This is a genomic window from Amycolatopsis sp. NPDC005961, assembly GCF_040629235.1.
Lineage (GTDB): Bacteria > Actinomycetota > Actinomycetes > Mycobacteriales > Pseudonocardiaceae > Amycolatopsis > Amycolatopsis camponoti.
The window spans coordinates 56,177-100,403 of record NZ_JBEXVF010000032.1 but is presented as its reverse complement, the minus strand read 5'-3'; the positions used below and the strand labels follow the sequence as shown (position 1 = coordinate 100,403).

At 70.1% G+C, this 44,227-nt stretch carries 36 protein-coding genes and 1 tRNA gene (1 of these 37 only partly in view); 16 read left to right on the top strand and 21 right to left on the bottom strand.

What is annotated here, in order from left to right; translation table 11 throughout:
* Window positions 1-1,202: 1,202 nt before the first annotated feature.
* Both ABZ342_RS26765 and ABZ342_RS26760 read left to right on the top strand, forming a co-directional pair.
* A tRNA-Arg gene (locus tag ABZ342_RS26765) sits at window positions 1,203-1,279 on the top strand.
* A 341-nt stretch (window positions 1,280-1,620) separates the two neighbouring features.
* The gene (locus tag ABZ342_RS26760; protein WP_155545545.1) at window positions 1,621-1,821 is read left to right on the top strand and encodes a hypothetical protein; all 201 of its coding nucleotides are present in this window, start codon (window positions 1,621-1,623) and stop codon (window positions 1,819-1,821) included.
* 43 nt (window positions 1,822-1,864) lie between these two features.
* Here ABZ342_RS26760 and ABZ342_RS26755 read toward each other — a convergent pair whose 3' ends face one another.
* Window positions 1,865-2,266, bottom strand: coding sequence for an alpha/beta hydrolase (locus ABZ342_RS26755; protein WP_360478279.1), 402 nt, complete (start codon window positions 2,264-2,266; stop codon window positions 1,865-1,867).
* Between the two features lie 177 nt (window positions 2,267-2,443).
* On the opposite strand from ABZ342_RS26755, the gene ABZ342_RS26750 reads away from it, so the two are divergent.
* Genes ABZ342_RS26750 through ABZ342_RS26740 form a run of 3 tightly spaced genes read left to right on the top strand, consistent with a single transcriptional unit; the run spans window position 2,444 to window position 5,552 of the window.
* Window positions 2,444-3,817 carry a TrpB-like pyridoxal phosphate-dependent enzyme gene (locus tag ABZ342_RS26750; RefSeq protein ID WP_155545543.1) on the top strand — a complete coding sequence of 458 codons (1,374 nt, stop codon included), beginning with the start codon at window positions 2,444-2,446 and terminating at the stop codon, window positions 3,815-3,817.
* The gene (locus ABZ342_RS26745) at window positions 3,814-5,046 is read left to right on the top strand and encodes an ATP-grasp domain-containing protein (protein ID WP_360478276.1); all 1,233 of its coding nucleotides are present in this window, start codon (window positions 3,814-3,816) and stop codon (window positions 5,044-5,046) included. The genes ABZ342_RS26750 and ABZ342_RS26745 overlap by 4 nt, the downstream gene beginning before the upstream one ends.
* Window positions 5,043-5,552 (top strand): hypothetical protein, encoded by a 510-nt coding sequence (locus ABZ342_RS26740; RefSeq protein WP_155545542.1) that lies wholly within the window; start codon window positions 5,043-5,045, stop codon window positions 5,550-5,552. The genes ABZ342_RS26745 and ABZ342_RS26740 overlap by 4 nt, the downstream gene beginning before the upstream one ends.
* Before the next feature lie 477 nt (window positions 5,553-6,029).
* Here the strand turns inward: ABZ342_RS26740 and ABZ342_RS26735 are convergent, their stop codons facing one another.
* From ABZ342_RS26735 to ABZ342_RS26705, 7 genes are all read right to left on the bottom strand, one after another.
* A complete protein-coding gene (locus tag ABZ342_RS26735; RefSeq protein ID WP_360478273.1) occupies window positions 6,030-7,277 on the bottom strand; it encodes an ATP-grasp domain-containing protein in 1,248 nt (415 codons plus the stop codon).
* A gap of 22 nt (window positions 7,278-7,299) precedes the next feature.
* Entirely contained in the window at window positions 7,300-8,601 is a 1,302-nt protein-coding gene (locus ABZ342_RS26730) for an MFS transporter (protein ID WP_360478270.1), read from the bottom strand.
* 144 nt (window positions 8,602-8,745) lie between these two features.
* The gene (locus ABZ342_RS26725; RefSeq protein ID WP_360478267.1) at window positions 8,746-9,453 is read right to left on the bottom strand and encodes a transglutaminase-like domain-containing protein; all 708 of its coding nucleotides are present in this window, start codon (window positions 9,451-9,453) and stop codon (window positions 8,746-8,748) included.
* 28 nt (window positions 9,454-9,481) lie between these two features.
* The gene (locus ABZ342_RS26720) at window positions 9,482-10,624 is read right to left on the bottom strand and encodes an acyl-CoA dehydrogenase family protein (RefSeq protein WP_360478264.1); all 1,143 of its coding nucleotides are present in this window, start codon (window positions 10,622-10,624) and stop codon (window positions 9,482-9,484) included.
* A gap of 15 nt (window positions 10,625-10,639) precedes the next feature.
* A complete protein-coding gene (locus tag ABZ342_RS26715; protein WP_086671488.1) occupies window positions 10,640-11,011 on the bottom strand; it encodes an ectoine synthase in 372 nt (123 codons plus the stop codon).
* A 4-nt stretch (window positions 11,012-11,015) separates the two neighbouring features.
* Window positions 11,016-11,300 carry an acyl carrier protein gene (locus ABZ342_RS26710; protein WP_360478260.1) on the bottom strand — a complete coding sequence of 95 codons (285 nt, stop codon included), beginning with the start codon at window positions 11,298-11,300 and terminating at the stop codon, window positions 11,016-11,018.
* 1 nt (window position 11,301) lies between these two features.
* Entirely contained in the window at window positions 11,302-12,810 is a 1,509-nt protein-coding gene (locus tag ABZ342_RS26705; RefSeq protein WP_360478257.1) for an AMP-binding protein, read from the bottom strand.
* Between the two features lie 461 nt (window positions 12,811-13,271).
* Here ABZ342_RS26705 and ABZ342_RS26700 point away from each other — a divergent pair, with 461 nt between their 5' ends.
* Complete coding sequence (locus ABZ342_RS26700; protein WP_360478286.1) at window positions 13,272-14,240, top strand: DUF6596 domain-containing protein; 969 nt, start codon at window positions 13,272-13,274, stop codon at window positions 14,238-14,240.
* A gap of 144 nt (window positions 14,241-14,384) precedes the next feature.
* On the opposite strand, the gene ABZ342_RS26695 is transcribed toward ABZ342_RS26700, so the two are convergent.
* From ABZ342_RS26695 to ABZ342_RS26680, 4 genes are all read right to left on the bottom strand, one after another.
* On the bottom strand, window positions 14,385-14,819 hold the full coding sequence (locus ABZ342_RS26695) for an SgcJ/EcaC family oxidoreductase (RefSeq protein ID WP_360478254.1): 435 nt from the start codon (window positions 14,817-14,819) through the stop codon (window positions 14,385-14,387).
* A gap of 34 nt (window positions 14,820-14,853) precedes the next feature.
* Entirely contained in the window at window positions 14,854-16,032 is a 1,179-nt protein-coding gene (locus ABZ342_RS26690) for an acyl-CoA dehydrogenase family protein (protein ID WP_360478251.1), read from the bottom strand.
* Between the two features lie 151 nt (window positions 16,033-16,183).
* Window positions 16,184-17,359 carry an acyl-CoA dehydrogenase family protein gene (locus ABZ342_RS26685; protein WP_360478248.1) on the bottom strand — a complete coding sequence of 392 codons (1,176 nt, stop codon included), beginning with the start codon at window positions 17,357-17,359 and terminating at the stop codon, window positions 16,184-16,186.
* Between the two features lie 268 nt (window positions 17,360-17,627).
* Entirely contained in the window at window positions 17,628-18,827 is a 1,200-nt protein-coding gene (locus tag ABZ342_RS26680; protein WP_360478245.1) for an acyltransferase, read from the bottom strand.
* Between the two features lie 473 nt (window positions 18,828-19,300).
* On the opposite strand from ABZ342_RS26680, the gene ABZ342_RS26675 reads away from it, so the two are divergent.
* Window positions 19,301-20,323 carry an alcohol dehydrogenase catalytic domain-containing protein gene (locus ABZ342_RS26675; RefSeq protein ID WP_360478242.1) on the top strand — a complete coding sequence of 341 codons (1,023 nt, stop codon included), beginning with the start codon at window positions 19,301-19,303 and terminating at the stop codon, window positions 20,321-20,323.
* A 69-nt stretch (window positions 20,324-20,392) separates the two neighbouring features.
* Here the strand turns inward: ABZ342_RS26675 and ABZ342_RS26670 are convergent, their stop codons facing one another.
* From ABZ342_RS26670 to ABZ342_RS26640, 7 genes are all read right to left on the bottom strand, one after another.
* Window positions 20,393-21,790, bottom strand: a complete 1,398-nt coding sequence (locus tag ABZ342_RS26670; protein WP_360478239.1) for an FAD-binding monooxygenase — start codon at window positions 21,788-21,790, stop codon at window positions 20,393-20,395.
* A gap of 85 nt (window positions 21,791-21,875) precedes the next feature.
* Window positions 21,876-22,124, bottom strand: coding sequence for a phosphopantetheine-binding protein (locus tag ABZ342_RS26665; protein ID WP_360478237.1), 249 nt, complete (start codon window positions 22,122-22,124; stop codon window positions 21,876-21,878).
* Window positions 22,125-22,338: 214 nt separating this feature from the next.
* Window positions 22,339-23,886, bottom strand: coding sequence for an MFS transporter (locus tag ABZ342_RS26660; RefSeq protein WP_360478234.1), 1,548 nt, complete (start codon window positions 23,884-23,886; stop codon window positions 22,339-22,341).
* Window positions 23,887-24,118: 232 nt separating this feature from the next.
* Window positions 24,119-25,540 carry an extracellular solute-binding protein gene (locus tag ABZ342_RS26655; protein ID WP_360478231.1) on the bottom strand — a complete coding sequence of 474 codons (1,422 nt, stop codon included), beginning with the start codon at window positions 25,538-25,540 and terminating at the stop codon, window positions 24,119-24,121.
* Between the two features lie 37 nt (window positions 25,541-25,577).
* Complete coding sequence (locus ABZ342_RS26650) at window positions 25,578-26,303, bottom strand: DUF2306 domain-containing protein (protein ID WP_360478228.1); 726 nt, start codon at window positions 26,301-26,303, stop codon at window positions 25,578-25,580.
* 321 nt (window positions 26,304-26,624) lie between these two features.
* Window positions 26,625-28,094 carry a multicopper oxidase family protein gene (locus tag ABZ342_RS26645; RefSeq protein ID WP_360478225.1) on the bottom strand — a complete coding sequence of 490 codons (1,470 nt, stop codon included), beginning with the start codon at window positions 28,092-28,094 and terminating at the stop codon, window positions 26,625-26,627.
* A 93-nt stretch (window positions 28,095-28,187) separates the two neighbouring features.
* Window positions 28,188-29,765 (bottom strand): 4-hydroxyphenylacetate 3-hydroxylase N-terminal domain-containing protein, encoded by a 1,578-nt coding sequence (locus tag ABZ342_RS26640; RefSeq protein WP_360478222.1) that lies wholly within the window; start codon window positions 29,763-29,765, stop codon window positions 28,188-28,190.
* A gap of 222 nt (window positions 29,766-29,987) precedes the next feature.
* Here ABZ342_RS26640 and ABZ342_RS26635 point away from each other — a divergent pair, with 222 nt between their 5' ends.
* The 9 genes from ABZ342_RS26635 to cmdF all read left to right on the top strand — a co-directional run bounded on the left by ABZ342_RS26635 (window position 29,988) and on the right by cmdF (window position 43,454).
* A complete protein-coding gene (locus tag ABZ342_RS26635) occupies window positions 29,988-30,635 on the top strand; it encodes a dihydrofolate reductase family protein (protein WP_360478219.1) in 648 nt (215 codons plus the stop codon).
* Between the two features lie 54 nt (window positions 30,636-30,689).
* On the top strand, window positions 30,690-31,481 hold the full coding sequence (locus ABZ342_RS26630) for a glucose 1-dehydrogenase (RefSeq protein ID WP_360478216.1): 792 nt from the start codon (window positions 30,690-30,692) through the stop codon (window positions 31,479-31,481).
* A 59-nt stretch (window positions 31,482-31,540) separates the two neighbouring features.
* The gene (locus ABZ342_RS26625) at window positions 31,541-32,980 is read left to right on the top strand and encodes an FAD-binding monooxygenase (RefSeq protein WP_360478213.1); all 1,440 of its coding nucleotides are present in this window, start codon (window positions 31,541-31,543) and stop codon (window positions 32,978-32,980) included.
* Window positions 32,981-33,011: 31 nt separating this feature from the next.
* Window positions 33,012-33,851, top strand: coding sequence for a methyltransferase domain-containing protein (locus ABZ342_RS26620; protein WP_360478210.1), 840 nt, complete (start codon window positions 33,012-33,014; stop codon window positions 33,849-33,851).
* Between the two features lie 156 nt (window positions 33,852-34,007).
* Window positions 34,008-36,182 (top strand): molybdopterin-dependent oxidoreductase, encoded by a 2,175-nt coding sequence (locus ABZ342_RS26615; RefSeq protein WP_360478207.1) that lies wholly within the window; start codon window positions 34,008-34,010, stop codon window positions 36,180-36,182.
* A gap of 32 nt (window positions 36,183-36,214) precedes the next feature.
* Window positions 36,215-37,561 carry a condensation domain-containing protein gene (locus tag ABZ342_RS26610; protein WP_360478204.1) on the top strand — a complete coding sequence of 449 codons (1,347 nt, stop codon included), beginning with the start codon at window positions 36,215-36,217 and terminating at the stop codon, window positions 37,559-37,561.
* Between the two features lie 22 nt (window positions 37,562-37,583).
* Window positions 37,584-38,423, top strand: coding sequence for a methyltransferase domain-containing protein (locus ABZ342_RS26605; RefSeq protein ID WP_360478201.1), 840 nt, complete (start codon window positions 37,584-37,586; stop codon window positions 38,421-38,423).
* A 145-nt stretch (window positions 38,424-38,568) separates the two neighbouring features.
* A complete protein-coding gene (locus ABZ342_RS26600; RefSeq protein ID WP_360478198.1) occupies window positions 38,569-41,844 on the top strand; it encodes an AMP-binding protein in 3,276 nt (1,091 codons plus the stop codon).
* A gap of 5 nt (window positions 41,845-41,849) precedes the next feature.
* Entirely contained in the window at window positions 41,850-43,454 is a 1,605-nt protein-coding gene (cmdF, locus tag ABZ342_RS26595; RefSeq protein ID WP_360478195.1) for a tyrosine 2,3-aminomutase, read from the top strand.
* Here cmdF and ABZ342_RS26590 read toward each other — a convergent pair.
* Both ABZ342_RS26590 and ABZ342_RS26585 read right to left on the bottom strand, forming a co-directional pair.
* Complete coding sequence (locus tag ABZ342_RS26590) at window positions 43,361-44,032, bottom strand: cytochrome P450 (protein ID WP_360478283.1); 672 nt, start codon at window positions 44,030-44,032, stop codon at window positions 43,361-43,363. The genes cmdF and ABZ342_RS26590 overlap by 94 nt on opposite strands.
* Window positions 44,032-44,227: the 3' portion of a hypothetical protein gene (locus ABZ342_RS26585; RefSeq protein WP_360478192.1), read on the bottom strand. It continues 203 nt past the right edge of the window; only the last 196 of its 399 coding nucleotides appear in the window; the start codon falls outside the window, past its right edge; its stop codon occupies window positions 44,032-44,034. Before ABZ342_RS26585 ends, ABZ342_RS26590 begins: the two co-directional genes overlap by 1 nt.

The window sequence follows — 44,227 nt, the reverse complement described above, 5'->3', positions numbered from 1 at the left end:
CGGCGGCATGGTGGTCAGCATGGATCCGGCGCTCGGGGACCTTCCCCGTGGCGACCCCAGCGGCGGGGCGCGCCCACGGGCTTCCCACACCAGATCCGGCGGCGGCCGCCGGGCGGGCCGGGCCTCGTTGGCTTGGTCAGCCTTGGTTGGGTTGGCCCTGGTTGGCTCGGGTTGGCTTGGTTCGCCCTCGCGAGCCTCCGTGGGCCTTCGCGGGCCGTGGTTTGGCTTCGGCGGGCCCGGGTCCGCCTTGCCAGCCCTCGGTCGGCAACGGCGGGCCGGGATTGGCCCTCGGCGGGTCTGGGACGGCCTTCGCGGGCTTACGGGCCCGAGGTTGGCCATAGCGCGGGCCAGGGTCGGCCACAGCGGGCCTTGGTCAGCCTCTGCGGCCTTAACCAGCCTGCGGCCATGGATCGGTTTGGCGGGCCCGGCGAGCCCGGGTTGGTAGCCGACCTGGGTCGACCTTCGCGGGCCTGGCAGGCCTAGAGGGCCTGGGTTGGCCTTCGCGGGCCTGCCCCCGGGCCGGTTGGCCTTAGTCGGCCAGGAAGCCGCTCAGCTGGGCTTCTCGGCCTGCCTGGGCGGACCCCACACCGGCAACCGCCACATCAGCCGCGTCGGCAGCCGCGACCGCTTGCCGACCACCACCCACCCCCAGGCGAGCACCAACGCGCGACCGGCGTCACGACGCCAGCCACCACAACCCACCGCGGCGCCGCCAACGACGACAACCCATCCCCGACTGTTCGGACAAATCGACCAGAACGCCCACGAACCCGACCCAAGGTCGTCAACAACCGACCCAACCATCGACAGGGCGTCCCCAAGACCTCACCTCCGCAGGTGAGGCGACCACCGCGCCGCCCGCCGCGGCCGTCAGGCAGCGGCGTGCGGACGCTCGCGGCGCTGCCTGCCCGGCCGCGGGTTGGTGCGGGCGAGCGTGGTCTGGCTGGACACAGCAAGAGCCTTCTGATCGCCAGATTACAGGTTCGCAGCCCGCCGGGAAGCCCGTTCGGTCACCCTCAGCACCACACCCGACACAGAGGAGGTCTGCACCACTGTCGCCGTCCCGGTCACGACGGCGCTTCCACCGAACTTCCGAATTCCGTCGAACGAGACCTGAAACGATTCGCCGGTGTCGAACGATCGAGAGGATGGCGACGACTAAGCTGCCAGTGCCGGGTTACCGGCAGCAGCCGTCGGCGCGGGCCCTCGTAGCTCAGCTGGATAGAGCAAGAGCCTTCTAATCTCTAGGTCGCAGGTTCGAGTCCTGCCGGGGGCGCCACCAGGGAAGACGTCGTGCGCGGCATGCGCACGACGCACCCTGGCCACGTGCCCGGCCGCGCATCGGGGCACTGCCCCGGCACCGCCGACGTGCCCCCACTGTGGACGGTCGCGACCACGCTCCCCGCGCCGCACGAGTCCGTAAGTCGCACCGTGCGAGCGGCCAGGTGGCCCAACGGCACCGTCCGAGACAACCTTGTTACCTCGCGCGGCGAGGGCTCTGTTTGCGCTTGCCCGCAACCGAACCGTCACACCCAGCGATCACACCCTCGGTACGACGGCGATCGACACGCCTACCCGATCGAGCGAACCGGCACCGACAACGAAGGAGGCAACACCACCGTGCACACCGAAGAGCCCGGCGGCCGGCACCGGCGGCGGCGAGCCAACCGCGTCACGCGCACCGCCCTGGACGAAGCGCGGCGTGCGGGGCTCGTCCAGCGGCACCTGACCAAGCTGCGGTACCTGGCCGGGCGTGCGCCGGCACCGGAGGCGCGCGGGCCGGCCACGGAAGGGCCGCTCTCCACATCGGACGCCGCGTGACCCCGCAGGGACCCGCCGCCCCTCAGTCCAGGTAGAACGGCAGTCAGGGTGTCCGGCGCGACGGCTTGCTCCTGGTCGGGCAGCGTGCGGCGCCGCGCGTTGGGCAAGGCTTCGGCCTGGGCCGCGTGGCCGAACGACGCCGGGCTCGCGCCGCCGTCGAGGACCAGGACGCGCGAGCGGCGGCGTCCAAGGCGAGGACCGTGCCAGCCGACCTGCCCAACAGGTGGGCCTCGCCACCGGCGTCGGCGATCGGGGCGGCCAGGTCCTCAAGCTCGCGCCCCACCGCGTAGGGCCGGGTGTCGGTGCTGCCGCCGCGGCCGCGGCGGTCGTAGTGGTACGCCGTGAAGTCGTGGCCGGGCAGGTCGGTCACCAGTACCAGCGGTGGGCCGAAGCCGACCTTGTCGAACTCGATGACGGTGTCGTCGGCCGACGTTGCGTTTCCCACCGGAATTCCCCTCGCGATTTCTCGGCTATATCCCGAATTAGCGCGCCACTGGTGCGGGTGGCGCACAGCGCGCACTCCGGAAGATGTGCGCCGGCGGGCGGGAACGGCAGCATCGGGGCGTGCCGGCGGTGCCGGTGTGCGCCGGATCCGGTACCGCACAACACGAGAGGCTCCGCGATGGAGAGAACGAAGTTCCAGCTCGACGAGTCCCAGATTCCGAGCACCTGGTACAACATTGCCGCCGACCTGCCCGGCGCTCCGCTGGCGCCCGCGCTCAACCCGGCGACCGGGGCTCCGCTGACTCGCGACGAGATGGGCGCGACGATGCCGGAGCCCATCATCGACCAGGAGCTGAGCACCGAGCGGGACATCGAGATCCCCGAGCCGGTGCGTCAGCTCTACGGCCAGTGGCGGCCCAGCCCGCTCTACCGCGCGCGGCGGCTCGAGCAGGCCCTCGGCACCCCGGCCAAGATCTACTACAAGTACGAAGGCGTCGCGCCGTCCGGGAGCCACAAGCCGAACACCGGGATCCCGCAGGCGTACTACAACAAGCAGGCCGGCAAGACCGGGCTGATCACCGAGACCGGCGCCGGGCAGTGGGGCAGCGCGACGGCCCTGTCGGCCGCGCTCTTCGGGCTGACCGCCAAGGTGTTCATGGTCAAGGTCAGCTTCCAGCAGAAGCCGTACCGGCGGGCGCTGATGGAGTCCTACGGCGCGGAGTGCGTCCCCAGCCCGAGCCCGGAAACCGCGGTGGGCCGGGCGATCCTGGCCAAGCACCCCGACTCCCCCGGCAGCCTCGGCATCGCCACCTCGGAGGCGCTGGAGACGGCGGCCACCGACCCGTCGCTGGGCTACGTGCTCGGCAGCGCCGCGAACCACGTGCTGCTGCACCAGACCGTCATCGGGCAGGAAGCCCTGCTGCAGATGGAGCTGGCCGGGGACTACCCGGACATCATCGTCGGCTGCTCCGGCGGCGGCAGCAACCTCGCCGGGCTGACCTTCCCGTTCATCGGCGCGCAGCTGCGCGGCGGGCCCGCGGTGCGGGTGCTGGCCGTCGAGCCGGCCGCCTGCCCGACGCTCACCCGCGGGAGCATCGCCTACGATTACGCCGACACCGGCCGGCTCGGGCCGCTGTTCCGGATGCACACCCTCGGCCACGAGTTCATGCCGCCGCCCGTGCACGCCGGCGGTCTGCGCGCGCACGGCATCGGCCCGCTGGTCAGCCGCGCGGTCGAGGACAAGCTGATCGAGCCGATCGCCGTCGGGCAGACCGGGTGCTTCGAAGCAGGCGTGCAGTTCGCCCGCACCGAAGGGATCCTGCCGGCGCCGGAGTCGACCCACGCGATCCGCGGCGCGATCGACGAAGCCCTGAAGTGCAAGGCCGAAGGCGTCGGCAAGACCATCCTCTTCGGACTGTCCGGGCACGGGCACTTCGACCTCGTGGCCTACGACAAGTACTTCGCCGGCACGCTCGAGGACGACGTCGTCAACGAGGAGGCGCTCGACCTCGCGGCCGCGTCGATCCCGAGGCTGGACGGAGCCGGCGCGTGAGGGTGGCCGTCGTCGACGCGGACGGCATCGCGGCGCACCTGCCCGCGGCCCTGGCCGCGCACGGGCTGGAGACGGTGCGCGTCCGGTCGGAAGCGCCGGACGTGCACCTGCGCGGGTCCACCGAGGCCGACGTCCGGCACCAGGGCGACGTCGCCGCGACCGCGGATGCCTTGCGGCGCCTCGATGTCGGGTTCGTCGTGGCCGGGACCGAGTCCGGGGTGCTGCTCGCCGACGAGCTGTCGGCGGCGCTCGGCACCCCCGGCAACGGGATGGTCCGGCCGCGGGCGCGACGCGACAAGTTCGAGATGGTGACCGCGGTGCGCGAGGCCGGCCTGGCGACGGCCGCGTCGTTCTCGTCGCCGTCCGCGGACGAGGTCGTCGCCTGGTCGGAAGCGCTGGGCAGCTGGCCGGTCGTGCTGAAGCCGCTGGCCAGCGCCGGCACCGACAACGTCCGGATCTGCGGGTCGGCCGGCGAGGTGCGTGCCGGGCACGACGCGATCATGGCCGGCACCACCCGGTACGGCTCGCGCAACGAAACCGTGCTGGCGCAGGAATACCTGCACGGCGACGAGTACTTCGTCAACACGGTGAGCCGGGACGGGGTGCACCACGTCGTCGAGGTGTGGCGCTACCACAAGCGGGCCCTCGACGGCGGGCACTGGATGTACGACTACGAACAGCCGGTGCCGCTCTCGGAGCCGCGCGTGGCGGAACTGGCCGGCTACACGCTGGACGTCCTGGACGCGCTCGAGCTCCGCAACGGCGCCGGGCACACCGAAGTGATGCTCACCCCGGCCGGGCCGGTGCTGGTCGAGTCCGGGGCGCGGATGGGCGGGTCGCACCAGCCGGCGGTGATCTCGCGGTGCATCGGCACCAACCAGGTCGAATGCCTGGCGCTCGCGGTGGCGCGGCCCGAAGAGGTCACGCAACGGCGGCTGCCGACGTACCGGCCGCGGTCGTTCCTGCGCTACGTCACGCTGATCAGCCCGACCGACGGCGTGGTGCCGGACGAGGCCGGGTTCGCGGCGGTGCGCGCGCTGCCGTCGTTCGTCGACCTGGTGCTGACGACGCCGGCCGGCGGGCCGGTGCGGCGGACGGTCGACCTCGCCACGTCGGTGGGCTACGTATACCTCGAGGCGGACGACCCGGAGCAGGTCGAGTCGGACTACAAGCAGCTGCGCGAGTACGAACAGAACGGGCTCTACAAAGGTGAGGTGGTGACCAGGTGACCAAGGCGATCACGGAACTCAGCGAGCTGGCGGACATCCCGGCGGAATGGGTGCACGTCGACAAGCGCATTTACCCGGGCGAAGACCTCCGGCTGCCGGGCGCGTACCTGAAGTGGTACGACGTCCGCGAAGCCGGCGAGGACGCCGCGCCGGCGATCAGCGAGCAGGCGCGCCAGTACCTGCGCGACCAGGCGGAGTCGGGCGAGCTGCAGTTCGAGAACGAACTCGGCTACGCGCAGCTCCACCACGACGGCGGCTACTACCTGATCGTGGGTCTGTGGCGCAAGGACGAGCTGTGGACGGGGATCTTCTTCCTCGACGGCGACGAGTTCAAGCGCTACCCGGCCAAGCCGGGTGCGTTCCGGGCGACGCAGAACGTGGTCGAGCTGGACACGACCGCCCACGAGCGCCGCGCGTGGGCCCGGTTCCTGCGCACGGACCGCGGCGAAGCGGCCAAGCGGGCGTACATCGAGGACTACTGCACGGGCGTGGTCGGAGTCCCGTGACCCGGCGCGCGTGAGAACGGGCCCGTCCCAGCCAGGGGCGGGCCCGTTTCCGCGTGCACGCCCCGCGCGGCAACAGGTTCCGAACCCGGACGCAGCTGGCTCACCCGCAGAGCCGCGCAGCAACACGATCCGAATCCGGGCCCAGCTGACTCACCCGCACAGCCGCAGCGCCAGGATCCGAACCGGGCGCAGCCGTCTCAGCCACGCACCCGCGCGGCAAAGGGTTCCGAACCCGGCCGAAGCCGTCTCACCCCGCAGCCGCGCGACAACAGGGTCCCGAACCCGGGCACAGCCGTCTCACCCACGCAGCCGCGCGGCAACAGGATCCGAACCCAGCCGAAGCCGACTCGCCGCGAAAGACCGCGATGGCGAGTTCCGGGCCGGGCCAAACCAGACCAGCCGGCGGCGGCGGCGGGGCAGGCATGCGAAAGCCCCGGTGCGCCGACCGGCACCGGGGCTCTCACTCGCCACGAAACCCTAGGACTCCACCGGCTTCGTGCGGACCTTGATGTCCGCCACCTTCGCCTGGCTGAACTCGATCGCCGCCGTCGTGTCGGGGGCTCGGACCGCTACGTGGCCCAAGCCGTCCCATGACCCGTCCAGCGAACGGACCACGTCCCCCGGTGCCGCTCCGCCCAGGTCGATCGCCAATGTTGCCGGGTCTGCCGAAACCCCGTCCACACCGGCGATCTCCAGGATCTCGCCCGGCTCCGCCACCGCCAGCCAGCTTGCCGCCGCGCCCGACGCCGAGGGGGCGGCCACGATCGGGGACACCGAGCCGTGGGGCCACTTCATCGTCAGGTCGTGCATGTCGACCCCGTGGACCGCGAACACCATCTCGTTGATCAACGCTCCGCCGATGCGGTTCTGGGACTCGATCACCACCGGGCCGCGGGGGCTGAACTTGAACTCCGTGTGGCTCGGGCCGTCCGCATACCCCAGCGCGTCGAGGAACGCCGGGATCATCCGCTCCACCGATGCCACCGCGGCGGCGTCGAGGCGGGCCGGGACCGCGTGGCCCGCGTGCACGACCGTCCCCGGCAGCGTGACCGCTTCGGTGATCGCCAGCACCGTGTGCCTGCCCGCGAACGAGAACGCCTCCGCGCTGTACAGCGTCCCGTCGATGTACTCCTCCATCACGTACTCGTCGAGGTCGTACTGGCCGAGGAACGGGTGATCGCCCACGTCCCGCTCCCGCGAGATGGCCGAGAACACCGAGTCGGCCTCGTCCGGGCCGTCCACGCGGTGGACGCCGAAGCTCGCCGTGCCCGCTCCCGGCTTCACGATGAACGGGTACCCGTACCGGTCGCCGAACGCCGTCAGGCTCGCGCTGTCCGTCAGGACCTCCGCGCCGATCGCCGGGACGTCCGGGTGGGCCACCTCGGCCAGCCTGCGGCGCATCACGTACTTGTCGGTGAACCGGTGGCTCACCTCGTACGACGGCCCGCCGAGGCCGAGCAGGTCGCGGACGCGGCCGGCCGGGTCGAGGCCCGGCTCGGTCAGCGACACCACCGTCGTGAAGCCCCACGCGCGGTGCGCCGCCTCGACGAGCGGGCGGAACGTCTCCCAGTCCGTGTAGTCCACCAGGAGCGCGCCCACCACCAGCGGGCCGTACTCCGGCTTGAACTCGTCCGGGTTCTGGCAGTACACGACCTCCAGGCCGGCCGCCTTCGCCGCGTGGAAGTGCTTGGGGTTGCCGCCGATGAGCAGGATGCGTGGCGCCATTTCGCTGGTCACTCCTGGGGACTCAGACCGGTTCGGGTTCGGGCTCGACTTGCGACGACGGCACCGGCTCGGGCTCCACCGGCTTCTCCGCGCGGACCGACGGCAGGCACAGGCACAACGCGCCGCCGAGGACGCACGCGACGCCCGACAGCGCGACCACCTGGGACCCGCTGAAGTGCTCCAGCAGCAGGCCACCGAGCGCGGCGCCCGTCGGGGACGACGCGACGATCACCGAACGGCGGGCGCCGAACACCGCGCCGTGCTGCTCGGCCGTGACCGCGTTCTGGATGACGCTGATCTCGGTGGACGCGTACGGCGCCCAGACGAACCCGCCGACGAACATGATGACCAGGGCCAGCGGCAGCGCGTGCACGAAGACCAGCGGCAGGAGGATGAGCCCCCACACCGTCGCGCCGACCGCGTTGACCACCGCCGGGCGGAACCGGGCCAGCCGCGGCACCATCACCAGGCCGAGCAGCGCGCCGACGCCCATCGCCGACCACATCGCGCCGTAGCCCGCGCCGCCGGCGCCGAGGTTCTGCTCGGAGAACACCGGGATCGCGGTCAGCAGCGGGCCGTAGGACAGGAAGTAGATGACCGTCAGGATCATCATCGCGCGGACCACCGGCACGGTGATCAGCGGACCGAACCCGGCGACGAAGCTGTTCTTCTTCGGCGACGGCGACGGCGACGCCGGGGGAACCGCGACACCCGGGTTCACCCGCACACCGAGCACCAGCGCCGTCGCGACCAGGCACATGATCGCCGGGATGAACAGCGACCAGATCCCGATGAAGCCCGCCAGCGAGCCGCCGAGGACCGGGCCGACGAGGTAGGGGAACTGGTCGCCGATGGTCAGGACGCCGTTGGCCACCTGCAGCTCGCGGCGCGGGATGAGCAGCGGCGTGATGACGCGGGTGCCGACCTTGGCCAGCGGGTTCGTGACGCCCATGACCAGGCACAGCCCCAGCACCACCGGGATGCTGAACGTGCCGACGACCGACAGCAGCGCGATCCCGCCGATCGCGATCCCGCGCACGGCGAAGCCGATCGCGGTCAGCCGCACCGGGGACCAGCGGTCGAACCACGCGCCGAGCAGGGGCCCCGAGACGATCTCCGGGAAGCGGCGGAAGAGCACCGCGAGCCCGGCGAGCCCCGGGGAACCGGTCTCCACCAGCACGATCCAGATCAGGGCGACGGAGGCGAACTCGTCGGCGGTCTCCGAGAGCAGGCTGCTCACCGTGAGCTTGCCCAGGCCCGGGAACCGCCCCAGCACCGACCGCTGCCACCGGCTCCGGACGAAACCGGGCGCCAGATCCACCATCACTGCCCCTCTCCCGGTCACCGATCCGGCCGACGGCAGGCCACCGTGGCCATGAGGTGGCCCGACCGGTGACGAACCCCCCTCGCCGCGGTCCACCGTCCTCCCGCGCGACGGCGAACCGCATCTCCCGCTGTGCTCGACCGGTTACGCGGCCTTGAGCCCCGTCTCGCCGGTCTCGTCGGCCGCCTCGGCGACGAGCGAGCCGCCCGCCGTCTCGTAGCGGCTCGCGAACAGCGCCGGGTGCGCCGAGCGGATGCCCTCGACCACGAGCTCGTACGGGAAGTCGTCGAAGTCGCCGTAGTCGTGGAGGAACTCCATGTACCTGCGGCCCTTGCTGTCGTACGGGTGCGACATGCTGTCGGACGTGCCGTCGAACTCGAGCGGCGTGATGCCGTAGAGCCGGCACAGCAGCTTGGTGAACACCGGCGTCGCGCGGACCCACTTGCCGTCCAGGTACACGGAGTTCAGCGCGTGGAAGCGGAACACGTCGCCGCCGACGAGCTCGCGCAGCCGCGGCGACGCGAGGTGGTTGCGGACGTCGGTGAGCGCGATCCGGCTCGGCACGCCCGCCGCGCGGCACACCGCGGCGTACACAATGGACTTGTGCACGCAGAACCCGCGGCCGCGGCTGATGATCGAGCTGGCCTTGAGGCCGTCGCGGCTCAGCGCCGCGCCGTAGACCTCGTAGTGCAGCTTGTCGCGGACCGCGTAGTAGAGCGCGACCGCCTTGTCGGTGGGGGTCTGCTCGGAGCCGTCGAGCGCCTGCCCGACGAACTCCTGGACCACCGGGTGGTCGTAGTCGAGGAACGGGGTGACCCCGAGCAGGTCTTGCGGAGGCGTCTCGGCCGCCATTTCGTCCTTCTTCCGGTTCCGGCGCCTGTCAGCGCACTCCGAGCATTCTGGCGACCTTGTCCCGCTGGACCTCCGACGTGCCGGAGTAGATCGTGCCGCCGGTGGCGTCGCGCAGCTCCTTCTCGATCCCGAACTCGCTGAGGTAGCCCCGGCCGCCGAAGATCTGCACGGCGTTGGTCGCGGACCGGACGTTGGCCTCGCTCGCGAGGACCTTCGCCATGGCCACGTCGACCATCACGTCCTCGCCGGCTTCGAACCGCTTCGCGGTGTCGTAGAACCAGTTGCGGGTGGTCTCCAGGTCCATCTTCATCTGCACGATCTTTTCCGCGATCAGCTGGCAGGACGCGATCGGCGCCCCGAACTGCTTGCGGCTCTTCGCGTAGTCGATGCTCTGGCCCAGGCGGTACTCCATCGCGCCCAGGCTGATCGCGAAGGACAGGAGCACCTCCCACTTCATCACGTAGTCGAGCAGCAGGAAGCCCTTGCCCCGCCGGCCGACCATGTTCGCCGCGGGCACCACGCAGTCGGTGAACGTCAGGTTCCCCAGTGGCGACGTGCGCAGGCCCATCTTGTCGATCGGCGGCCCGGCCTCGAAGCCGGGCGTGCCCTTCTCGACGGCGAACACGCTGATGCCGAGCGGGCCGGTGCCGGGCGAGGTCCGGGCGTAGACCAGGACGACGTCGGCGGCCGGGCCGTTGGTGATGAAGAACTTCCGGCCGTTGATGACGTAGTCGTCGCCGCGCCGCTCCGCCGTGGTCTGCATGGCGGCCGCGTCGGACCCGCCGTGCGGCTCGGTGATCGCGTGGGCGCAGATCACCGAGCCGTCGACGACCCGCGGCAGGAACCGGTCCTTGACCTCCTGGCTCCCGAAGCGCTGGATCGGCACGCCGGTGCTGACCAGCTGCGTCGAGATCGAGAAGTTCAGCCCGCCGTCGCGGCAGTGGTAGCCGAGCCCTTCCAGCACGTGCATGGTGGTCGGCAGGTCGTGCCCACCGCCACCGTGCTCGGTGCCGAACGGCAGGCCGAACAGGCCCGTCGCACCGATCTCCGGCCACAGCTCGCCGGCGAACTCGGCTTCGCGGTCGCGCCGGAGGTGGTCGGCGCCCCAGGCCTGGAAGACCTCGGTGTAGCCGTCCCGCAGCTCCTGCTGCTTGTCGGTCCACTGCTGCATCGGGGGAGCTCCGGCTCAGTAGTTGGAAAACTCGTCGTCGAGGTTGTGCGACTCGTCGCCGATGAGGGCCGGCGTGAACATGCAGACCAGCACCATGTCCTCGTGCGGCGACGCGATCAGGTGGTGCGGGTCGTGCTTGTCGAGGGCGTAGATCGTGCCGACCTCGATGACGTGCTCGTCACCCGCGGAGTCGATGACCTTGCCGCTGCCGGCGATGCAGTAGCACGCTTCCAGGTGGTTCTTGTACTCCAGCGCGGAGTCGGTGCCGGCGCGGACGATCGTGTGGGTGACCGTGTAGCCCATGCCGTCCCGCAGCGTCAGGAACCGGTGGCTCAGGCCGTTGCCCCACTCGACGCCTTCGACTTCCGAAAGTTTGCGGATGATCACTTTGTCAGGCCGCCTTTCCCAGGTAGTCCGCACCGGACGAGCCCGACGCCGAGTGCAGCTCGGCGAACCGGGAGATCGAGGTGATGGAGGTGAAGTCCTGCTCGACGATCTCGACCTCCTCCATCGGGATCTCGAACGTGCTCTCCAGCCAGGTGACCACGCGCAGCAGTCCCAGGCTGTCGATCACGCCGTTGGCACGCAGGTCGTAGTCGTCCTCCAGCTCCTCCGGGCCGACGCCGGGGAGGAACTCGTCGAGGACGTACTGCTTGATCTGCTCGGCATAACTCATGTCAGCTCCCGTTCAACAGGTCTCGGATGACGGCTTTGCGGTCGGTCTTGCCCGTCGACGTCGTCGGCAGCGGGTCGTCGACCACGCGGATCGTGGTGGGCAGCGCGGCCCGCGCCAGCCGCTCGCGGCAGAACTGCCGCAGCGCGAGCACGCCCAGCGGCTCGGTCGTGTCGCGGCGGACGACCGCGTGGATGACCAGCCCCGCCACGTCGTCGGGCACCGCCACGACGGCCGCGCCGGCGATCCGCTCGTGGCCGAGCAGGACCTGCTCGATCTCCTCTAGGTTCACCCGCACCCCGCGGACCTTCACCTGGGAGTCGGTGCGCCCGACGAGGGTGAACACGCCGTCGGCGTCCCGCGCGACGAGGTCGCCGGAGCGGAAGTAGACGCGCCCGTTGTCCCGTTCGACGAACTTGTCCGCTCCGCCGCCGACCGCGTAGCCGGCGGTCTGGAACGGCGTCGACACGAGCAGCTCGCCGGTGGCCGGGCCGTCGACGACCTCGCCCGCGGCGTCCAGCACGAGCGCGTCGACGCCGGGCAGCGGGCGGCCGATCGGCAGCAGGCCCTCGCCCTCGAAGCCGGTGATCTCGTGGATGAAGCTGTCGTTGGTCTCGGTGGCACCGTAGATGTTGTGGAAGCGCGCGTTCGGGAACAGCCGCGGCAGCTCGGGCAGCAGCTTCGCCGGCATCTTGTCGCCGGTGACGATCACGTGCTTCACCGAGTCGAACGGCTGCCCGTCGTGGGCGTCGGCCAGCAGGCGGTAGAGCATCGGGACCGACTGCACGACCTCGACGGACTCCGTGCGGATGACCTCGGCGAGGTGCTTGCCGTTGGTCGCCTTCTCCGGGTCGACCAGGACCGTCGTGCCGCCGGCCTTGAAGGTGGCGCGGATGTCGAGCAGGCACAGGTCGAAGTTGAACGGCGCGTAGTTGAGCACCGCGGTGCCGGGCCGCAGCCGGAACTTCGTGACCGCCCACTCGGTGAAGCGCTCGACGGCCTGGAAGCTCAGCGGCACCACCTTGGGCAGGCCGGTGGACCCGGAGGTCGTGAAGATGAACGAGGTGGCGTCCGGGCTGACGTCGGGGCCCGTGATGCCGTCGAGGCCGGCCAGGTCGCCGTCCGGCGCGACCGCGGTGGTGTCGATCTTGTGGATCCGCCTGCCGCCGACGCCCGCGCCGGGTTCGGCGGTCAGGACATCGGTGCAGCCGGCCTTCTCCAGCAGCTCTTCCAGCGCTGTCGCGCCGAGTTCGACCGACGGCAGCATGAACGGGCGGCGTGCCAGCAGGCAGGCGACGATCAGCGCGACGGTGCGCGGTGTCTTCGCGGCGTGCAGCGCGACGCGGGCGCCGGGCGGCAGCTGCAGCGCCGCGAGCCCGTTGTAGGCCGACATCGTCATGGCGCACAGTTCGGCGTACGACACCCGGTCGCCGCCCATCACCAGCGCGGTCGACTCCGGCCGGTTGCGGGCGAAGTCGGCCAAACAGCCGAGCAGCGAACGCGAGTACGGCACAATGGTCTCCAACCCAGCCGGGCGCGCGGCGACCACTGTCGCGCGCCGGCCAGTAACCCCAGCTCCCCCACGGGGAGTCCACTTCGGACCCCGGCGGTGCCCGGCCCGGGCACCGCGTGCACACCACCGTAGCTTCGGGCCGGAGCGACTGGCTTCTTGCGCAGTGCGGCGCCGCCCGGCCCAGTGAAGTCCTGTGTGGACTGTCCGACCAGGACTCCCGCCTTCGCAGCGTGCCGGTTGCCCGGGAGACGCTGGGCCGTTTCGGACATTTCGAACGTCCCGAAGCCGGGCAGGTACAGCGCGTCGTCACCAGGGCCGAACCCGACGTCGATGGGCCGGCCGGGTCCGACGGCGTCTTCTCCCGGCGTGCGCGGTTTCCCGCTCCGGCGCCGGCAGCGCGCTAGCGTGAACAAACCCCGGCCTCGCCGAGGAGTGTGTGCGGGAGGAAGGACGTGACCGAGATGGACGACCTGGACGACCTCGCGGCGGGCGACCCGACCCCCGCCGACCGGCTACGGCTCATCTTCACCTGCTGCGACCCCGAACTACCGCGCGAGGAACAGATCGCGCTGACGCTGCGGCTGGTGTGCGGAGTCGGTACCGGCGACATCGCGCGCGCGTTCCTCGTGCCGGACGCGACGATGGCCGCCCGGATCGCGTCGGCGAAGAAGAAGATCTCCGCCGCGGGTGTTCCCCACCGGCTCCCGGCGGCGAGCGAGCTGCCGGACCGGCTGGACGCGGTGCTCACCGTCATCCACCTCCTGTTCACCACCGGGCACACCGCGCCGTCCGGGGACGCGCTGGTGCGCGACGACCTCGTCGACCGCGCGCTGGGCCTCGCCCGGCTCCTGCGCGACTTGATGCCGGACGAACGACAGGTCTGGGGACTGCTCGCGCTGCTGCTGGTCACCGACGCCCGGCGTGCCACCCGCACCGACGCCCGTGGCCGGATCCTGCTGCTGGACGAGCAGGACCGGTCGCGGTGGGACCGGGTCGCCATCACCGAGGGCCACCGGCTGGTCCTCGACGCGATGCGCGCGGGCCGGCCGGGGAAGTTCGTGCTGCAGGCGGCCATCGCGTCCTTGCACGCGCGGGCGCCGAGCTACGCCGAGACCGACTGGGCGCAGGTCGTGGTGCTCTACGACGAGCTGCTGAAGGTGTCGCCGTCTCCGGTAGTGGCCCTCAACCGCGCCATCGCGGTGTCCATGGTGGACGGTCCGGAGGCAGCGCTGCGCGAGGTGCGGGCCCTGGAGGATGACGGCAGGCTCGACGGCTACCACTACCTGGCCGCGGCGAAGGCCGACCTGCTGCGGCGGCTGGGTCGCCCCTCCGAAGCGGCAGCCGCGTACCGCACGGCTCTGGAACTGGCCGGCAACGATGCGGAACGCGCGTTCCTCGCCGGGCGGCTGGAAGAGGTGACCGCCGCCTGACCCGTCGGCTCCGGCGGCAGCGGAGCGATCGAAGATTGCGGCCAAGCCGGTCCGCGGCACCCCCGTCGAAGAGCACGGCCGGCACATGACGAACGGGGCCGCTGTCCGCTCAGGCGGACAACGGCCCCGTGCTCGCTTTCGGAGTCAGGCGGCGCGGTCGGCGGCGCCCCCGCGTGTCGCGCTCGCGTCGTGGCGCGGGCTGTTCTGGTACGCGGCGAGCCGCCACTCACCGTCGTGCCTGACGACCAGCCAGGACGCCCTGATCGCGCTGCTTTCCGAGACCTCGGTCTCGCCTGCCGCCAGCACACCGCCGTGGCTCAGCAGGATCGCGACGTCCGGCCCGAGCACCCGAATGCTGATCGGCTTGCCAACGACCTGGGTGCCCTTGTAGCGGCCCTCGAACGCGTCGGCGAAGTAGGAGCGGACCTCCTCCTTGCCGTTGCAGAACACGCCGGGCAGGATCAGGGTGCCGTCCTCGACGAACAGGCCGGCGATCGTGTCCGCCTCCCCGTAGGCCCACCCGGCCACCATGCGCTGGGTCAGCGCAGCGATCGCGGCTGCGTCCGAATCGGTGGTCATACTGGAATTCCTCTCTGGTGGTCGAAGAACCGGATCAGATGTAGAGGGTGTTGGGTTCGAGCCCGCACAGCACCCGGCCGTAGAGCTCGGCGTTGGTGTTCGGGTGCATGAGCGCGTGCTGGTTGACCGCCTGGATGTCCCGGTTGATCCGCTGGATCGGGATCCCGCTGTAGATGGAGGAACCGCCACTCGCCGTGGCGTAGATGTCGATCGCCTCCTTGGCCAGCCGGACGGTGGCGCCCACGTCGGCACGCGACCTGGCGCGCTCCTCGAGCTTCCACTCGGTGCCCTCTTCCGCCTTGGTGTCGACCAGCTTCGCGAGGCGCTGCGCGTGGAACTCCGCCTCGTCGGTCTTGTTCGCCGCCTCGGCCACCTGGAAGTGGGTGATCGGCGCGTCGCGCTGGCTCTCGTAGGCGGTGTAGGTGATCTTGCGCTCCACCATCCGGCTCATGAACGCGTGCTGGGCGCCCTTGGCCATGCCGACCAGCGTGCCGACCGACGCCGCGGAAGCCACCGGCAACAGCGGCGCGCGGTAGACCGGCGACGACGCGTTGCGCTTGGAGGCGATCTGGCCCTGCAGCACGGCCGGCAGCGGCAGGACGCGCTCGGCCGGGATGAACAGGTCCCGCGCCACTGTGCTGACACTGCCGGTGGCCCGCAGGCCCGACGTGTGCCAGTCGTCGATGACCAGCAGGTCCGACAGCGGCACGAGCGCCATCACCGGGTACGGCTCGCCGTCCGGCGGGACCAGGACGGCGATGATCTCCTGCCACTGGGCGTGGTGCGCGCCGCTGATGAAACCCCACTTGCCGTTCACGAGGATGCCGCCGTCGACCGGCTTGGCCATCGCCGACGGGCTGAGGGTGCCGCACACCCGCACGTCCGGCGTCGAGAACACCTCGTCCTGCACCTCGTCGGGGAACTGGCAGGCCATCCAGGTCGGGATCCAGTACACCGACGCCACCCACGAGGTGGAGCCGCACCCCTGGCCGAGCGCGGTGCCGACCTCGAACAACGTCTGGCTGTCCACTTCGTACCCGCCGTAGTGCTTGGGGCGACGGAACTTGAACACCCCGGCGTCGGCGAGCGCCTCGATGGACTCGTCGTGCAGCCTGCGGTTCTCCTCGGCCCAGGACGCGTGCTTACGCAGGAGCGGAATCAGATCCGACGCCTTGCGCACGAGTTCCTCGCGCGCGGGGATCGTGGTAGCCAAGTTATCCTCCAAGCAACGGAAGCGGACGAGAACGAACACCTGGTCGCGCGAGGCTCGGCCGGCATCCGTGGGTCTTCGGTTCGAGCGTCTCCCGAACGGGCCGGCGGTGCGTCTCCGGATTTGCGGTTTCCCGGCGCGATGGACCCGCGAGTCAGTGGTGATCTTCGATGCCGAACCGCGCCTTGGCGAGTTCACGGTTGGCCATCGTGTTCATCGCGACGGCGATGCCGGCGTGGCTTTGCAGCGTGGACAGGTCGCGCCACACCCGTTCGATGCGCTGCCCCTTGCTCACCGAGCTCGAACCGGCGGTCGGGAACACGTACTGCTCGACCGCGGCCCAGCTCAGGCGGATCACCTCGCGGCACATGGTGGCGATGCGCCAGTCCTGCTCGGCGGTGAACGCCTGCGGTCCCTCCGCGCACAGGTCCTGCCACCGGGCCACCGTCCCGGCGACGGCGGCCTCCGCGGTCGCCAGCTTGCCGGTGGCCTCTCCGTACCAGCGCTGGAAGTCCGGGTCCTCGGCACGGCTGACGATCGGCGGGAACATGGTGGTGCGGGTGCGCATCAGGTGCTCGTACTCGTCCAGCGCGCCCTTGGCGATGCCGACCGCGAGGCAGGCCGCCTCGAGGAAGGCGAAGCTGACCGGGCCGCCGCCGTACTGCGGGTTGATGTGCAGCCGCACGCCGGGCGTGTCCTGGGTGACCCGGTACTGGCTCTGGTGCGTCGGCAGCGTCTGGTCGTCGGGCACGTGCGCGTTGTCGATCACGAGGCTGTGCGACCCACTGCCCTTGAGGCCGAGCTGGCGGCCCCAGTCGTCGAGCCGGCGGAACTGGTCGCTCGACACGACGAACAGCAGCACCTCCGGCTCGTCGCCCTCCTCCGGCGTGACCAGCGTGTGGCCGATGAAGTGGGTGGCGTACGGCGCGCCGGAGCAGTAGCCCCACGTGCCGTTGACGATCCAGCCGCCGTCGGGGTGGCGCTCCGCGGTGCCGCACGGCAGCACCGTCGACGGCGCGATGAAATCTCCACCGGAAAAGATCGTTTCCTGCACCCGCTCCGGGAACACGGTCGCGGCGAACACCGCGTGCACCGCGCCGAGGCAGTACATCCACCCGGTCGACGGGCAGCCCCGCGCGAGCGTCCGCACGACCCGGAAGAACGTGTCGACGCCGAACTCGTAGCCGCCGTACCTGCGGGGCACCAGGATCCGGTAGAAGCCGGCCTTCGAGAAGGCCTCGTGGACGTCCTCCGCGTAGTAGGTCCGGTCCTCGACCTCGGCCTGCCGCGGGACCAGCGTCGGGGCGATCGCCTCTGCGCGCGCGATCACGTCCGCCGGTGTGAGATCGGGTTCCGGCGGCAGCGGATATCCGTTGGCAGGGTTAATCGCCGATACTGTCATCGCTGCGCGATCCTTTTCTCGAGGGGCAGTACAGTGCCGAATCCGTCCACGCGCGGGCGCATCAACTCCTGTCCGGGATCATCACATCCGCCCGGCACCGGCCGCATCTCCCCGGTTGCCGGTCGTCTCTTCCAGCGTGCGGCGTCGTGGCGAAGCCCCTGCCGGTCGGCCGGCAGGGGCTCCTCCTCCGGACGGGCTATGCGGCGGCCCGGTCGTCGTCCGAGGGCTTGATCGGGATGACGGTGGCCGCCAGCTCCTTCGCCTTCTTCTCCTTGTCGCGTTTGGACACCGAGAAGCGCCGCATGATCGGGTGCTCGATCAGCGAGTACTGCAGCCACGCGACGAACAGCGTGACCGCGAAGATCGCCGCCATCTCGGCGAGCGCGCCGCCGAGGGTCGTGGCCGGGCCGAACACCGTCATGTAGCCGTACCACAGCAGCAGGCTGTGCCACATGTAGAAGGCGAACGACACGTCGCCGAGCCAGACCATCGGCTTGCTGCCGAGCCAGCTCTTCCTGCCCTCCGCGTCCGCCTTGGCCGTCGCGGCGATGAGCAGTCCGAGCGGCACGACCATCAGCGCCACCAGCCCGAAGGTGTGCGGCACGAACTGCGACGCGACGTAGGCGATGACGACCAGCACGGCCGCGCCGGCCCGGCCGAGCGGAAGCCGTTGCCCGGTCAGCACGATGCGGGCCAGCAGGATGCCGACGGTGAAGTCCAGCATGCGCGGCAGCGGAGCCTGGTAGATGCTCCACATCTCCAGATCGGTCACGTCGGAGAAGGTCATCAGCGGCGCCGACGGGAACAGCATGGTCAGGAACGGGATCGTGAAGATGACCACCACCAGGCCGCCTACCCAGGTCCACAGCCGCGACGGCCGGATCTTGTTGATCCACCGCATCACGAGCGGGAAGGAGAGGTAGAACAGCAGCTCACAGGACAGCGACCACGCCACGCCGTTGTAGTTGCCCCGGATGTTCATGTCCGGCGCCCACGACTGGAGCAGGAAGATGTTGAGGACCGCGTCCCGTCCGTTGAGGACCATGCCGTCCACAAGCGCCAGCAGCAGGGCCGCGGCGATGAAGGTCGTCAGATGGTTCGGGAAGATCTTGAACGCCCGCCGGCGCCAGAAGGCGCGCGTCGTGTCGGACGGCCGGGAAGACCAGGCCAGCACGAAACCGCTCAACACGAAGAAGAAGCCCACGCCGAGGAAGCCCGCCTGCCACAGGACCTTGTTCATCGTCTCCTGCACACCGGGGTACATGCCGATGAACGCGGTGTGGAAGCCGAAGACCATGAACGCGGCGAAGAATCGCATGCCCGTCAGCGACCGCAGCTGCGCCGGCCGGGATTCGGGGTGTAACGGCCCCGCGTCACCCTTTGTCGTTCTGTCCATTTGGCGTGTCTCCATTTCTCGCTACCGGACGAACCGTCACACCCCCGACGTGTGCCCGACCGCCCGTTGTGGTTCGAGTCCGAAACGAACTGTCGGTCGCCGCATTGTCACGCGCTGCTGAACTGTGTTACGCTGGTGATCCGCCGGCACCCGGTTGGGTAATCACCCGCCCACGAATCCGGCGTTGTGTGAAATGCGCACACGACCGACAACATTCGGTGTCCTGTGCATTCTTCCTCGCGGCTTTGCCCGCCGACCTCTTCCAGCGTGCTACGTGGCCGACAGTTCCCCGCTCGCGCTGGAGCGCCCCTGGACCGTGCCCGAGTCCGCACGGGGGAAGACCCACCCGCGCACCCGGCGTGGTGATGATGGGTGCGTCGCCTGACGGGCTCGCGTGTCGAAAGACCCCCGCACCACCAGGCGGCCGGGACGCCGTGTCGGTCTGCTCCCGGATTCTCGGACTAGGAGGTCGGATGAAGGCAACGGTCATTCCGGAAGTGAACGCCGGGTGGGTGATCCAGGACGTGCCGACACCGACGCCGGGTCCCGGCGAGGTGCTGATCAGGGTGCGGGCGTCCGGGTTGTGCGGCAACGACATCGCCGCCTCCAAGGGGTACATCCCGTTCCCGGCCATCTCCCCCGCCATCCCCGGCCACGAACCGGTCGGCGAGGTCGTGGAGACCGGCGCGGGCGTCACGTCCCGCGCGGTCGGCGACCGCGTGGGCGTCACCTGGATCCGGGGCACCTGCGGACGGTGCGACTACTGCCGGCTCGGCCGGCCGGTGAGCGGCACGGCCGCGCTCCTGTGCGCCGCGCCCGTCTCGACCGGCTTCACCGTCCAGGGCGGCCAGGCCGAGTACATGGTCGTGGCCGCGGACCAGACCGTCCGCATCCCGGACGCCCTGAGCGACGTGCTGGCCGCGCCGGTGCTCTGTGCCGGCTACACCAGCTGGTCGGCCATCCGTGCGGCCGAGGTGAAGCCGCACGAGCGGATCGCCGTGGCCGGCATCGGCGCGCTCGGCCACCTCGCCGTGCAGTACGCGAAGGCGTGCGGCTTCGAGACCGTCGCGATCACGACGTCGCCGGACAAGCACGACCTCGCCCGCGAGCTCGGCGCGGACCTGGTCGTCGCCGACGGCCGGCAGCTGCGTGAGGCGGGCGGGGCCGACGTCATCATCGCCACGAACCCGTCCCACGTCGCCGCGGCCGAGTCGCTCGCCGGGCTCCGGGTCGGCGGCAGGCTCGTGCTCGCCGGCATCGACGGGCAGAACGCGTTCGGCATTCCCAGCGCGGCGGCTCATCCGTTCTTCGCGATGGACCAAAAGGTGCTCGGCGCGACGCACAACGGCCCCGAGTTCCTGCGGGAGGCGCTCGACATCGCCGCCGCCGGCAAGGTCACCCCGCTCGTGGAGACCTTCGCCAAGGAGGACATCGCCGAGGCCGTCGAGAAGGTCGGCAAGGGCGAAGTGCGCTTCCGCGCCGTCATCGAATACTGAGCCGGCTCCCCACCACACCCGAAGGCCGGGTCACCTCGATCGAGGTGACCCGGCCTTCGTGTGGTTGGTTCACGCGGCTTCCGGCAGATCCCTTGGCGGGGCGCCGGCCGGCGGCGCGGTGTCGAGCCAGGACGGGCCGGGCTCGGGAGTGCGGAACGCGTGGCGCAGCACCCGCCGGACGGTCCCCGGCTTGAACAACGCCTCCGGCGGGTCGATCAGGCCGGCCACCCGCATGAACGCCTCGGTCACCTTCGGGTCCTGGGTCGCCGCGTACTGCAGCCGTGCCATGTAGGCGTTGGCGACCTTCACCTTGACGGGCCGGGGTCCCTCGACGCCGGGGTAGGCCAGGTCGCCGCCGACGGAGATGTCCCACGGCGCGTTGATGACCTTCGAGATGGCGGCGAAGAACGGCAGCGGCGCGACGTCGCCGGCACGCAGCAGCTCCCGCAGCGCGAGCACCTCGAGCGCGGCGACCGTCATGCCCTGACCGTATACCGGGTTGAAGCTGCAGAACGCGTCGCCGAGGACCAGCAGGCCGTCCGGGAACCGCGTCAGCCGCTCGTAGCGGCGGCGCACGCTCGCCGGGAACCGGAAGCTCACCGGATCCTCCAGCGCGGGCGCGTCCCGCACCGCGTCGTACACGTCGGGCACCGGCAGCGTGCGCGCGAACTCCAGGAAGCCCTCCGGGTCGGTCGGCGGGTGGTCGCCGAGGATCCCGGTCAGCGACAGGACGCAGACACCACCGCCGAGCTGGCCGAAGAAAGCGCCGCGGGGATGTGCCGGCGAGGCCACCGGGACGATCGACTGCGCGCCGTCGAACGGCTCGGGACCGACGCGGTAGTGGCGCGTGGTGTAGGCGAGGCCGACCTTGACCCGCTCCTCCTCCGGGCGTTCGTAGCCGAGTTCATCGAGCCAGGCCGGGGTGCGCGAGCCGCGGCCGGTGGTGTCGACGACCACGTCCGCGTCGAGCACGACCTCGGCGTCGTCCGTCTGCCGGCGCACCACGACACCGGTGACCCGCCGGTGGTCGCCGGTGGTCACCAGCCGGAGGATGTCGTGCTCCTCGAGGTAGGTGACGTTCGGCAGCGCGGAGACCCGGTTCCGCACGTGGTTCTCGAGCACCGGCCGGGACGGGGCCACCGTCACGAGCCCGGTGTCGGTCGGTTGCAACCGCCTGCCGTTGAAGATCCACCTGATCCTGCCGAGGTCGGTGGTGAACGCGCCGGCCGCCACGATCTCGTCGGTGAGGCCGGGGAACAGGTCCTCGAGGATCAGGTGGCCCCTGGCGTGCAGACCGTGGGCGTGGTGGGCGTGCGGCGCCCCCTTGCGGGCCACCCGCACGTCGAGCACCTTGTCCCGGTCGACGACCACGACGTCCTGATAGGACTCGGCCAGAACGCGCGCCACGAGCGTGCCGGCGATGCTGCCACCGAGTACGACCGCGCGGACCCGAGCTTGCGAGTTCATCGTGTTTCCTTTCTGCGTCGCGATGCAGCCGGAGCTCACCGCGTTGGTCCGCACGCTCCGGCCGTCAGCTCGGGGCGAGTCGCGGTCAGGCCGCGGATGCGTCCTCGGCCTTGGCGGTCACGCTCCGGACGAGCGTCGCGAGGTTCGGGTCGTCCTCGAACAGGTCGCCGACGTCGATCCAGACGCCGAGCTCCTCCTCGATCCGGGAGACGATCCGGACCGCGGAGATGGACTCGCCGCCCAACTCGAAGAAGGTGGCGTCCTCCTGGCCGTTCGGCACGGTGAGCGCAGCCCGCCAGATCTCCTCGACCTTCCGCGCGATGTCGCTGCTCATGCACTTCCTCCAACTGTTCTGCCGATGGCGTCAACCGTCCTGATGAGACAGTGACTCGAGGAACGGAGCCGACGGACTCACCGCTACATCGTCACTCCAGCCCACTGCGGGCCGCGTCTCGCGCAGTGCGGAACCGCCGCGCCGCCATCGGCAACGCACGACAGCGGCGGCGGGCTGCCGCTGTGGCAACCCGCCGCCGCTGTTCGGAGAACGGTCAGGACTCGGCCGGGGCGGCCTCCGCCTGACCGAACGGAGGCACGTGCCGCATCCGGATACCGACGAAGGCCGCGGCCGCGACGAGCACGACGATGCCGATGGAGGCCACCGTGTTCAGCCCGCTCACGAACGCCTCCCTGGCCGGAGCCATCAGTGCGCCGGCCGCCTCCGGGGAGAGCCCGGCAGTCGACGCGGCCGCTCCGGAGATGCTGTCGCCGGCCTCGGCGGCCGTACCGGCCGGCAGGCCGGGGGGCAGCTCGACCACGGCCCGGTAGACCGCGGCGCCGATGGTGCCGTAGATGGCCAAGCCCAGCGTCGACCCGAACTCGTTGGCCATCTGGGCGAGGGAACCCGCCGACCCGGCCTGCTCCGGCGGCGCCGACCCGACGATCAGGTTGGCGCCGAGCCCCGGCATCGCCACACCGACCAGCGACGACGCCGCGAACGCGATGATCAGGGGCCAGTTCCCGGAATCGGCATCGATCTGGGTCATGGTGACGAACGCCATGGCCGCGGCGATCATGCCGCCCGCCATCACGTAGGAGGGCCGGAAACGCGCGGCCAGCTTGGGCATCACCTGGAAGCCGATCGCACCGGTGACCATGCCGGGCACCAGCGCCGCGCCGGCCTGGACCGACGAAAGGCCACCGACCAGCTGGAAGTACAGCAGCATCAGCATCAGCAGGCCGCCACCGAAGCTGGTGTAGCAGAGCATGCCCACGATGCTGCCGCCGATGGTGCGGTTGCGGAGCAGGCTCATGTCCAGCAGCGGGCTCTCGATGCGGTTCTGCCTGCGGACGAACGCGACGCCGAACCCGATGCCGATCACCAGCGACGCGGCGGGGACCAGCTCGATGCCTTCCTTGGCCAGCTCCTTGATGCCGTAAATCGTCGGCAGCAACGCGAGCAGGGAGAGCACCACACTGGTCGGATCGATCTTGCCGGCCGCCGGGTTCTTGAACTCGGGCAGCAGCTTCGGACCGACGACCACCAGCACCAGCATGATCGGCACGCCGAGCAGGAACACCGAACCCCACCAGAAGTGGGCCAGCATGACCCCGCCGATCACCGGGCCGAAGATCGCGCCGAGGGTGAAGGTCGCCGCCCAGATGCCGAACGCGGTCGCCATCTGCTTCGGGTTCGGGAACAGGGTGGCGATCAGCGCCATCGTCGACGGCATCAGCGTCGCACCGGCGATGCCCAGCACCGCCCGCGCCACGATCAGGGTCTCCGGGTTGGGCGCGTACGCGCACGCGACCGACCCGATGCCGAACGCCAGTGACCCGATGATCAGCAGCTTGCGACGGCCGATGCGGTCGCCGAGCGTGCCCATCGTGACGAGGAACCCGGCCAGCACGAAGCCGTAGATGTCGGTGATCCACAGCTGCTGGTTCGCGCCCGCGTGCAAATCGGATGCCAGATTCGGCAGGGCGAGCAGCAGGACGAAAAGGTCGATGGCCACGATGAAAGTGGGCAGAGCCAGCACGGCCAGCCCGAGCCACGCCCGCCTCCCGGCCTTCGTCGGTGTTTCATCAAGGGCAGTCACTTGCTGATCCCTTCATATCGCTGGTGATCGTGGCCACTCGCGAGCACGATCGCTTCCGCGTCCACTTTGTTGCTCTTCGTGCACTTGTTGTCACAGAGTCCTCTCTGCCGGCGCACGGGAGCATCTCGCAGAGTGCGCTCCCGTGCCCCGACCGGTTGACGGCGTACACCCGGATGGTCACCGAACACGGAAGGCCGGCCGGGAGCGTCCCGGCCGGCCCCACGTGGTCCGCTCAACTGTCCAGCAGGAAACAGGTCGTCGGGCGCAGGCCCGGTCCGACGCAGTGGTCGTTGTAGTCGGTCAGCAGTTCCTGGGCGATGGAGTCCGCTCTGGTCAACCGCTCCAACGGGTCGGCGTTCTTCTCGAGGATGTCGTCGACGGCACGCATCAGCGCCTGCTGGATCCCCGCGAAGCCACCGACCAGCGGGCTCTGTCCACCCGAGACGGTCGTGGTCGCGTTGATCTGCTCGACGGTCGCCAGGTGCTGCGGGTGCTCCTGGTAGTAACCCTCGGCCTTCAGCTCCTTGTAGGCGCCGTTGGTCACCGGGGACGCGCCGTAGACCCGGTGCCATTCGGCGCCGTTCTTCGGGTTGTTCACGAACTGCATGAACGCGAGTGCGCCGTCCCGGGTCGCGTCGTCGAGACCGGCGGCGAGGTACATGCCTTCACCGCCGAGCCACGCGCCCGCGTAAGGCACCCGCTTGGCCGGGGAGGGAGCGACCACGAACTCGAAGTTCGCCGCCTTCGCCGCGTCGACGCCGTAGTTGATCGCGAACGACGAGGTGACCGTGAACGCCACCTCCTGCGAGGCGAAAGCCCCGAAGGTGCCGGGCCAGTCCTCCATCTGACCGGAGTAGAGGAAGTTCCCGTCGCGGTACATCTGCTGCCACCACGTGGTGTAGTCGACGAGGGCGGGCGAGTTGAGGTCGACGGTCGTCGCCCGCCCGGAGCGCCCGTTGGCGTTGTCGGTGAAGTTCACGCCCTGCTGCGCCAGCGCCTGCATGTAGAGCTTGCCCTCGTTCGCCAAGGCCACACAGCTCTTCGGGCCGTCGGGGAGCTTCTTGAGCGCCGCGCACGTCGCACTCATCTCCGCGTAGGTGCGCGGAATCGTCTTGACGCCGGCCTTGTCCAGCAGTGTCTTGTTGACGTACAGCTGCAGGGTCGACAGGCTCAGCGGCATGGCGAACAGGTCGCCCGCCTTGCTGTAGTAGCGGCGACCGGCCGGCACCAGGTCGTCGACGACGACCGGCTCACCGAGGATCTTCTTGCGGCCGGCGATCGCCTTGCCGACCGGCGTGAACGCCGGCTTGCCGTTCTGGTCGAGCGTGTCCAGCGCGAACTGGGTGCCGGAGATGTTGTAGGAGGCGATGGCGGGCGTCTCCCCCGCCAACGCCGCCTTCTCCACGTCCTCCGGCAACCGCTGGTAGTAGGAGAACTTCACGTTCACCTTGTACTGCGGGTGCGCCTTCTCGAACTCTTTGCCGCGCTTGATCAGCGTGGTGTCGAGGCCGGGGAAGTCGTAGATGGAGAACAGGGTGTTGATGACGATCTTCCGGGCGCTCGCCGGCACGCCGACGGCGGTCCCGGACGAGACCAGGGCGAGCGAAACAACTGTGGCGAGCGAGGCCGCGGCAAGTAACCGACTTCGGCGCATAATATCCTCCAGTCGAGCCAAAACAATCCGGTGTCGGTCAGCGCCGCGAGCTCACGGCGGACGGCCCCGTCACCGGGCGCTTCTCGGTGTGGTAGAGCCATGCTTGGATCAGCATCAGGTTGAGGACCCACGGCACCCAGCGCGCGTACTCGAGGAAGTACGCGAAGTCGATCTGGATCTGGAACTTGTCGATCGCGAGGTACGTGAAGAAGGCCAGGAAGTTGTTGGCCGGCACGGCGAAGCTGTACAGCATGAACCGGCGGTGCAGCACGTAGTTCTTGCGGCGCACCGTCACGTACGCGGCAGTGGTGATGCCGAGCCAGAACAGCAACATGGCCGCGCCGCCGAGCTGTCCCGGGATCGGCGCCCACCACACGATGATGAGGCCCGAGATCGCGGCGACCACCGCGCCGACGATGTAGAGCCGGCCGCTCACCCGGTGCCACTTCGGGTGGTTGATCCGCAGCCACGGCCACAGCTGCAGGCACACCGTCAGCACCGTCACCGTGCCGAAGGCCATGTGCGTGATCAGCAGCGGGTAGTAGGCGGGGAAGTTCTCGTGCGGCGGAATCTGCAGCTGGTCCTCCGGCACCCCGGCGACCGGCTCGATCTGCATGTACAGCCAGAACGCGGTGATGGCGAACAGCGGCAGGATCCACGGGCGCCGCCAGAACGGCTTCGACGGAGCCTTGGCCTGCGGAGTTCGCGGCCGCTCCGGCTCCGGCGCCTTCAGGTCGTCGACGTCCTCGATGTTGAGTGTCATTGTTGCTCCTTGCGGAATGAGAGACGCAGGACATCGCACGCGCCGGACAGGTCGGCTACGGACAGCACGGCGCGGGGGTCGCCTCGTCGGCTCATCCGTTGCTCCAGTCGGTGAAATCGGACATAACGCTCAGTTCCCATCGTCACACCGGTCTTTCACCACGTCCCCTCCCAGCGTGCGCAAGCAGCAGCACGGGAAAAGTGGTGAACACAAGGGGTGGCGACGGACGGGCGCACCGTCATCGTGGCGGCACCAAAGCGAAGGGGTGCCGGCGTCGATGGACGTCGGCACCCCCGCTGGACTCGGTCACGGACGACGGCGCTAGGCCACGATCTCCATCTGCCCCATCATCCCCAGCGCCGAGTGCTCCAGGAAGTGGCAGTGGTAGGCGTAGCGGCCCAGGTAGTCGCCGAAGGTGGCCTGCACCTGCACCGACTTGGTCGGCGGCAGCGACACGGTGTCCTTGCGCCCCATGTCGTTCAGCGTCGGCGGGCCGCCGTCCCGCGACAGCACGCGGAACTGCACGAGGTGCATGTGGAAGTTGTGCGCGGCGTCGAACTCGATCGGGTCCGCGTTGGTCACGTTCCAGATCTCGGTGGTGCCGCGCTTGATCTGGATGTCGGCGCGCGCCGGGTCGTAGGGCTTGCCGTTGATCAGGCCGACGGGGACCGGGCCGGAGACGTCGAAGGACAGCCGGATGTCCCGGGTGACCGTTGCGCGTGGCAGCGCCGGCAGCGGCCGCAGCGTGCTGGGCACCCGGCTGGTGTCGCTCGCCGTGCGCACGACGTCGAACCGGAGCACCGGGCCGATGGTGTCGCCCAGGACGATCTGGGTGCCGACCGGGAAGCGGGAGAAGTCCACGACGATCTCGACGCGCTCGGCCGCGGTGAGCTGGATTTCCGTGCGCGACACCGGCGCCGGCAGCAGGCCGCCGTCCGAGGCGATCTGGATCATCGGAACGCCGCCGAGGTTCAGATTGAACTGGCGGTGGATCGCCGCGTTCAGCAGCCGGAAGCGGTACTTGCGGGCCGCGACCTGGAAGTAGGGTTGCGATTTTCCGTTGGCCAGCAACGTGTTCACCTGGTCGGGCTCGGCGCCGTCCACCAGGTTGCCGCTCTCGTCGATCAGCACGTCGCGCAGCATGATCGGCACGTCGTACTGCCCGCTCGGCAGGCCGAGGCTCTGCTCGGCCGGGTCCTCGATCAGGTAGAAGCCGTGCAGTCCGTGGTAGACGTGCCGCGCCTCGTTGTGGTGGCTGTGGTCGTGGTACCACAGCGTGGCGCCCTGCTGGGTGTTCGGGTACGCGTAGCTGCGCGAGCCACCGGGGGCGATGACGTCCATCGGGTGCCCGTCGTCCTGGGGCAGGACGTGGCCGCCGTGCAGGTGCACGTTGGCCGCCTCGGACAGCTGGTTGGTGAACGTGACCGACACCGGCCGCCCGGTCTTCGCCTTGATCGTGGGGCCGACGAAGCCGCCGTCGTAGGTCAGCAGCGGACTCTGCACGCCGGGGAGGACCTCGACGTTCGCCGGCCTGATCGGCACCCGGTAGAAGTCGATGTCCGGGTCGCCCTTGAACGGGCTCAGCACCCGCGGCACGGGCATCGGCACGGTGAACTCGGGAACCTTCACGTGCGGGCGCACCGTGCGGTCGTAGAGCTTGGGCCCGTGCGGATCCCCGATCGGGGTGATGCCGCTCGCCGATGCGGACGGGTCCTTGAGGCCTTTCGGGAGGAGCAGGGCGCTACCGACGGCGGCACCCCCGGCTACCAACAGCTTTCGCCTGTTCAGCATCTGATCCCCAGTGATGTGCGACGATTTGTGATGTACTGCACAAGATTCCACCGCGGTCGACCGGTGTCTTGTTCCAGGTTGCTCGGTGGCGCGTCAGCCGTTGATCATGCCGTTGCGGATGTCGCGCATGTGCTCGAACGAAGACAGGTCGGGGACGGTCCAACCGTCCAGGTCGTACTCGGCCATGCATTGCTCGACGAACGCCTTGTACCCGTCGACCTCACCGCCGGCGAGCTGCGCGGAGAGCAGCTCGATGCGGGTGTTCTCGTGGCTGCCGGCGTAGTTGCGTTCGTACAGTTCGTGGCGCCCGCCGAATTCGGTGCCCACGGCATCCCACAGCAGCTTCATCAGCTTGACCCGGTCGACCGCCTCGGTCCCGCCGGAACCGCGGACGTACTTGTCGAGGTAGGGCCGGATCTCCGGGTTCTTGAAGTCGTCCGCGCTCGAGTTGAGGTAGATCAGGCCGCTGGCGATGTCCTGCTCGACGATCTCCTTGACCCGCGGGTACCCGATCTGCATGAACCACCGGTAGGCGAGCCCGTACGCGGGATTGGGCAGTACGGCTCCTCCCGTCCACGGCACCGGGTTGCGTGCGGCGGCGTCGGACAGGCCCCAGAACAGGTTGCGCCAGGCCAGAACCTCACCGAGCCGGGTCTGCACACCACGGAAGTCCTTGACACCGGTCACTTCCACGGCCTTGGCCAGCAGCCCGGCGATGAACTCGAGCTTTACCGCGAGGCGGGTGCAGCCGTGGAAGGTGAACCGCTCCGGGAAGCCGGACCGGCCGGTGAACAGCTGCACCTTGCCGAGGTTCCCGTAGATGAACACGTTCTCCCAAGGGATGAGCACCTTGTCCAGCACGAGGATCGTGTCGTTCTCGTCGAGCCGGGACGAGAGCGGGTAGTCGAACGGGCTGCCCATCACCGCGGCGGTCGCCGCGTAGGACGGCCGGCAGATCAGCTTCATGCCGGCCGCGCCCATCGGGATGGTGGCGACCAGTGCGAACTTGCGGTCCTTGATCGGCAGGCCGTAGTGGGCGATGAAGTTGTAGTGCGTCAGCGCCGACCCGGTGGCCACCACCTTGGCGCCGCTGACGATCAGGCCGCTGTCGGTTTCCTTCTCCACGTGGACGAACACGTCGGCCACCTCGTCCGCCGGGCGGTTGCGGTCCACCGGCGGGTGCACGATCGCGTGGTTCCAGTAGAGGACCTTCTCCTGCGACTCCTTGTACCAGCGCCGCGCGTTGTCCTGGTAGGGCGCGTAGAAGTCGGCGTTCGCGCCGAGCGTGCCGAGGAACGCGGCCTTGTAGTCGGGGCTGCGGCCCATCCAGCCGTAGCTCATCCGCGACCACGCCGCGATGGCCTTCTGGTCGGCGACGAGGTCCTCGGCGCTGTGCGGGGTGGTGAAGAAGCGATGCGTGTACCCGCCGCTGCCGGTGTCGGTCGGACAGGTCAGGACGTCCTTGGTCTTCGGGTCGTGCAACGCGTCGTAGAGCCTGGCCACCATCCTGGCCGGGTTGTGGAACGCGGGGTGCGCGGTGACATCCTTGACACGTTCGCCGTAGAGGTAGATCTCGCGGTCGTCGCGCAGGCTCTCCAGGTACTCCGCGCCGTTCAACGGACGCGACCCCGCACTGGAAGGGCCGGCGGGACCGTGCTCCGGTTCGGCCATCGGACATCCTCTCGATGAGACCTCGCTCGCGGAAGTTCCATTCTGCCGCCGCCGGTTGCCGGCAGTTCTTCACGGATGCGGTCGCGATCACGCCGGCCCACCCGCGCCGGCTCGGCGAGCCGGGATTTCTCCGAAATTGCGCAGTTCCGTTCGCGGCAGCGCACGGACGAGGGAAGTACGGTCACGTCGCCGTACGCAATGCGTATCGGCGGGTAACGTGTCGTGACGTCGCTGGATTTCCGCCGCCATGTCCGGAACGGACGGCGCGGCCCTACCATCACGAACTGGAGAAACGCAGTGGGACGAGTAGTCATCGATATCTCGGTGTCATTGGACGGGTACGTCACCGGTCCCGACGACAACCCGGAAGACGGTCTCGGCGCGGGCGGTGACGTGCTGCACGACTGGTACCTGCACAGCACCGAAGAGGACACGCGCCTGATCGACGAGTCCGAGAAGAACCTCGGCGCCCTGATCTGCGGGCGGCGGACCTACGACAACAGCCTCAAGTACTGGGGCGACGGCGGGCCGCACGGCAAGACGCCGGTCTTCGTCGTGTCGCACAGCGTCCACGAGGAGGGCCTCGCGGAAGGCAAGCCGTTCACGTTCGTCGACAACATCCAGAGCGCCTACGAACTGGCCACGAAGACGGCAGGCGACAAGGATGTCCGCGTGATGGGCGGTGCGGACGTCCCCCAGCAGTTCCTCAAGGCCGGACTGGTCGACGAGGTGACGATCCACGTCGTGCCGGCGTTCACCGGCGGCGGGCAACGGCTGTTCGACAACCTCGGCCCCGACGTCAAGCTGGAGCAGGCCGCGGTGGTCAGCTCCCCCGCGGTCACCCACCTGTCCTTCCGCCCGATCCGCTGAGCCGCGGCCGGCCTCGCATTCGTCCACTGTGCTCACGAACCCGCAATGCGGGAGATGCAAGCGCAGGTCGGCGGGTGTGAGGCTGGCTGCATGGCTGAATTCGACGGTAAAACCGTTCTCATAACCGGCGGCGGGAGCGGCATCGGCCTCGCCACCGCGAGGCGACTTGTCGAGTTCGGGGCCAATGTGGTCCTCGCCGGCCGCCGCGTCGAGAAAGTCGACGCCGCGGCGAAGGAGCTCGATCCCACGGGCGAACGGGTTCTGGCGGTGGCGACCGACGTGTCGCACACCGAGGACATCGACGAACTGATCGGCCGGATCCAGCACAGCTTCGGCCGGCTGGACGGCATTTTCGCCAATGCGGGCGTGTCTTTCTCCGCCCCGAGCGCGCTGGTCACCGAAACTGATTTCGACCGCGTCGTCGGCATCAATTTCAAGGGCGCGTTCTTCACCATCCAGAAAGCGCTGACACTGTTCGACGGCGCGGGCGCCGTGGTGGTCAACGGCACCTGCCTCGCCCACCGCGGCATGGGACCGGCGTCGGTGTACGCCGCGACGAAGGCCGCCGTGACGAACCTGACCCGCTCGCTCGCCGCCGATCTGGCCGGCCGGGGCATCCGCGTCAACGCCGTCAGCCCCGGGTTCATCGAGACCGACATGTTCGACGAGGTCGCTCCGGTCGAACAGGCCCGGGAGATGATCCGCGGCCTCCACCCGCTCGGCAGGCTCGGCAAGCCCGAGGACGTCGCCGAGGCGGTGGCTTTCCTGCTGTCCGAACGTGCCTCCTTCATCACCGGTCAGGACCTCGGCGTCGACGGCGGCCTGGTCAGTTCCTTCCCGGTGTGACGGCCATGAGTGATCGCCCGTTCAGGAATGTCAACCCACGTGACAAGGAGGTGACCGCGATGGGCCAGGAGTCTGGGACCCGCGCGGTGGTGCTCGGTGGCAGCATTGCCGGGTTGTTCGCGGCCAGGGTCCTCGCGGACGCCTACGACGAGGTCCAGATCGTGGACCGGGACAAGATCGTCGGCCTGCGGGGACCACGGAAGACCCTGCCGCTGAGCTACCAGGCGAACGGCCTGCTCGCCCGAGGCGTGCACATCATGGAGGAGCTGTTCCCCGGGATCGTCGAGCAGCTGGTCGACGACGGCATCCCCCGGGGTGACCTGTCCGGCAGCTGCCGCTGGTACGCCCAGGGCAACCGGCTCGCGCAGAAAGACGGCGACCTGATCACCCTCGGTGTGCTCCGGCCGGTGCTGGAGTTCTACATCCGTGAACGGGTCCAGGCCATCCCCAACGTGGTCTTCGTCGAGCAGCACGACATCGTCGGTATCGTCACGACGCCGGACAAGACCAAGGTCATCGGCGCCCGGGTGCAGGCCCGCGGCGCGAAGAGCGACAAGGTCATCGACGCCGACCTCGTCGTCGACGCGACCGGGCGCGGCTCGCGGACTCCGGTCTGGCTGGAGCAGCTCGGCTACGAGCGCCCGGAGGAAGAGCGCAAGAAGATCGACCTGGTCTACGTGACGCAGCACTACAAGCTGCGTCCCGGCGCGGACCCCTTCCAGGGCGACGTGGCCATCAACCAGATCGCGTACCCGGCCAACCCGCGGGGCAACGTCTTCTTCAAGACCAGCGACGGGCAGCTGGAGCTGACCACGTACGGTCTGCTCGGCGACCACCCTCCCGCCGACCAGGACGGCCTCTACCGGTGGCTCAAGTCGTTGCCGGCCAAGGACGTCTACGAGACGCTCCGCTACGCCGACCCCGTCGACAAGCCGGTTCTGTACCGGTTCCCGACCACCCTGCGCCGCCACTACCAGAAGCTGACCCGCTTCCCGGACAACCTGCTGGTCACCGGAGACGCGGTCACTTGCTTCAACCCGGTGTACGCCCAGGGCATGAGCGTCGCGGCGCTGTGCGCGATGACCATGCGCCAGCACCTGCACAGCGGCGCGGCTCCGGTGCCGCTGGACTACTTCCACGATCTGGCGGCGGACGCCATCGACGCGTCCTGGGACCTGACCAACACCGTCGACCTGAGCTTCCCCGGTGTGAAGGGCGAGCGGCCGCTCAAGCTCAAGTTCGCCAACTGGTTCCTGAAGAAGATCCAGATCGCCGCCACCCACGACCGCGACATCACCGCCAAGTACTACCAGGTGGCCGGTCTGATGGCGCCGCAGGAGTCGCTGATGAAGCCCGGCTTCATCCTTCGCGTGCTGCTCAAGTCGCTGCGCGGGCCGTCGAAGGAGAGCCAGCAGCCTTACGTGTACCAGGCGCCGCCCGGCGTCGAGCCGGTGTTCGAGGACACCTACACGCCGGCCGCGCCGCCCAAGGCCGCATGACGGTCGTCGCCCGACCAGTTATGGAGCTGACATGAGCAACAAGGACCGCGGCATCCCGGACGCCGAAGAGACCGACCAGTACTACGACGTCGTCAACGAGATCTTCGCCGAGCTGTGGGACGAGAACTTCCACCACGGCTACTGGGAAACCGACGAGGACTCCAGCTCCAACCGGGAAGCGTGCGACAAGCTGACCGACCTGGTCATCGAACGGTCCGGGGACACCTCCGGCGCCCGGCTGCTCGACGTCGGCTGCAGCATCGGCCTCCCGGTCTTCCGGCTGGCCGGGCAGTCGCCGGGGGTGACGGTCGTCGGCCTGTCGAACAACGCCGCCCAGGTGACCGAGGCCAACCGCCGGTCGGCCGAGCTCGGTCTCGGCGACCGGGTCACGTTCGACACGGCCGACGCTCTCGACATGCCCTACGACGACGACTCGTTCGACATCGTGTGGGTGTTCGAGACGCTGCCGCACCTGGACCGGCTCGCGGCCCTCAAGGAGGTCAACCGGGTGCTCAAGCCGGGCGGCCGGGTCGTCATCGGCGACATCTACCTCAACGCCCAGCCGAACGAGCACGATCTCGCACTGGTGCGCGAGCACGAGGCGACGAACGCGTTCAGCCCGTTCCTGCTGGAGCACGAGTACCGCGAGGTGATCGCCAGGTCGGGCCTGGAACTGCGGGAGCTGAAGGACATCAGCGCCCAGACCCACCGCACCGGGGTGCGGATGAACGAGACGGTCGACGAGCGGTACGACGAACTGGTCGCCCGCTACTCCGAGGAGATCATCCCGCTGCTCGACGTCGTCCGCGACCCGGCAGGACGGCTGAAGGAGATCGGCTACGTGCTCGTCGTGGCGCACAAGGCCGAATGATCGACCGGTGTCCACGACGGACGTGAAGGACCTGAGTGGTCCCGGCAGCGCCGGACGCCGGGGCCACTCGCGGTCGTGCACCACCATCGGACATCCGTTCCGGCAACGGTTCCGACGGGCGCGGCCGGCACAGCACGCAACCATCCTGGAGTGTCGATGACCACCGCGCACCGCACCTGTCCCCTCTGCCAGGCAGTCTGCGGGCTGCGGCTGAACCTCGACGACGCCGGGCACGTCACGACCGTGAAGGGCGACCGCGAGGACCCGTTCTCGAAGGGCTTCATCTGCCCGAAGGGCGCCAGCCTCGGCCGGATCGACGAGGACCCCGACCGCCTGCGGCTGCCGATGATCCGCACCGGCGACGAGTGGCGCGAGGTCTCGTGGGAGGAGGCGTTCGCCGAGGTCGAGCGTGGCTTCGCCGCCGTGACCGAGACACACGGCCGAGACGCCGTCGGCGTCTTCTTCGGCAACCCGACCTACCACACCATGGCCGGCTTCCTGTACCGGATGCCGCTGATCCAGTCGCTGAACACCCGCAACGTCTACTCGTCCGGCACGCTCGACCACATGCCGAAGCACGTGGCCGTCGGCCACATGTACGGCGACCCGTTCGCCATCTCGGTGCCCGACCTCGACCGCACCGACTACCTGCTGATCGTCGGCGCGAACCCGTTGGAGTCGAACGGATCGCTGGCCGCGGCGCCGGACTACCCCCGCCGCCTCAAGGAACTGCGGGCGCGCGGCGGCAAGTTCGTCGTGGTCGACCCGCGCCGCACCAGGACCGCCGCGTTCGCCGACGACCACCTCGCCATCCGGCCGGGCACCGATCCCTGCCTGCTGCTCGCCATCGTCGACACGCTGCTCACCGAGAACCTGGCCACCGTCACGCTGGAGGTCAACGGCCTCGACGAGCTGCGTGACCTGGCCGCGGAGTTCCCCGCGCCGGTCGCGGAGAGAATCTGCGGAGTGCCGGCCGAGGACATCGTCCGGATCGCCCGTGAGCTGGCGGCGGCGCCGACAGCCGTCGTGTACGCCCGCATCGGCGCGTCGACGGTGGAGTTCGGCACGCTGGCCCACTGGCTCGTCGAAGTGATCAACATCCTGACCGGCAACCTCGACTCGGCCGGCGGCGCCATGTACGCCCGGCCGGCAACGCTCGAGGTGTACCGCACCGGCCAGCCCTTCCAGGCCGGGAACTTCCACAGCCGGGTCCGCGGCTTGCCGGAGGCGCTCGGCGAGCTGCCCGCCGCCACGCTGGCCGACGAGATCGAGACGCCCGGCGAGGGCCAGGTCCGGGCGTTGATCACGCTGGCCGCCAACCCGGTCCTCGCCGCGCCCAACGGTCCCCGGCTCGACCGGGCGCTCGAGCACCTCGACTTCATGGTCAGCGTCGATCCGTACCTCAACGAGACGACCAAGCACGCCGACGTCATCCTGCCGCCGCCACGCATCATGCAGATGCCGCACTACGACTTCCTGCTGTCGATCGTCACGGTCCGCAACTACGCCCGGTACTCCCCGCCGGTGCTGCCGCTGGACCCCGACCAGCGGTCCGAGGCCGAGATCATGGGCCGGCTGACACTGATCGCGGCCGGCGCCGGCGCGGCGGCCGATCCGTCCGGTGTCGACGAGATGATCATCGGCCAGCTGCTCGACGGCGCCGTCCGGATGCCCGGCTCGCCGGTTGAAGGCATGGATCCGGTGGTCCTGCGGGCCACGCTGGACGGCGACAACGGCCCGGAGCTGCTCCTGGACGTCATGCTCAAGTTCGGCGGCCACGGCCTGTCCCTGGCCGAGCTCAAGGCGAACCCGCACGGGATCGACCTCGGTCCGCTCGAACCGCGGCTCAAGGAGATCGTGTGCACGGCGTCCGGCCGGGTCGAACTCACCCCGCCGGCGATCGTCGACGACCTCGCCAGGCTCCGTGCGCGCCTTGCCGAGCCCCCGCCGGAGGTCGTGCTGGTCGGACGGCGCCAGCTGCGCTCCAGCAACAGCTGGCTGCACAACGTCGAGTCGCTCGTCGGCGGCAGCAACCGCTGCACGCTGCACGTCAATCCGGCCGACGTGGCGAAGTTCGCGCTCGGCAACCGCGCGGTCGTGCGCTCGGCCAAGGGAGAGCTGGTCGTCGACGTCGAGACCGACGACGCGATCAGGCCCGGCGTGGTGAGCCTTCCGCACGGGTGGGGGCACGCCGGCGGACGGCAGCGGGTCGCGGTGGCGACCACCGGCGTCAACGCGAACGCGCTCACCGACGAGTTCGTCGTGGACGTTCCGTCCGGCAACGCGGTGTTCAACGGCATTCCGGTCACAGTGAGCCCTTACCAGGCGTGAGCCAGTCCAAAGTGGAACCGAACGGTGGAGCGATGACAGACGAGTCGGCGGGCGCGGGGCGGATCCCGCTTTCGGTCAACCAGGAATTCATGTGCATGTTCGACAAGGGGGACGACGAGGGCCCCTTCGGCCCCCGCTACCACATCGTGTACGGCTGGCGCGTCCGTGGCGCGGTCGACCTCCGCCTGCTGCAGGGCGCGCTGGACGACGTGGTCGCCCGCAACGAGGTGCTGCGCACCGAGGTGGTCCGGGACGCTGAGCCCAAGCACCAGCGGATCCACGAACCCAGCTCGCCGGAGCTGGTCGTCCGCGACCTCACCGGCATCGCGCGGGACAACCGGGACCGGGCCGCCGAGGAACTGCTGATCGAGATCGAGGCCGACGAGTACAGCATCCGGGAGCTGCCGCTGCTGCGCGCCGTGCTCGGCCGGTTCGACGACCACGACTCGGTGCTCGCCCTCATCGCGCACCACACGGTCGCCGACGGCTGGTCGATGCAGCTGATCATCAAGGAGCTCGCGGAGTGCTACGCGGCCAGGAGCGAGCACCGCGCACCCGACCTTGCGGAGGTCAGGCAGTACCAGGAATACACGCGCTGGGAGTCGACCACCACGACCGACGAGGCACTGGCCAAGCCGAGCGAGTTCTGGCTGGACAAGCTCGCCGACGCCCAGATCACCGCGGTCCCCACCGACTTCCGTCGCTCCGACAACCTGCCGAAGAACACCTCGGTGGAGCGCTACCTGGTCGCCCCGGACGTGACGGCCGCGACGCTCGAGCTGGCGCGGTCGATGCGCAGCTCGCCGTTCATGGTGTTGCTGGCCGCGTACCAGGTGCTGCTGCAGGAGATCACCGGGAACGACGACATCACCGTCACCACGATCATGTCGGGCCGGGGCCGGCCCCGGTTCGAGGAGACGATCGGCTCGTTCTTCAATCTCGTTCCGCTTCGGACGGACCTGACCGGCTGCGGCAGCTTCCGCGAGGTCGTCGAGCGGACGCGCAAAACCTGCATCGGCGCGCTCACGCGGCAGATCCCCTTCCTCCGGCTCCTGTCGGACGCGCCGGAGCTCGGTGCGCCCTACGCCGCCGACGACGCCGCGGTGGTCGCGTTCCAGGTCTTCCAGTTCCCGTTCGTGATGGCCGCCCAGCGGGTCGGCGATCTGGAGTACTCCGAGATCCGCAAGCGCCTGCTGCCCGCCGCGGTGAGCACGGACATCCCAGACGGTGCTTTGTGGACACTCGACATCGACCCGGCCGGCAACGAGATGATCGGCCAGATGCAGTTCAACAGCAACCTTTTCGAAGCGAGCACGGTGCGGGACATGGTGTCGCGGTTCCAGCAGGTGCTGAAGAAGTCAGTGTTGTCCCCGGACTAGACGGAAGCGTTTGAGGTGCCGAATGACCGCAATGGGTGACGATGCCGCCGAAGCGGCCGAGATCGGCAAGCACTATGACGAGCGTTCTCCCATCGGCGACGAGTTCCGCGATGGCCAGCTGCACATGTGGTACTTCTACGACCGCGAGGACAGTGCCCCGCTGGCCGAGGCGGTCGGCCGGATCACCAGGAAGGTCACCGACACGCTCGGGCTGCGGCCCGGCGAGTCGGTGCTCGACGCCGGTTGCGGCCCCGGCACGACGGCGATCGGCATGGCCGAACGGTTCGGCGCACGGGTCACCGGTGTCACCGTCAGCCGGTTCGAGGTCGAGCGGGCCACCGAACGCGCGCTGGCGAGCGAGGCCGGCGACCTGGTGACCTTCGAGTACGGCGACTTCATGGCGCTGGAGTACCCGGCGGGCACGTTCGACGCCGTGCTCGCGCTCGAGTCGCTGCAGAACGCGCCGAACCTGGCCCAGGTGATCGGGGAGCTCTACCGGGTGCTGCGGCCGGGCGGGCGGCTGTCGTTCTCGGACTTCAGCGCCGGCGCGCCCGGCCCGCCGGACCGGTTGGCGAAGTTCATGGAGACGCTGCGGCTGAGCAGGCTGCCGAGTCTCGAGGAGTGGTGCGAGCACCTGCGTGCCGCCGGGTTCCAGATCGAGGAGTTCACCCAGTGCGGACCCCGGGTGCTCGGCCGCAAGGCGAAGTACATCGAGGCCGCGCTGGCCCGCCGCCAGGAGATCGCCGCCAAGTTCGGCGAGGCGGCGCTCACCGAGTTCGCCGAGCAGCACCACGGCTTCTTCGCTCCCCGCAAGGATCAGGTCGGCTACGTGATCATCGCCGCTCGCAAGCCCTATCGCTGAGCGGCACGACTCGCGCAACGGCACAAGAACACCCCGAGCCGAATTAGTCCGATGTAGATGGTCGGCCGGTCCTGAACAGGGACTGGCCGACCTTTCTCCTTGTACTGCAGGAGACACGTGCGCTCATCGCGGCGCATGACAGGAGATGCGGCGGCGAACCGGCGAGTGTGATTCTGGATCGCAGGGCAAGCGCGGACCCATGCTCCGCGCCGCGATCGCCGCAGCCAGCAGACGAAACGGAGGCCGGGTGAGGAAAATGGCGCTCGACTCGAACGTTTCCCTTTCCACCACCTCACCCGCACAAGACGACTGGTGGTATCTGTCGCAAGTGGACGGATACACGCCCGCGATCCGGTTCGCCCACCAGGTCACCGGCCCGCTCGACCTCGAGGCCCTGCGAGACGCGTGGCGCGTCCTCGCGGACCGGCACGAAGCACTGCGCACGACGCTGATCGCACCCGACGGCGTTCCGCTGCGGCGGATCAGCGCCGAGGCGGCCTCCGCACTGCGCGTCGTGGCCGGCACGGAGCCGGGCGCCGCGGGGCTGGACGACGGGGTGCGGCTCGACACCGGGCCACCCGTACGGCTCACCGCCGTCGCGGCCGGTCCCGGCGAGCACCTGCTGGTGCTGGCCGCTCAGCGCGCCGTCGTGGACCACGGGTCCGCGGCCATCCTGCTCACCGAGCTGTCCGAGTGCTACAACGCGATCGTCGCGGGCCGGCGGCCGGCACTGCCCCCGCTGCCCGCCGAACAGTACACGGACTTCGCGCGATGGCAACGAGACCGCGTCGAGGCACCGGAAGCGCGCCGCGCACTCGACTGGTGGACCTCCGCGCTCACGCCGCCGCCTCCGCCGCTGAACCTGCCCACCGACCGGCCGGACCGGGACGGTCCCGCGGGCCCGGGCGGCGTCCTGGAGTTCGCGTGGGACGGTGTCGGCTCCGCGGTCTCCGCCCTCGCCGAGTCCGAGGACACCACGGACGACGTCGTGCTGCTCGCCGCGTTCCAGGTGTTGCTGCACCGGCTGAGCGGCGCGGCCCGGGTGTCGGTCGGCATGCCGGTCGACATCCGCAGGCCGGCCGATGCCGGGCAGGTCGGCGTGTTCGAGAACCTCGTCGTGCTCGGCGCCGACTTCGCGGACGGGCCGGCGTTCGGTGCGCACCTGCGCCGGGTCGCGGCCACCGCGCGCACCGCCCGTGCCAACGCGGACGTCCCGTTCGACCGGGTGGTGCGGGCGGTGTGCACCGATCGCGACCCACGCCGGACCCCCCTGGTGGACGCGGTGCTGGTGCCCGCGGCGCGGCCGCCGCTCCGCCTGGCCGGCACCGAGGTCCACGCCGTCGCGGTGGACCACACGACGGTCACGGCCGACCTCACGCTGACCGTCCACCGGGTCGGCGACGCCGTCACCGGTTCGCTCGCCTACCGCGCGAGCCTGTTCGGCCCGGACGCGGTCCGCCGGCTCCTCGACCAGCTCCACACGCTGCTCGCCGCCGCGCTCGACCGGCCGGACCGGCCGGTCGGCGACCTGCCGCTCGTGCCTCCGGCCCGGCTCCGCGCCGCCACCCGCGCCGCGGACCTGACCACCGGCGCGGGCTCCGAAACCATTGTGAGCGCACGAATACACGCGTTCGCCGAAGCGCACCCGGACGCACCGGCCGTCTCCCTGGGCGACGTGACGATGAGCTACGGCGAACTGGTCGCCGCCGCGGGCGCGGTCACCCGTGCGCTGCTGCGCCGTGGTCCCGTCGACGGCGCAGCGGTCGCGGTGCGGCTGCCCCAGGGAGCGCACCAGGTCGCGGCGCTGCTCGGGGTCGTCGACGCGGGCGCGCACCTGGTGTGCTTCGGCACCGGCGACGCGGGAGAGCGCGGCCGGGCCGTCCTCGCCGACTTGCGGCCGGTCTGCCTGCTCGTGCACGGCGACGCGGGAGACGACGACCTCGCCGGGTGGTTCCGCGACGACCTGGGTGGCCGGGTGCTGGACACCGGCGATCTCGGCGAACCCGGTGCGGTGGTCCCCGTGCGCGCCCGGCCGGACGCACGCGCCTACGTCGCCTACACCTCCGGCTCGACGGGCCGGCCCAAGGGGATTCCCACCACCCACGCGAGCCTCGCGCAGTTCGTGGGCTGGTTCGCCGGCGAGTTCGGCATCGGTCCGGGTTCCCGGCTCGCGCAGTGGGCCGCCGCCGGCTACGACGCCGCCCTCGTCGAGACCTTCGCCGCGCTGACCGCGGGTGCGACGCTGTGCCTGGTACCCGACCGGATCAGGGCGCACCCGGAGAAGATGGCCGGCTGGCTGGCCACCGAGCGGATCACGGCGTTCCAGACCGTGCCCACCTTCGCCAGGGAGATCCTCAAGGCCGTCGCGGCCGACGACGCGGCCGGCTCGCTCATTGCCGTCGACCACCTCCTGCTGGCCGGCGAGGCGCTGCCTGGCGAGCTCGCGAACGCGGCGCGCACGCTGCTGCCCGGGGCCCGATTGGTCAACCTCTACGGATCCACCGAGACGATCCTGGCGACCTGGCACGAGGTCACGGGCGAGACGGCGGGGGTCGTGCCGATCGGCCGGCCGATCCCGGGCCGGCAGGTCCTCGTGCTCGACGACCAGGACTCCCCGTGCCCGACCGGCGTCACCGGGCAGATCGTCGTCCTGAGCCCCTACGTCACGAGCGGGTACACCGGTGCGGCGGCAGGTGAGCGCGCGGCCTTCGAGCCGCCGACCGAGCCGGCGGCGCACGGCATCGCACCCGTCCGGTGTTACCGGACCGGTGACCTCGGCCGCCGCCGCTGGGACGGCTCGCTGGAGTTCCTGGGCCGGCAGGACCTGCAGGTGAAGTTCCAGGGCGTCCGCGTCGAGCTCACCGACCTCGAGACCGCGCTCGCCGGGTGCGAGTCCGTCGCCGAGTGCGCAGTCACCGCGGTCGCGGGCGCCGACGGGCTGGTGAGCCGCCTGGTCGCCCACGTCGTGCCCGCGCGGGACGAAACGGGCGCGGCGCTCGGCTCCGCCGGTGACTGGCGCGCCGCGCTGCGGGCGAGGTTCGGCCGGTCGAAGTACCCCCTGTCGTTCCACACTGTGCTCGGGCTGCCCCGCAACCTCGGCGGGAAGGTGGACCGCCGCCTGCTGCAGGCGCCCGCCACCGCGGCAGCGGCCGCCGGGACTCCTTGGTCCACAGTGGACAACGCGCTCGCCGCGGTCTGGTCCGGCGTGCTCGGCGCCGCACCGGCGGGCGCGGACGAGAACTTCTTCACCGTCGGCGGTCACTCGCTGCTCGTGCCCGTCCTGCTCAGCCGGATTCGCGAGCGGGTGGGCATCGAGGTGCCGGTGCGGGAGTTCCTCGCCGACCCCACGATCGCGGGCCTTTCGGCCCGGTCCGGCTCGCCGAGCGGAGTACAACCAGTTCCCGAAACCAGGATTGGGTGAGAAGCGTGGCCCCTGTTGACAGCACGACGCCTTCGCTGGAGTTCGACGGCTACAAACTCGACATCGCAGGCATCCGGCGGGTAGCGGAGGACCGGGCGCCGGTGAAGGTGGCGCCCTCCGCCCTGGACCGGGCCGCGCGCAGCCGGGTGATGTTCGAGGACACGGTCCGGGACGGCGTCCCCGTCTACGGCGTCACGACCGGCTACGGCGAAATGATCTACATGCTGGTCGACGTGTCCAAGGAGACCGAGCTGCAGACGAACCTGGTCCGCAGCCACAGCGCGGGCGTCGGCCCGATCTTCGCCGAGGACGAGGCCCGCGCGATCCTGGCCGCCCGGCTCAACGCGCTGGCCAAGGGCTACTCCGCGGTGCGGCCCGAGCTGCTCGAGCGGCTCGCGCTCTACCTCAACCTCGGGATCGTCCCGGCCATCCCGGAGATCGGCTCGCTGGGCGCCAGCGGCGACCTCGGCCCGCTCGCGCACATCGCGTCCACGGTCATCGGCGAGGGCTACGTGCTCGGCGGCGGTGGCAAGACCAGCACCGGCCCGGTCCTGGCCGGCCACGGCATCACCCCGCTCGACCTGAAGTTCAAGGAGGGCCTGGCGCTGATCAACGGCACCTCCGCGATGACCGGCCTCGGCGCGCTCGTGGTCGGCCGCGCGCTGGACCAGGTGCGCCAGGCGGAGCTGGTCACCGCGCTGGTCGTCGAGACGATGCAGGGCTCCACCAGCCCGTTCCAGGCCGAGGGCCACGACATCGCCCGCCCGCACCGCGGCCAGATCGACACCGCGGCCAACATGCGGGAACTGATGCGCGGCAGCGCACTCGCGGTCGACCACGCCGACCTGCGCCGCCAGGCCGCGGAGCAGCAGACCGGCGGGGACGTCTCGCGCACCGACGTCTACCTGCAGAAGGCCTACACGCTGCGCGCGATCCCCCAGGTCGTCGGTGCGGTGCGCAACACCCTCTACCACGCGGCGGAGACGATCGAGACCGAGCTCAACTCCTCGAACGACAACCCGCTCTTCTTCGAGGGCAAGGAAATCTTCCACGGCGCGAACTTCCACGGCCAGCCGGTCGCGTTCGTGCTGGACTTCGTCACGATCGCCCTCACCCAGCTCGGCGTGTTCTCCGAGCGCCGCACCAACCGGTTGCTCAACCGGTACCTGTCCGGCCTGCCCGAGTTCCTCGTCGCCACCGACCCGGGCCTCAACTGCGGGTTCGCGGGCGCGCAGTACCCGGCCACCGCGCTGGTCGCGGAGAACCGGACCATCGGCCCGGCCAGCACCCAGAGCGTTCCGTCCAACGGTGACAACCAGGACGTGGTCAGCATGGGCCTGATCGCCGGCCGCAACGCGCGCCGGGTGCTGTCGAACAACACCTACATTCTCGCGGTCGAGTTCCTGGCCGCGGCGCAGGCGGTCGACGTGTCCGGGCGCCTCGCGGGGCTCAGCCCGGCTTCGCGGCTGACCTACGACAAGATCCGCTCGCTGGTGCCGACGCTGGAGCAGGACCGCTACATGGCCGACGACATCGAGCGGGTGGCCGCGGCCATCGGCAAGGGTGAGTTCCTGTCCGCCCTCGACGGCACCGGCGTCCAGCTGCGGTGAGTTCCCTGGCCGATCGTCCGCGCCGCCACGGGGCGGCGTAGACGATCGGCGCGGACGCGGAAGCCCGCCACCAGCCGGGCGGCGCGTAGGCGAACCCGAAGGCAACCGGTCCCGCACCCCGGCTGGAGTGCGGGACCGGTTGTCTGTGCGAAACCGATGTTCCCGACGGTGGCGCCCGTCGCCCCGGTGCCCCGGCAGGGCAGCCGCAGCCGCGCATCAGCTGAAGCGCAGCGGGAGCGTGTTCGGCCCGTGGATGCCGCTCGGGGGCGCCAGGTGAAGGGGCCGTCGACGGCCGGCGGGCCCAGCCGGGTGGCGAGGGCCGGCAGGGCCTCGGCCAGTTCGGCCTTGGCCAGGGCGACGCCGAGGCAGTGGTGTGGTCCGGCGCCGAACTGCAAGAGCGGGGCCTCGCGGGCGATCGTGATGTCGAACGCCGCGCCGTCGCGGAAGGCGCGTGGGTCGCGCTGGGCGGCCGTCACGCACATGGTCAAGAAGGTGCCCTCGGTGATGGGCAGGTCCTGGTATTGGAAGTCCTCCGCGGCGAACCGGTGGATCGTCGGCGAGGACGGCAGCCAGCGCATCACTTCGGTGACGGCCTGGTCCGCCAGTTCGGGCCGGCTGCCCAGCAGGCGCCACTGCTCCGGGTGGCCGGCGAACGCGACCATCGCGTTCGCGAGCTGGTGACGAGTCGTGTCGTGTGCGGTGAACACCATGGTGACATAAGGTTGCGCACCTCGTCCGGGCTGATCAGCGGGTCGTCCCGCCGGGCGGCGACC

Bases quoted from the DNA above. Each gene is read 5' to 3' on its own strand.
- ABZ342_RS26645 (WP_360478225.1), bottom strand. From the start codon at position 28,094: ATGCTGAACAGGCGAAAGCTGTTGGTAGCCGGGGGTGCCGCCGTCGGT.
- ABZ342_RS26700 (WP_360478286.1), top strand. From the start codon at position 13,272: ATGGACGACCTGGACGACCTCGCGGCGGGCGACCCGACCCCCGCCGAC.
- ABZ342_RS26680 (WP_360478245.1), bottom strand. From the start codon at position 18,827: ATGGACAGAACGACAAAGGGTGACGCGGGGCCGTTACACCCCGAATCC.
- ABZ342_RS26615 (WP_360478207.1), top strand. From the start codon at position 34,008: ATGACCACCGCGCACCGCACCTGTCCCCTCTGCCAGGCAGTCTGCGGG.
- ABZ342_RS26600 (WP_360478198.1), top strand. From the start codon at position 38,569: ATGCGGCGGCGAACCGGCGAGTGTGATTCTGGATCGCAGGGCAAGCGC.
- ABZ342_RS26730 (WP_360478270.1), bottom strand. From the start codon at position 8,601: ATGGTGGATCTGGCGCCCGGTTTCGTCCGGAGCCGGTGGCAGCGGTCG.
- ABZ342_RS26670 (WP_360478239.1), bottom strand. From the start codon at position 21,790: ATGAACTCGCAAGCTCGGGTCCGCGCGGTCGTACTCGGTGGCAGCATC.
- ABZ342_RS26665 (WP_360478237.1), bottom strand. From the start codon at position 22,124: ATGAGCAGCGACATCGCGCGGAAGGTCGAGGAGATCTGGCGGGCTGCG.
- ABZ342_RS26720 (WP_360478264.1), bottom strand. From the start codon at position 10,624: ATGCAGCAGTGGACCGACAAGCAGCAGGAGCTGCGGGACGGCTACACC.
- ABZ342_RS26605 (WP_360478201.1), top strand. From the start codon at position 37,584: ATGACCGCAATGGGTGACGATGCCGCCGAAGCGGCCGAGATCGGCAAG.
- ABZ342_RS26725 (WP_360478267.1), bottom strand. From the start codon at position 9,453: ATGGCGGCCGAGACGCCTCCGCAAGACCTGCTCGGGGTCACCCCGTTC.
- ABZ342_RS26610 (WP_360478204.1), top strand. From the start codon at position 36,215: ATGACAGACGAGTCGGCGGGCGCGGGGCGGATCCCGCTTTCGGTCAAC.
- ABZ342_RS26735 (WP_360478273.1), bottom strand. From the start codon at position 7,277: ATGGCGCCACGCATCCTGCTCATCGGCGGCAACCCCAAGCACTTCCAC.
- ABZ342_RS26710 (WP_360478260.1), bottom strand. From the start codon at position 11,300: ATGAGTTATGCCGAGCAGATCAAGCAGTACGTCCTCGACGAGTTCCTC.
- ABZ342_RS26650 (WP_360478228.1), bottom strand. From the start codon at position 26,303: ATGACACTCAACATCGAGGACGTCGACGACCTGAAGGCGCCGGAGCCG.
- ABZ342_RS26620 (WP_360478210.1), top strand. From the start codon at position 33,012: ATGAGCAACAAGGACCGCGGCATCCCGGACGCCGAAGAGACCGACCAG.
- ABZ342_RS26590 (WP_360478283.1), bottom strand. From the start codon at position 44,032: ATGCGCTGGCTGCCGTCCTCGCCGACGATCCACCGGTTCGCCGCGGAG.
- ABZ342_RS26675 (WP_360478242.1), top strand. From the start codon at position 19,301: ATGAAGGCAACGGTCATTCCGGAAGTGAACGCCGGGTGGGTGATCCAG.
- ABZ342_RS26750 (WP_155545543.1), top strand. From the start codon at position 2,444: ATGGAGAGAACGAAGTTCCAGCTCGACGAGTCCCAGATTCCGAGCACC.
- ABZ342_RS26655 (WP_360478231.1), bottom strand. From the start codon at position 25,540: ATGCGCCGAAGTCGGTTACTTGCCGCGGCCTCGCTCGCCACAGTTGTT.
- ABZ342_RS26630 (WP_360478216.1), top strand. From the start codon at position 30,690: ATGCAAGCGCAGGTCGGCGGGTGTGAGGCTGGCTGCATGGCTGAATTC.
- ABZ342_RS26640 (WP_360478222.1), bottom strand. From the start codon at position 29,765: ATGGCCGAACCGGAGCACGGTCCCGCCGGCCCTTCCAGTGCGGGGTCG.
- ABZ342_RS26625 (WP_360478213.1), top strand. From the start codon at position 31,541: ATGGGCCAGGAGTCTGGGACCCGCGCGGTGGTGCTCGGTGGCAGCATT.
- ABZ342_RS26695 (WP_360478254.1), bottom strand. From the start codon at position 14,819: ATGACCACCGATTCGGACGCAGCCGCGATCGCTGCGCTGACCCAGCGC.